This window comes from Aneurinibacillus aneurinilyticus ATCC 12856 (assembly GCF_000466385.1).
In the GTDB taxonomy this organism is placed as follows: Bacteria; Bacillota; Bacilli; order Aneurinibacillales; family Aneurinibacillaceae; genus Aneurinibacillus; species Aneurinibacillus aneurinilyticus.
This window is the reverse complement of the sequence record NZ_KE952777.1, coordinates 57,672-98,161: the sequence shown is the minus strand read 5'-3', so window position 1 is coordinate 98,161 and position 40,490 is coordinate 57,672. Positions and strand designations below refer to the sequence as shown.

43 protein-coding genes (1 of these 43 only partly in view) are annotated in these 40,490 nt (G+C 44.7%); all 43 read right to left on the bottom strand.

The features are described 5' to 3' along the window. Positions 1–456 (bottom strand): translation initiation factor IF-2 N-terminal domain-containing protein (locus HMPREF0083_RS29020; protein WP_021621540.1); only part of this gene is annotated, 456 nt, incomplete at its 3' end. A gap of 17 nt (positions 457–473) precedes the next feature. Further along, a complete protein-coding gene (locus HMPREF0083_RS11540; protein WP_021621539.1) occupies positions 474–773 on the bottom strand; it encodes a YlxQ family RNA-binding protein in 300 nt (99 codons plus the stop codon). Continuing rightward, complete coding sequence (gene rnpM, locus HMPREF0083_RS11535; RefSeq protein ID WP_040302434.1) at positions 770–1,045, bottom strand: RNase P modulator RnpM; 276 nt, start codon at positions 1,043–1,045, stop codon at positions 770–772. Before rnpM ends, HMPREF0083_RS11540 begins: the two co-directional genes overlap by 4 nt. A gap of 6 nt (positions 1,046–1,051) precedes the next feature. Next, the gene (nusA, locus tag HMPREF0083_RS11530; RefSeq protein ID WP_021621537.1) at positions 1,052–2,239 is read right to left on the bottom strand and encodes a transcription termination factor NusA; all 1,188 of its coding nucleotides are present in this window, start codon (positions 2,237–2,239) and stop codon (positions 1,052–1,054) included. 27 nt (positions 2,240–2,266) lie between these two features. Beyond that, entirely contained in the window at positions 2,267–2,731 is a 465-nt protein-coding gene (rimP, locus tag HMPREF0083_RS11525) for a ribosome maturation factor RimP (RefSeq protein ID WP_021621536.1), read from the bottom strand. A 232-nt stretch (positions 2,732–2,963) separates the two neighbouring features. Continuing rightward, positions 2,964–7,271: a PolC-type DNA polymerase III gene (locus tag HMPREF0083_RS11520; RefSeq protein ID WP_021621535.1), complete on the bottom strand. Its 4,308-nt coding sequence runs from the start codon at positions 7,269–7,271 to the stop codon at positions 2,964–2,966. A 183-nt stretch (positions 7,272–7,454) separates the two neighbouring features. Then, positions 7,455–9,164, bottom strand: coding sequence for a proline--tRNA ligase (locus HMPREF0083_RS11515; RefSeq protein ID WP_021621533.1), 1,710 nt, complete (start codon positions 9,162–9,164; stop codon positions 7,455–7,457). A 115-nt stretch (positions 9,165–9,279) separates the two neighbouring features. Then, positions 9,280–10,539, bottom strand: a complete 1,260-nt coding sequence (gene rseP / locus HMPREF0083_RS11510; protein WP_021621532.1) for an RIP metalloprotease RseP — start codon at positions 10,537–10,539, stop codon at positions 9,280–9,282. Positions 10,540–10,575: 36 nt separating this feature from the next. Further along, the gene (locus HMPREF0083_RS11505) at positions 10,576–11,724 is read right to left on the bottom strand and encodes a 1-deoxy-D-xylulose-5-phosphate reductoisomerase (protein ID WP_021621531.1); all 1,149 of its coding nucleotides are present in this window, start codon (positions 11,722–11,724) and stop codon (positions 10,576–10,578) included. A 44-nt stretch (positions 11,725–11,768) separates the two neighbouring features. Further along, entirely contained in the window at positions 11,769–12,554 is a 786-nt protein-coding gene (locus tag HMPREF0083_RS11500; RefSeq protein ID WP_021621530.1) for a phosphatidate cytidylyltransferase, read from the bottom strand. Between the two features lie 19 nt (positions 12,555–12,573). Next, a complete protein-coding gene (locus HMPREF0083_RS11495) occupies positions 12,574–13,350 on the bottom strand; it encodes an isoprenyl transferase (protein ID WP_021621529.1) in 777 nt (258 codons plus the stop codon). Positions 13,351–13,411: 61 nt separating this feature from the next. After that, a complete protein-coding gene (frr, locus tag HMPREF0083_RS11490; RefSeq protein ID WP_021621528.1) occupies positions 13,412–13,969 on the bottom strand; it encodes a ribosome recycling factor in 558 nt (185 codons plus the stop codon). A 5-nt stretch (positions 13,970–13,974) separates the two neighbouring features. Next, positions 13,975–14,697, bottom strand: coding sequence for a UMP kinase (pyrH, locus tag HMPREF0083_RS11485; protein WP_021621527.1), 723 nt, complete (start codon positions 14,695–14,697; stop codon positions 13,975–13,977). A 116-nt stretch (positions 14,698–14,813) separates the two neighbouring features. Beyond that, positions 14,814–15,701, bottom strand: a complete 888-nt coding sequence (gene tsf / locus HMPREF0083_RS11480; protein WP_021621526.1) for a translation elongation factor Ts — start codon at positions 15,699–15,701, stop codon at positions 14,814–14,816. Positions 15,702–15,821: 120 nt separating this feature from the next. Continuing rightward, positions 15,822–16,532, bottom strand: coding sequence for a 30S ribosomal protein S2 (gene rpsB / locus HMPREF0083_RS11475; protein ID WP_040302429.1), 711 nt, complete (start codon positions 16,530–16,532; stop codon positions 15,822–15,824). 198 nt (positions 16,533–16,730) lie between these two features. Then, on the bottom strand, positions 16,731–17,240 hold the full coding sequence (locus tag HMPREF0083_RS11470; protein ID WP_021621524.1) for a DUF6115 domain-containing protein: 510 nt from the start codon (positions 17,238–17,240) through the stop codon (positions 16,731–16,733). 33 nt (positions 17,241–17,273) lie between these two features. Continuing rightward, the gene (locus HMPREF0083_RS11465) at positions 17,274–17,597 is read right to left on the bottom strand and encodes a hypothetical protein (protein ID WP_021621523.1); all 324 of its coding nucleotides are present in this window, start codon (positions 17,595–17,597) and stop codon (positions 17,274–17,276) included. 23 nt (positions 17,598–17,620) lie between these two features. Beyond that, on the bottom strand, positions 17,621–19,051 hold the full coding sequence (locus HMPREF0083_RS11460) for a DUF342 domain-containing protein (protein WP_021621522.1): 1,431 nt from the start codon (positions 19,049–19,051) through the stop codon (positions 17,621–17,623). Positions 19,052–19,072: 21 nt separating this feature from the next. After that, entirely contained in the window at positions 19,073–19,861 is a 789-nt protein-coding gene (locus HMPREF0083_RS11455; RefSeq protein WP_021621521.1) for a FliA/WhiG family RNA polymerase sigma factor, read from the bottom strand. A 17-nt stretch (positions 19,862–19,878) separates the two neighbouring features. Further along, positions 19,879–20,295: a hypothetical protein gene (locus tag HMPREF0083_RS26380; RefSeq protein ID WP_021621520.1), complete on the bottom strand. Its 417-nt coding sequence runs from the start codon at positions 20,293–20,295 to the stop codon at positions 19,879–19,881. 1 nt (position 20,296) lies between these two features. Then, on the bottom strand, positions 20,297–20,779 hold the full coding sequence (locus tag HMPREF0083_RS11445; protein ID WP_021621519.1) for a chemotaxis protein CheD: 483 nt from the start codon (positions 20,777–20,779) through the stop codon (positions 20,297–20,299). Continuing rightward, positions 20,776–21,393 carry a chemotaxis protein CheC gene (locus tag HMPREF0083_RS11440; protein ID WP_021621518.1) on the bottom strand — a complete coding sequence of 206 codons (618 nt, stop codon included), beginning with the start codon at positions 21,391–21,393 and terminating at the stop codon, positions 20,776–20,778. The genes HMPREF0083_RS11445 and HMPREF0083_RS11440 overlap by 4 nt, the downstream gene beginning before the upstream one ends. A 3-nt stretch (positions 21,394–21,396) precedes the next feature. Next, a complete protein-coding gene (locus tag HMPREF0083_RS11435; RefSeq protein ID WP_021621517.1) occupies positions 21,397–21,873 on the bottom strand; it encodes a chemotaxis protein CheW in 477 nt (158 codons plus the stop codon). A 14-nt stretch (positions 21,874–21,887) separates the two neighbouring features. Continuing rightward, complete coding sequence (locus HMPREF0083_RS11430; protein ID WP_021621516.1) at positions 21,888–23,978, bottom strand: chemotaxis protein CheA; 2,091 nt, start codon at positions 23,976–23,978, stop codon at positions 21,888–21,890. A 15-nt stretch (positions 23,979–23,993) separates the two neighbouring features. Continuing rightward, the gene (locus HMPREF0083_RS11425) at positions 23,994–25,133 is read right to left on the bottom strand and encodes a protein-glutamate methylesterase/protein-glutamine glutaminase (RefSeq protein WP_021621515.1); all 1,140 of its coding nucleotides are present in this window, start codon (positions 25,131–25,133) and stop codon (positions 23,994–23,996) included. Between the two features lie 21 nt (positions 25,134–25,154). Beyond that, entirely contained in the window at positions 25,155–26,036 is an 882-nt protein-coding gene (locus tag HMPREF0083_RS11420) for a MinD/ParA family protein (RefSeq protein WP_021621514.1), read from the bottom strand. Continuing rightward, entirely contained in the window at positions 26,033–27,232 is a 1,200-nt protein-coding gene (gene flhF / locus HMPREF0083_RS11415) for a flagellar biosynthesis GTPase FlhF (protein ID WP_021621513.1), read from the bottom strand. Before flhF ends, HMPREF0083_RS11420 begins: the two co-directional genes overlap by 4 nt. Next, positions 27,232–29,265, bottom strand: a complete 2,034-nt coding sequence (flhA, locus tag HMPREF0083_RS11410) for a flagellar biosynthesis protein FlhA (RefSeq protein ID WP_040302428.1) — start codon at positions 29,263–29,265, stop codon at positions 27,232–27,234. Before flhA ends, flhF begins: the two co-directional genes overlap by 1 nt. A 27-nt stretch (positions 29,266–29,292) precedes the next feature. Then, complete coding sequence (gene flhB / locus HMPREF0083_RS11405; RefSeq protein WP_021621511.1) at positions 29,293–30,381, bottom strand: flagellar biosynthesis protein FlhB; 1,089 nt, start codon at positions 30,379–30,381, stop codon at positions 29,293–29,295. Then, positions 30,378–31,160, bottom strand: a complete 783-nt coding sequence (gene fliR, locus HMPREF0083_RS11400; RefSeq protein WP_021621510.1) for a flagellar biosynthetic protein FliR — start codon at positions 31,158–31,160, stop codon at positions 30,378–30,380. The genes flhB and fliR overlap by 4 nt, the downstream gene beginning before the upstream one ends. A 4-nt stretch (positions 31,161–31,164) precedes the next feature. Further along, positions 31,165–31,434 carry a flagellar biosynthesis protein FliQ gene (gene fliQ / locus HMPREF0083_RS11395; RefSeq protein WP_021621509.1) on the bottom strand — a complete coding sequence of 90 codons (270 nt, stop codon included), beginning with the start codon at positions 31,432–31,434 and terminating at the stop codon, positions 31,165–31,167. A gap of 11 nt (positions 31,435–31,445) precedes the next feature. Then, positions 31,446–32,201, bottom strand: a complete 756-nt coding sequence (fliP, locus tag HMPREF0083_RS11390; RefSeq protein ID WP_021621508.1) for a flagellar type III secretion system pore protein FliP — start codon at positions 32,199–32,201, stop codon at positions 31,446–31,448. After that, a complete protein-coding gene (locus tag HMPREF0083_RS11385) occupies positions 32,198–32,809 on the bottom strand; it encodes a flagellar biosynthetic protein FliO (protein WP_021621507.1) in 612 nt (203 codons plus the stop codon). Before HMPREF0083_RS11385 ends, fliP begins: the two co-directional genes overlap by 4 nt. 59 nt (positions 32,810–32,868) lie before the next feature. Next, positions 32,869–33,231, bottom strand: a complete 363-nt coding sequence (locus tag HMPREF0083_RS11380; RefSeq protein WP_021621506.1) for a response regulator — start codon at positions 33,229–33,231, stop codon at positions 32,869–32,871. A gap of 27 nt (positions 33,232–33,258) precedes the next feature. Next, positions 33,259–34,569 (bottom strand): flagellar motor switch phosphatase FliY, encoded by a 1,311-nt coding sequence (fliY, locus tag HMPREF0083_RS11375; protein WP_021621505.1) that lies wholly within the window; start codon positions 34,567–34,569, stop codon positions 33,259–33,261. Next, the gene (fliM, locus tag HMPREF0083_RS11370; RefSeq protein ID WP_021621504.1) at positions 34,562–35,557 is read right to left on the bottom strand and encodes a flagellar motor switch protein FliM; all 996 of its coding nucleotides are present in this window, start codon (positions 35,555–35,557) and stop codon (positions 34,562–34,564) included. The genes fliY and fliM overlap by 8 nt, the downstream gene beginning before the upstream one ends. Before the next feature lie 50 nt (positions 35,558–35,607). Further along, a complete protein-coding gene (locus HMPREF0083_RS11365) occupies positions 35,608–36,066 on the bottom strand; it encodes a flagellar basal body-associated FliL family protein (protein ID WP_021621503.1) in 459 nt (152 codons plus the stop codon). After that, complete coding sequence (locus HMPREF0083_RS11360) at positions 36,059–36,298, bottom strand: flagellar FlbD family protein (protein ID WP_021621502.1); 240 nt, start codon at positions 36,296–36,298, stop codon at positions 36,059–36,061. Before HMPREF0083_RS11360 ends, HMPREF0083_RS11365 begins: the two co-directional genes overlap by 8 nt. A 332-nt stretch (positions 36,299–36,630) precedes the next feature. Then, the gene (flgG, locus tag HMPREF0083_RS11355) at positions 36,631–37,431 is read right to left on the bottom strand and encodes a flagellar basal body rod protein FlgG (RefSeq protein ID WP_040302427.1); all 801 of its coding nucleotides are present in this window, start codon (positions 37,429–37,431) and stop codon (positions 36,631–36,633) included. A 95-nt stretch (positions 37,432–37,526) separates the two neighbouring features. Beyond that, positions 37,527–37,913 (bottom strand): TIGR02530 family flagellar biosynthesis protein, encoded by a 387-nt coding sequence (locus tag HMPREF0083_RS11350; protein ID WP_021621499.1) that lies wholly within the window; start codon positions 37,911–37,913, stop codon positions 37,527–37,529. Continuing rightward, positions 37,910–38,581, bottom strand: coding sequence for a flagellar hook capping FlgD N-terminal domain-containing protein (locus HMPREF0083_RS26375; RefSeq protein ID WP_021621498.1), 672 nt, complete (start codon positions 38,579–38,581; stop codon positions 37,910–37,912). Before HMPREF0083_RS26375 ends, HMPREF0083_RS11350 begins: the two co-directional genes overlap by 4 nt. A 27-nt stretch (positions 38,582–38,608) precedes the next feature. Further along, positions 38,609–39,868 (bottom strand): flagellar hook-length control protein FliK, encoded by a 1,260-nt coding sequence (locus HMPREF0083_RS26370; protein WP_051354630.1) that lies wholly within the window; start codon positions 39,866–39,868, stop codon positions 38,609–38,611. Positions 39,869–39,934: 66 nt separating this feature from the next. Further along, on the bottom strand, positions 39,935–40,490 hold the 3' portion of the coding sequence (locus tag HMPREF0083_RS11335) for a MotE family protein (RefSeq protein WP_021621496.1). 320 nt of this gene lie beyond the right edge of the window; only the last 556 of its 876 coding nucleotides appear in the window; its start codon lies off the right edge, out of view; the stop codon is at positions 39,935–39,937.

The window sequence follows — 40,490 nt, the reverse complement described above, 5'->3', positions numbered from 1 at the left end:
TTGACCCTGTGGTTTGCTGCCTTGACCCTGTGGTCTGCTGCCTTGACCCTGTGGTCTGCCGCCTTGGCCTTGCGGTCTGCCACCCTGGCCTTGCGGTCTGCCGCCTTGGCCTTGCGGTCTACCGCCTTGACCTTGTGATCTGCTACCTTGGCCTTGACTGTTGTTTCGTTGGCCTTGCCCTGTAGTGTTCCGGTTTTCATTATTTACATTTGATTTATTCTGCTCTTGTTTTTTTTCCATCTTCCCACTCTTTTCCGTATCACGCTTTTGTTGTTCTTGACCATCTGCGCGTTGTTTTACCTGCTTCAAATGCTGCTCTACCTTTTGAATCGTGCTGTCTTCCAGTGTACTCATGTGGTTGTTTACCGATAAATTGAGCTTCGCAAGCAGATTAATCATCTGCTTGCTGCTAATGCCAAGTTCTTTAGCATATTCATGTACCCTCAATTTACTCATTTATCCACCCCCGACAGTTATTGGTTCATCAGCTGCGTCAATCTTGCTGCGAAGCCGGCATCGGTCACGCCAATGACAACTCGTTGCTCCTTTCCAAGCGCGGCGCCAAGCGTTTGTCGATTGCCATATGGTACACAAGAAACTTCGTAGCTACCGCACTTATCCATTACTTTTTTGCGGGTGTTCAGGGATGCATCGCCCGCCAATATGACCAGGTGAATCTGTCCTTGACGAACGGCCTTGATGACGAGTTCTTCTCCCGTGATGAGCTTGCGGGCCCGCTGCGCCAGGCCAAGCATCTGCTCCACCTTGTTCATTTGCGTACATGCCTCATAAATTCTTGTTCTAATGCTTCATACATCGCGTCCGTTACTTCTGCTTTCAAGGCGCGATTGAGAAGCTTTCTTTTTTTTACAATATCAAATGCTTCCCGAGAGCGGCATACGTATGCGCCACGACCTGAGGCCTTGCCGGTTGGATCGACTTTAACCTCACCTTCCGGTGTCCGCACGATGCGCAGCATATCACGCTTATCATACATCTCCTGAGTGGCGATGCATTTGCGTTGCGGAGTTTTTCTTGATTTCACAACGCCCTACTCCCTTTCATCCGCGACATCTGCCGTGGAAGCCTCTTCAATTGCATTCGCTTCAATATCGTACGTTTCATCCTGTGCCGGGACATCTTCCGGTTCTTTGATTCCTTTGGCCGGAATGACAGAAACCGGTTCACTGTATACGAATCCTTCTTCGGCAGCCTGGGTTTCACTTTTAATATCGATTTTCCATCCGGTCAGCTTAGCAGCAAGACGAGCATTCTGTCCCCGCTTTCCGATAGCGAGCGACAACTGATAGTCCGGCACGATTACACGCGTTACTTTCTCACCCTCATATACAGTTACATGCACAACTTTTGAAGGACTTAGCGCATTAGCCACGTATTCAGCTGTCTCTTCTGACCATTTCATAATATCGATTTTTTCGCCTTTTAATTCTTGTACAATTGTCTGTACACGCATGCCTTTCGGACCAACACAAGCACCTACCGGATCTACATTCGGATCAGCGGAGTAAACGGCGATTTTGGAGCGATCCCCCGCTTCACGCGCCACGGATTTAATCTCGACGACACCGTCGAATATTTCCGGCACTTCTAACTCAAACAAGCGTTTCAAAAGACCCGGATGCGTACGAGAAACAAATATTTGCGGGCCTTTTGTCGTCTTTTCTACCTTTGTAATAAATGCCTTGACTCTATCACCCTGTTTAAACGATTCATTAGGCATTTTTTCATTCAGTGGCATTAACGCTTCCACTTTACCTAAATCGATATAATAGAACCGGCCGTCCTGACGCTGCACGATACCTGTTACAATGTCTTGTTCACGGTCAATAAATTCACTATAAATAATTCCACGTTCCGCTTCGCGGATACGCTGGGTAACGACCTGTTTAGCCGTTTGCGCCGCAATGCGTCCGAAATCACGCGGTGTAACTTCCATATCAATAATGTCATCAACCATATAGTTCGGATCGATTTCCTGCGCTTCATCAAGCGAGATTTGGGCACGGGGATCCGTTACTTCTTCTACTACCGTTTTGCGGGCAAATACACGCACGTTGCCCAATTCGCGATTAATATCGACACGCACATTTTGCGCAGAATTAAAATTACGTTTATAGCCGGAGACAAGCGCCGCTTCGATCGCTTCGATCAGCACTTCTTTGCTAATTCCTTTTTCTCTCTCTATCTCATGTAATGCTTCAATAAACTCGGCGTTCATTGTTATCCCTTATCCTCCTTTCAAATCTTAAAACACGATTGCGAGACGGGCGCTGGCGACTTTGTCGCGTGGAATGAGTGCGCTTGCTTTCGCCTCTTTGATTTCGAGCTGTTTGCCGTCATAGGAGACAAGTTCACCTTCGAATACTTTGGAGCCATTAATCGGCTCGTAAGTGGTCACATGTACATGTTTGCCCACCGCACGCTCAAAATCCTGCTCTTTTTTCAATGGACGCTCGGCACCAGGTGAAGATACTTCAAGGAAGTAAGCCCCAGGAATCGGATCAACCTCGTCCAGCTTCTTGCTCAGCTTCTCGCTGACACGCCCGCAATCTTCGATATCAACGCCGCCTTCTTTATCGATGTAGACACGAAGGAACCAGTTGCTGCCCTCTTTTTTGTATTCGATTTCGACGAGCTCCAAATTTTCTTCTTCCAGAATCGGTGCGACCAACTCTTCGGTCACGGCGATTACATGTTGACTCAAGGACATTAACCCCCTAGAACAAGTTCAGTAGAATGCAAAGTAAATATAGCCCGCTTCCCTGGCTAAAAGGAAAGAGTGGGTTTCCCCACTCTTTGCGTCATCACATTACGTATACTTAGTATTACCAAAAAGTATTATAGCATAATCACCAAACCCAGGCAACTACCGTCAATACTGGCATAAATAGACGATAGAAGAGAGAGAAAAAGGACACTATCCTTCCCCCTCTACCTCCTCTCTAGAACAGCGAAAGTTGATTTGTTTCCGGCAGGCTGCTCAGACAACCCTGTTGCTGGAGAAGCTCGATGACAGAACGGGAACAGCGAGCACGCTGCTGCAAATCTTCAATAGATAAAAACTCGCCCGCCTCACGCGCCTTAACAATATTAATAGCCGCATTCGTTCCTACGCCTGCCAGTGCATTGAATGGCGGGATCAGGCTATCGCCGTCAATAATAAACTGACTGGCATCTGAACGGTATAAATCTACATTTTGGAACCTAAAACCTCGCTCACACATCTCGAGGCACATCTCCAATACGGTAAGCAGCGTTTTCTCCTTCGGTTGCGCGTCGTTACCTTTCTCGACGATTTCTTTAATACGAGCTCGGATTGCCGCGGGTCCCTGTATCGCAAGTTCAGCATCAAAATCATCTGCACGTACAGTAAAGTATGTGGCATAGAAATGAATCGGATAATGTACCTTGAAGTACGCAATGCGTACCGCCATCAATACGTAGGCCGTAGCATGCGCCTTCGGGAACATGTACTTAATTTGTTTGCATGACCAGATATACCAATCCGGCACATTATTGTTTTTCATCTCCTCTTCCATCTCCGGTGTGAGTCCCTTTCCTTTCCGTACCGACTCCATAATTTTGAAGGCAAAGGAAGGTTCAAGGCCTTTATGCATCAAATACACCATAATATCATCCCGGCAGCCGATAACATCTTTCAGCTCGCACGTACCATTGCGTACAAGTTCCTGAGCGTTATTAAGCCATACATCCGTTCCATGTGACAGGCCTGAAATCTGTACCAGCTCAGCAAATGTAGATGGCCGTGTATCTTCAAGCATTTGGCGGACGAATTTCGTCCCGAATTCAGGAACGCCCAGCGTTCCTACATTACTGTCGATTTGCTCCGGGGTAACACCCAGCACGTCCGTTCCACTGAAAATTCTCATCACTTCTGGATCTCCGACTGGAATTTTCTTCGGATCAAGTCCGGTCAAATCTTGCAACATCCGGATAACAGTCGGATCGTCATGGCCAAGAATATCAAGTTTTAATAAGTTATCATGGATGGAATGGAAGTCGTAGTGCGTAGTGCGCCATTCTGCTTCCTTATCGTCGGCCGGATATTGAATCGGACAAAAATCGTAGATTTCCATATAATCTGGAACAACAATAATTCCGCCTGGATGCTGTCCCGTCGTTCGTTTGACACCGGAGCATCCTGTGGCGAGCCGACTCATTTCTGCATTGCGCCATGTTTTTCCTTTTTCCTCGCCGTATTTGCGTACAAACCCGTATGCTGTTTTCTCTGCTACTGTGCCAATCGTTCCGGCGCGGTATACATATTCTTCGCCGAACAACACTTTCGTATAGTTATGCGCATGCGGCTGGTATTCACCTGAGAAGTTCAAGTCAATATCAGGAACTTTATCCCCTTTAAAACCAAGGAACGTCTCAAACGGAATATCATGTCCATCCCCCGTCATCGGAATGTCGCAAGTAGGACAATTTTTCTTAGGCAAGTCGAAACCGGAGCCATATTCCCCTTTAGTAAACCATTCGCTATGTTTGCATTCTGGACAACGGTAATGTGGTGGCAGCGGGTTTACCTCAGTAATCTCCGTCATCGTGGCGACAAAGGATGAACCGACAGAGCCCCGGCTACCCACAAGATAACCATCGTCGATTGACTTCTTCACCAGCTTATGTGAGATAAGATAAATAACCGCAAAACCGTGCGTAATAATGCTGTTAAGCTCTTTTTCCAACCGTTTCTCCACAATTTCCGGTAGCTGTTCACCGTACAGCTCTTTTGCTTTGTTATAGCTCATCGAACGGATTTCTTCTTCTGCGCCTTCGATTTTCGGCGTATACAAATCTTTTGGGATGATTTCGAGTTCCTCAAACTTATCCGCCAGCATGTTTGGATTCGTGATGACAACTTCCTTCGCTTTCTCTTCACCCAGATATTTAAATTCTTCTAGCATTTCATCCGTCGTGCGGAAATGCGCATCCGGCTTGTACTGATCTTTAAGCGGACTAAAGCCTGTAATCCCGTGAATCAAAATCGTACGATAGTCTTTTTCATACGGATGAACGTAATGCACATTACCGGTCGCAATGACTGGAAGATTAAGTTTCTCGCCAAGCTCTACAATTTTGCGGTTCGCATCCATGAGCGTTGCTTCATTCGCGACCAATTGCTTCTCTACTAAATGGCGATTGATCTCGATCGGCTGAATTTCCAATACATCATAGAAACGGGCTACTTCTTCAGCCTCTTCCGGACTTTTATTGAGTACTGTGTCAAATAGCTCGCCTTTTTCACAACCGGAGCTGATGAGCAAGCCTTCCCGGTGCTTTTGAATTTGCGCCCGCGGAATACGCGGCGTTTTATATAAATATTCCGTATGGGACAACGAAATAATCTTATAAAGGTTTTTCTTGCCAATTTCATTTAGCGCATAAATATTGCAGTGAAACGGGCGCGAATTCTGCAAATCCAATCCTACATGATTGTTTAAATCATTAAGATTTATGATGTTCCGCTCCAGTACTTCTTTTAACATAAAGAAGAAGATATATCCTGTCGCTTCGGAGTCATCAACCGCACGGTGATGATTCTCCAGGCTCACATTAAATTTGGATGCCAGTGTATTCAGTCGATGATTGCGCATGCCCGGATATAAAAAGCGCGCCAGCTCCAGCGTATCCAGAAACGGGTTTTGTACCGGCGGAAGACCAGTTTGCTTACAACTCGCCTGTAAAAAGCCCATATCGAACTTGGCATTATGTGCCACAAGCACCGCATCACCAACAAATTCCACAAATTCGCGGATAACTTGAGCAAGTTCTGGTGCGTCCTTTACCATATCATCCGTAATGCTGGTTAACTGTTGAATATTAAGCGGGATCGGCTCATGCGGATTGACGAAAGACTCGTATTTTCCGATGATTTCACCGTTTTTCATCTTAACACCAGCCAGCTCGATAATCGCATTATTTACAACAGATAGCCCGGTTGTTTCCACGTCAAAAACCACATAAGTATCATCAGCCAGCATACGCTCCTGCGATTGATGTACAATAACGGTTGAATCGGACACAACATTTGCTTCCATGCCATATAACACTTTAATGCCGTGTTTTTTTGCAGCAGAAAACGCTTCAGGAAACGCCTGTGCTACCGCATGGTCTGTAATGGCGATCGCCTTATGGCCCCATTCAGCAGCTTGCTTGATTAAACGTTCGGCAGAAGCGATACCGTCCATCGCACTCATATTCGTATGACAATGGAATTCCACCCGTTTTTCTTCCGCATAATCCATACGCGATGCCGATGGCTTAATTTGAATCAAGTCTTTTGCCATCATGACCAACTCGCGCGCAAATGTATCTTCCTGAATCGGCCCGCGTACACGAAGCCAGATGCCATTCTTAATAGCTGCAAGCTTCGGTACATCGTCTTTGTCACGTGCAAAGATTTTTACTTGTAGGGAGTCCGTGTAATCTGTAATGTTGAAAGTACACAGTGTCCGACCACTGCGCAGCTCACGTACCTCTGCACCGAATACAAGTCCTTCAATGCAGGTGCGGCCCATTTCCTCCTGAATGTCACAAATAGAGACAGAATCATCCTTAATGTCATAACCGATCTGCAATACTTCCATCGAAGCTGCAGCTTCTTTATTCGCTTCCGTTTTCTCTTTTTCCTTCTGCTTTTCCAGCAACGCTTCCATAGCACGGCTGCGATCCTCTTCTTCCCGTTGTTCAACAAATTGCTGATACTTCTCTTCGTTTTGTGCCACATGATATACAATCGGCAGGGAATCGCCACACAGCTGCTTTATTGTACGGGCTATCCATTCATCGACTTGACGCTGCTTCATTTTTTCTACGGCAAATGTATCAAGCACACCAAGCCTTAAGCGATCATCTACTATTTCGTATGTAGCGTTCTTCAAATATGTCGCTGTTGAGTTAATATGCGGTGACACTTTTTCTACGATGAGCGGCCAGTACTCTTTTACGAATCTTGGCATTTGGACAGGGCGAACATATCTCATATTACAATCAACCGAAGCGATATTTTGAAACGCCTGCACTAGCTTGGTATGGAAGGCTTGGTATACATTCAGTGGCAGCAGTTCAGGAAGTTGCAAATAGAAATGCCAGCGCTTCTCCTGACGATAGACTTCCACCTTCTCGATAAGACCATCGGAAAAATATTTTTCAACAAACTCAGGCGGAATAGCCAATTGCTGAAGCAACAATCCAAAACGTTCTTGCTTCGCAGTGTCGTTTTCCATGTAAACAATCCTCTCCTCTATAGTAGAATGTACGCACTCATTCGATATGTGGATGGTAGGCGAGGTAAAAATAGAAGAGAGGCAGGAATATACGCCGCCAGCAGACAAAAATCGTCCTGCTCGTCATTTTTTCCCACCTCTTCATTTACATCAAAATATCAAGTGTAATGTATATAGACACACCTATTGTAATGAACCAGCCAGTTCTTTGACATGCGCCATTAGTTCATCAACATGTATATCTTTACTTTCACCCGTTTTGCGAACTTTGCATTCCACAAGACCTTCTCCTGCTTTGCCTCCGACTGTAATCCGAATCGGAAGGCCAATTAAATCGGCATCTTTGAACTTTACACCTGCCCGTTCCGAACGGTCATCCAATAATACCTCAAATCCTTCGCTTTGCAGTTTCTCGTAGAGGGACTCAGCCAATTGTTTCTGTTCTTCATTTTTTACGTTAACCGGTACAACATGAATATGGAAAGGCGCCAGCGACCAAGGCCAGATGATGCCATTCTCGTCATTGTTCTGTTCAACGCAAGCTGCTACTGTACGTGAGACACCAATACCGTAGCAACCCATAATCATTGGCTGCTCTCTACCATTCTCGTCAAGGAACTTCGCGCCCATCTTTTCACTGTAGCGTGTGCCCAGCTTGAATACGTGTCCGACTTCAATTCCTCGTGCAAATGCGATATGCCCACCGCAGCGAGGACATTCGTCTCCTTCAACAATATTGCGTAAATCCGCATACGCTGTAACAGTAAAATCGCGTTCCGGCACTACATTTTTGTAATGGTAGTCTTTTTCGTTAGCTCCGGTCACCGCTACCTGCATGTCCCGTACAGCGGAGTCAGCATACACTTCAATCTCATCCGGCAGATTGATAGGGCCAACGAAACCGACAGGTACACCAAGCTTGCTCATCTCTGCTTCCGTAGCCATGGTAAGTACATTAGCATCAACAATGTTTTTAAGTTTGGTGTCATTCAGCTCATGATCGCCTCGTACCAGCGCAACAACAAAACGATCATCAGCTTTAAAAACAAGCGCTTTAATCATTTGGCGTGCTTCCATATCGAAGTGATTCATTAGCTGTTCAATCGTTTTCACATCCGGTGTGGGCACTTTTTCCATTTCTGACTGAGAAGCGACCTCTTCTCCCACAGACTTGTACACCACTTCCGCTTTTTCCAAATTTGCCGCATAATCGCACGATGTACAATAAGCGATCGTATCCTCTCCGATTGCAGATAAGGCCATGAACTCGTGTGTTCCTTTACCCCCGATAGCTCCCGCATCCGCTTCAACCGCACGGAAGGTTAATCCGGTTCGCGTAAAGATACGCGTATAGGCGTCATACATGCTGTCATAGCTTTTATCCAATCCCTCACGAGTCGTGTCAAAGCTGTATGCATCCTTCATAATAAATTCACGGGAACGAATGACCCCGAAACGCGGGCGTACCTCATCGCGATACTTCGTCTGAATTTGATATAAGTTAATTGGCAGCTTCTTGTATGTGTTCAAATTATCGCGAACAAGTCCAGTCACTACTTCTTCATGTGTCGGACCCAGTACAAAATCCCGGTTATGACGATCCTTCAAGCGCATCAATTCTGGACCATACGCCTCCCAACGTCCGGTCTCCTGCCACAGCTCAGCTGGCTGAATAGCCGGCATCGAAATTTCTTGTGCATCGGCGCGCTCCATCTCCTCACGCACAATTTGCTGTACCTTGCGCAGCACACGATGGCCCAGCGGCAAATATGTATACACTCCAGATGCGAGTTGGCGCATTAATCCCGCCCGTACCATTAGCTGATGGCTAATAATCTCCGCTTCTGCAGGAACCTCCCGCAACGTCGGAAGAAATAGTTTAGACTGCCTCACAACACACAACCTCCTAATATGAACGTTATTTATCTAAGTATAAGGAAAAGAAAGAGGCAGAAGTCTTTCATACCTCTTCCTCTCTCGCCTTACAATTGCCCATCAAGCATTTAAACTAGAAGAACCGTTGGATGTCATTCCACGTTACAACAAGGATGAGCACCATCAAGAATGCAAAACCCAGAAAATGAACCATTCCTTCTTTCTGCGGGTCGATAGGACGTCCCCGCACTGCTTCAAGTCCGATGAAAACAAGACGTCCTCCATCAAGAGCAGGCAGCGGAAGCAAATTCATGATCCCCAGATTTACACTTAATGCTGCCGTCCATTGAATGAGCACAACGAGTCCATTCTCTGCTGCTTTGTACGTATAGTTAAAGATGCCCACCGGACCAGATAGGTCCTGTACTGGAACCTGTCCTGTAAACAGCTTGCCAATCATCTCATAAATCAGCTTCGAAAACTCATATGTGGTAACCGCACCGTATTTAGCAGCACCAATAAAAGATTTAGATGTTGGCGAATATACGCCGATTTTACCAATTTGAATTTCTTGCTGTCCTCGCTTCTGAACTTCTTTTGTCGGCGTTACAGGAAGGGAAAATTGCTCGCCGCCACGTTCGATAATAAACGAAAGCTCTTTGCCTGGTGAAGTGCTGACCACTTGCACAATATCCTTCCATGTACTCATTGGTTTGCCTTCGATGGATAGTACCTTATCGCCCTGCTGTAGTCCAGCTTTGGCCGCTGCCTGGTTCGGAATGGTTTGCCCGATTATCGGCTTATTACTCGGTACACCATACGTTAATCCCATAATTGTTAATAACACAAACGCCAGCAAAAAGTTCGCGAGCGGTCCGGCAAAAATAGCGGCGGCACGTTGTCCTACCGTCTTGCTACCAAACTGGCGATCATACGGGGCAATTTGCGTTTCCTGATTATTGTGCACCATCATTGCTTGTGGATGAACCGGATAGCGAACCTCTTCCCCATCTTCAACCCCACGAATAAATAGATGGTGCTCAAAGTCCGTCTCTTCTACCGTAACGATTGTCGCTTCTGGATAATTACGGATATTCGTCAAAATGATACGCGTTGCTTTTCCTTCTTTATCAAGAAGAAGTCCCACATCTTGTCCACGATGAATCTCGACAACTTCCGGATCTTCTCCCGCCATACGGACGAATCCCCCGATCGGCAACAAGCGAAGCGTATACCGCGTTTCCCCTTTGACGAACGAATACAGCTTCGGACCCATACCAATAGCGAATTCGCGGCACAAAATACCGGCACGCTTAGCCAGCAAAAGATGCCCCAATTCGTGGATAAAGACTAACAATCCAAACACAAGAACAATGGCTAAAACCTTTAACAACGGGGTTCCACCTTTCCTGATTGTTTGGCCTTCTTATCAGGCCGGTTGATACTTTTCTGCAATCTGACGCGCCCACCGATCCGCCTCGAAAATATCTTCCAGTCCCGGATTTTCCACAACCTTATGCTTCGCCATCGCATGCGCGATCGTATCCTCAATTGCCAGGAATGGAATATCGCCACGTAAAAAACGGGCAACTGCCACTTCATTGGCGCCGTTTAATACGGTCGGCAGCGTTCCGCCTTTTTGACCTGCTTCATACGCAAAAGCGAGGCACGGATAACGCTTAAAATCTAAAGCCGTAAAATGAAGCTGGGAAACTTTCATTAAATCAAGCGGCTCCGTTTCCAGCGGAATCCGTTTCGGATAGGCCATTGCATACTGAATAGGAGTGCGCATATCAGGGGTACCCAACTGGGCCATTACCGCCCGATCCGTAAACTCCACCATAGAGTGGATAATGCTTTCCTTATGAAGAATCGTATCAATTTTATTATACGGCAAATCGAATAACCAATGGGCTTCAATCACTTCAAGACCCTTATTCATCATTGTAGCCGAATCAATCGTAACTTTAGCCCCCATGCTCCAATTCGGATGGGCCAGAGCCTCTTTGACCGTCACATCCGCCAATTGCTCCCGTGTCAAATCTCGGAATGAACCTCCGGATGCGGTAATGATAAGTCGGCGTATAGCCGATTTATCTTCTCCCTGTAAGCATTGGAAGATGGCGGAATGCTCACTATCTATCGGTATAACAGAAACGTCATGTTCTTTCGCTTTTCGCATTACGATATGGCCAGCCGTTACAAGCGTTTCCTTGTTGGCTAGGCCAATCGCTTTTCCCGCTTCAATGGCCGCAAGCGTGGGCAAGAGTCCCGCACTGCCTACTATAGCGGAAATGACAAAATCAGCATCAGGATGCGTCGCCGCTGCAAGTGCGCCTTCTTCTCCCCAAACTGCTTTTGTATTCAAAGGTAATTGATGTTGAATTTTTTCAGCCAGCTCTTTTGTTGCTACCGACACAAGCTGCGGCTGAAATTCATGTGCCTGTTCGGTCAACAAATCAATATTTTTTCCGGCTGCAAGCGCGACAACCGAAAACTGTTCCGGGTGCTGCCGGATTACATCCAGCGCCTGCGTTCCTATTGAGCCAGTAGAACCTAGGATGGCTATTTTTCTCATATTTCCTCCTAATGAACGGTCAACCTATGCCTTTTCTTCTCATTTTATAACAACTGAAGCAAATGCAGAACGGGAAAAACAACAATAAGGCTATCCAATCTATCAAGCACGCCCCCGTGACCGGGTAGAATAGAGCCTGAATCCTTTACATTTAACGTACGTTTAATCGCGGATTCCATCAAATCGCCAATTTGACCGCTCACCGAAATAACAAGTCCGATGATTAGCGCCTGCGAAATCGTAAGTGAATCCGTAATAAACGAAAATACAATCATGGTAACGACCGCTAAAACAACTCCACCCAGTGAACCCTCAATCGTCTTATTCGGACTGATGGCAGGCCACAATTTTGTTTTACCACGTGCTTTCCCTACAAAATATGCTCCTGTATCGGTCGCCCATGTACTAAATACGATTGCCAGCGTAATGGCAAGTCCATTTACAATTCGGGTCTCATTCATGAAATGAAAACCGATGCCTAAATAAAACGAGCTGAACAAAAGATAGGCAACATGTTGGTATTCGACCCGATTTTTAGAGGCTACGGTAATAAACAAAAAGAGCAGAACAAACAAAAATACGGCATCGCCTCTCAGCATGTTTCCTTCCCACACCAAATTAGGGAACAGCAAAAGCCATAAGAAAACAAGCCCAGTCAGTCCATGCCAGTCCATCAGCCGGATATGATTCATCCGGATTAATTCATAATAAGCAAGCGTAGCAAGAAAAAAAACAAGGGTAGTATACCAGATACCTCCTAAATAAACAACAAGGAGGAAGCCAACCCCCCACAAAAATCCCGTAATTACCCGTGTTTTCAAGCGTTCCACCCCTTAGCGGGGCACTTCACTATGTAAGTGCTCCATATCGTCTGTTTCGCTGCTGATATGCTTTAATTGCTTCATAGAAATGTTTTCGGGAAAAGTCTGGCCAGTATACATCACTGAACCAAAGCTCGCTGTAAGCCAACTGCCAAAGCATGAAGTTGCTTAATCGAAGCTCACCGCTCGTACGAATCAATAAATCGGGATCAGGAAGCCCGATTGTAGTTAAGTGAGAACTGAACATTTCTTCTCCAATCTGCTCTGGATCAATCTGTCCATCTCTAACTTTCTGTGCAATTTGCTTAACTGCGGCAATCATCTCCGCACGGCTTCCGTAATTAAGTGCAAAGTTAAGAATCAATCCTGTATTCTGTCTGGTTTTCTCTCGTGCATCTATCACAGCTTTCAACGTATAATCAGGTAAATCCTCTTCATATCCAACCATACGCACCTGTACGTTACGTTCGATTAACTCTTCCAATTCACTTGCCAGATACTCTTGTGGCAGACGCATCAAATATTCCACTTCATCAGCTGGACGCTTCCAATTCTCAGTGGAAAAAGCATACAATGTCAACACTTCCACACCGATTTCATCCGCTGTTTTCGTAATCTCTTTCACCGTCTTCATTCCGGCCCGATGACCTGCCACACGCGGCAATGCCCGTCTCTTCGCCCATCGTCCATTTCCGTCCATAATGATGGCTACATGCTTTGGAATGTTGCTTGCGTCCAGTTCATACTCATGCAATGATGAATCATCTTCATTTTTTTGCATCCACCTGGTTAGTTTATCAAGCATACGTACGTTCCCCCGTACTCAAATATATCATAAACCCCCTCACCTACGAGGGGGCTGTTTGTTACACTTCCATGATTTCTTTTTCTTTATCAGAAACAACCTGATCTACAAGGGCTACATGCTTATCAGTTGCTTTCTGTACCAGGTCCTGATTGTGCTTCATATCATCTTCTGTGATGTCTCCGTTTTTCTCCAGCTTCTTAATGGAATCATTGGCATCACGACGAATATTACGGATGGCGACTTTTGCTTCTTCACCTGATTTTTTCGCCAGTTTTACAAGCTCCAGACGTCGTTGTTCGGTCAGCGCAGGAATAGCAATGCGGATGACATTTCCATCGTTGGTTGGTGTTAGGCCCAGATCAGATTTCAAAATTGATTTTTCAATCGGCCCAAGCATTGTTTTCTCCCACGGTTGAATGACGATAAGACGCGGTTCCGGAGTGCTGATATTAGCTACCTGATTTACAGGCACTGGTGAGCCATAATACTCCACCGTTACTCTGTCCAGCAGGGAAGGAGTCGCTCTGCCGGCGCGCAGGGTGCTTAGCTCTCGCTTTAAAGAAGAAATGGCCTTATCCATTCTTTCTTCAGCTTCTTTTAACACTTGCTGTGGCATCGTTATTATTCTCCTTTCACAATCGTACCAATTTTTTCGCCCATAATGGCTCGTTTAATATTTCCCTCTTCCATAATTGAGAAAACGAGGAGTGGAAGATGATTATCCATACAAAGACTTGAAGCAGTAGAATCCATAACGCCCAGCCCTTTATTCAGCACCTCCAAATATGTGAGGTTATCGTATTTCTCGGCGTTAGGGTCAACGGCAGGATCGGCAGAATATACACCATCCACTTTATTCTTCGCCATCAGAATGACTTCAGCTTCAATCTCTGCTGCGCGAAGCGCTGCCGTTGTATCAGTGGAAAAGTACGGATTGCCCGTGCCTGCCGCAAAAATCACGACCCGGTTCTTTTCCAGATGACGAACGGCCTTTCTTCTTATGTACGGTTCGGCAACCTGCCGCATTTCAATTGAGGTTTGCACTCGGGTCGGAACGCCAGCACGCTCCAGTCCATCCTGCAGTGCCAAGCTGTTCATCACAGTAGCCAGCATGCCCATATAGTCAGCTGTAGTGCGATCGATTCCTTTTGCGCTTCCGGCCAAGCCGCGCCAAATATTACCGCCGCCGACAACAATAGCAACCTGCACACCTAACTCCACAATTTCTTTAATTTGCTTGGAAATCGACGTAATAACATCGGAATCAATACCGTATCCGACATTTCCGGCAAGCGCCTCTCCGCTTAATTTTAATACAACTCGCTTGTACGCGGGAAGTGGCATTGAAAAACAACTCCCATCCTCTATAAAATTGTTCGCTAATATCAGGAAGACTTCCTGCCTGTTTCCTCAGTTTATAAAATAGGGAACACGCTGTGTTCCCTATTTGTCTTCTGATATTATTGTTTTTTCGTTTGTGCCATTACTTCTTCAACAAAGTTGTCGGCTTTTTTCTCGATACCTTCTCCTACTTCATAGCGAACAAAGCGAACAACATCCGTATTATTGGCTTTTAGCAAATCTTTAACTTTTTTATCAGAATCTTTTACGAATGTTTGCTCAACAAGGCAAACTTCTTCATAATATTTATTCAGGCGACCTTCCACCATTTTTTGTACAATGTTCTCAGGTTTGCCTTCATTCAATGCTTGCGCAGTTAGAACTTCACGCTCTCTATCAAGCTCGCTTGCATCAACTTCATCACGTTTTACATAAGTCGGTTTCGCAGCGGCAATTTGCATAGCCAAATCTTTTGCCAATTCTTCATTTGTTGTATTAGCAAGCTCAATCAATACGCCAATACGTCCGCCCATGTGCAGGTAATGGCCAAACAGGTTACCATCCGCTTTTTCAAGAATTTCAAAGCGACGGATATTCATGTTTTCACCAATGGTTGAGATTTTCTCATTGAGCACTTCTTGCAATGATGCGCCCTCGCCTTTAAAAGCCTGTCCAAGCGCTTCTTCTACATTTGCCGGACGTTGGCTCAGCAGATGTTCGGAGATTTCTTTTACAAAGCTTTGGAAATTTTCGTTTTTAGCTACAAAGTCTGTTTCAGAGTTCACTTCAACGATAACACCCAGGTTTCCTTGTGTCTCAACAGCAGTAAGACCTTCCGCAGCAACGCGATCTGATTTTTTCGCAGCTTTCGCGATACCTTTTTCACGGAGAATATCAACTGCTTTTTCCATATCTCCATCTGCCTCTTGCAGCGCTTTTTTACAATCCATCATGCCTGCGCCTGTTCTTTCACGCAGTTCTTTTACCATGCTTGCACTAATTGCCATGAGAAAATCCTCCTACATGTTTATTATGTGTAAAATAATAAGCATTTTTATCCTTATTTACTGTAACAAAAGGGCGGGAAAGGTTACACCCTTCACCCACCCTTACAGTACTTGCGGAACTTATACGGTAGCTGCGACCTCTTCACCAGAACCTTGGTTTGCTTCGAGAACCGCATCCGCCATTTTTGCTGTCAGCAATTTAACAGCACGGATGGCATCATCGTTACCTGGAATAACATAGTCAATTTCATCCGGATCGCAGTTTGTATCAACGATACCTACAATCGGAATACCAAGCTTACGAGCTTCCGCAACAGCGATACGCTCTTTGCGTGGATCAATAACGAAAATCGCGTCCGGAAGTTCCTTCATGCTGCTGATACCGCCAAGGAATTTCTCCAGACGATCTTTTTCTTTGCGAAGCAAGATAACTTCTTTTTTCGGAAGAAGTTCGAATGTGCCGTCATTCTCCATTGCATTCAATTGGTGAAGACGAGCTACACGTTTTTGAATGGTTGAGAAGTTTGTCAACGTACCACCCAACCAGCGTTGATTAATGAAGTGCATGCCGCAGCGTTGCGCCTCTTCGGACACAGACTCCTGCGCCTGTTTTTTCGTTCCTACAAACAGGATTTTACCGCCGGAAGCAGCTACTTCGCGAACAAAGTTATACGCTTCCTCTACTTTTTTTACAGTTTTTTGCAAGTCAATAATGTAAATTCCGTTACGTTCGGTGAAGATATAGCGGGACATCTTTGGGTTCCAGCGACGAGTCTGGTGACCAAAGTGCACACCTGCTTCCAGCAATTGTTTCATAGAAATCACTGCCATCTTCAACGACACCTCCTCTAAAATGGTTTTTTGTAAAGCCTCCGCCCTTCGCATCTCCGAATGAGACTTCCGCAGTTCATACGTAAGCACCTTCATCCGAATTGAAGAACGTGTGTATTTTTACACCGTTTGTAAATATACCATAGGTGTAAAAAAAATGCAACAAACAAACATCATTTTTTACTGTATGATTAAAAATTATTCTGCCGGAAGCAACCCTTGCTTTTTTAGCATCTGGATAACCATCTTTACCTCTCCATCTCCTACACCAAGTTTACGGGCAATTTCAAGCGAAGACATCCCTTGTGCATATAGCTGAGGAATATCTTTGTATTCATCTTTGAGGAAATGGGAAAGGAAGGCATCAGAAGACGTTTTCGGTTTGGAAAACTCGCCCACGGAGCCTTGTAACTGTACTATGTTTTCCATTAACTCCTCTTTTTGCTGCATCAGGTCTCCTACCTGCTGCCGCAAGCTGGCTAACTCTTCTTTCACGCCGGTAAGTTCCATATCGGTCATGCGTTTAACTTGAGAAATGGAACGTACCAGCTCGCTGTTCTCTCGTTCAAATGCTGTCATCAGTGTGTGAAATTTATCTTCAACGCCTTCCTCTTGCTCCGTCCGTTTGCCATTGCTGTTCTTCAAAAGACGCAGCGCCAGCAATAGAACAATGATGGTAAGAGCCGAAAGCCAAATGTCTGTCACCATGTACTTTCACCAACTGTTCCACTGTTTGTCATATTATAATGAAATATCCAGGCTATGCCCTTTATACGGATGCAAATTGGACGCTTCCGCTTCAGTGAACGGCGACTTTTTCTGTCGCTGCTTTTTTGGATTTGTCCCCTGTTCACCAGATTGTTCTTTTTCATCCTGGTTAATTTGGCTTTGTGAGCTTTCTTCCGTCTTAGCTATACGGGTTCGGTTTACTTCATCTTTTTCCTGCTGTTCAAGGGCCAATCCCGCTTGTTCCTGCTGGGGTCTTTGCTGTAGTTGCTCCTGTATTTTCCCTATATCCTGCATGCGTGGAATAGCGATTTGCAATTCAAGAGCGCGCAATGTCATATAGACCACCCTTTCCTTTTACTTTACAGCAGAGTTGAAGTGATATGACCATCTTCTCCCATGATGAATGCTGAACGGCTGTGATTTTCCTTAATAAAGCGAATTTCGTTCCCAAATACGAGCTTAATACCGCTATACATTATGTCCCAACATTCAACCCGTACTTTATCCATCCCGCTCAGCTTCTCTTCGATCTCCTGCATCCTTTGTTTTGCCTGCACGTATTTTTTCTCCGCTAATAGCTTAGCATTAGTAAATTTAATCCGCATTGCCCGCTTGTCGGGAGTGAGTTTACCCTGCATTGCTAACTGATCGATAAACCGAAGGCCCTGCTCTGATTTGTGAATGGACTCTGCAAACTCTTTTATTTCTTTTTTAAGGGTATGCATTTCTGTACGAAGTTGCGGATTTGCTCCTACTTCAATATTGGTAGGGGTATTTGTCATATTGCCGATAATTTTAGCTACTACTTTCTCTCCGGCTTGTATCGTTCCCCCAACAATGAGCCCTTTCGTAGCTTTGCAGATGATATCTCTTCCTGCACTAACGGTACTGTGCATAATAACCTGTGAAACAATCACATCGTTTTCGGCTTTCACTGTAGCATTTTGAATAAAACCGGTTTTCACATCCGTACCGGCATGTACGCTCCCCTTAAATTGACCGATAATCCCGCCTCGAATCTCAATCGAGCCTTGCGCTTCTAAAGTTGCACTTTCCACACTGCCTGCAATCTTAATGTCTCCACCCGCTTTAATTGTGAAACCAGGGTGCACGTTGCCATGTATGACAACGTTTCCGATGAAGTCAATATTGCCTACACTGAAATCGACGTCACCTTTTACTTCGAAAACAGACAGCACATTGATTCTTCCTCTTCCTGTAATGGAAAGCTGCCCATCTGTCACAGCATATGCGTTATTCTTCTCTTGATCCAACAATACATTTTTCCCGATTTGGAAGCGTGCTTCTTTGCCCTCTTTCGCCGGTACGCTCTCCCCGCTTACATTCGTTCCCGGCTTTCCCTTAGTGGGAGGAATTTTCTTGGCGAGCAATTGTCCTTTAACCACATTGAGCAATTGAAGGACCTCATAATAGTTGACACTTCCATCTTCCCGTTCCTGTGGCCCTTTTTTTTCAGAAGGCCGTACCGCCAATTCAATACGTCCATCCTGTCCTGATACAGGAGGAATTCCCTTTGCGATTACAAGCGTTTCATTTACAAATAAGTACGGACTAGCCGCCACTTGACGAAGCATTTCTTCATCAATCCCAAATGTTATTCCATTCTCATTTACAAAATGCAAAAGCTCTTCATATGTAAAGAGAATGTCTTCGTCAAGCACCACCTCAATTGTCGCCTGCATTTTATCTTTGGCGATCCGGGTTCTTACTATATCGGCCAGCGTCTTCTTAGGAGCATCCTTCTCTATGTTGTATTCGGATCCCTCCATATGCAACCCTCTTTTCCCATTTTACTCATTTAATAAGTAATCTTTTGCGCGTTGCAACGATCCTCGCATGCGAAAAATCGCTTTGGAATGAAGCTGTGAAATACGCGAGGCTGACAGTCCCATGATTTCAGCGATTTCAGTTAGCGAACATTCCTCATAATAAAATAGTGATACAATGGTTCTTTCTTTCGGAGGAAGGCGTTCAATCGCCTCGGCAAGAATTTGTTTCTGCTGGTCTTTATGTAACGCGTTCTCAGGCCTTTCAGCGTATTCATCCATAATAACCGCCTGGCGGGAGTGCTTCTGGTCTTCATCATCTTGAATAGGCTCATCAAGGGAGAATACAGAAGCAAACGCTACATCCTGCAGCGTTTGATTTAATTCAGCTACTGAAATATTGAGATGTTTGCTTACTTCTTCATCCGTAGCTGCGCGCAAGTTTTGCTGCTCAAGCTGTGTATACGCTTCTTCAATTTTTTTTGCTTTGTCACGAATGGAACGAGGAAGCACATCATTTTCACGCAAGCCATCGATCATCGCGCCCCGAATCCTCCACATTCCATACGTTTCAAATTGAAGGCCCCGGGTATAATCAAATTTTTTCAAGGCATCCAGCAAACCCAGTCTTCCAAAGCTAATTAAATCGTCTTTGTCTACCATATCAGGCAATCCAATTGCCAATCGGTTCGCAACATAATTAACAAGTGGTAAATACTGTTCAATCAGTCCAATTTCAGATTGCCGATCTCCCTCCTCTCGCCAGCGTTTCCATTTCTCTATATCAATTTGCTTTTTTGGTTTCCGCGCCATCGTACGCCCACTCCCTTCTATTCGTTAGAGAATACACGCAGAGCCCGCGCGACTTCTTCCGGGTCGATGTGGTCCTTACCGTCGCGCGCAATATGAGGAAAATCTGAAGGGGTAAATTGCGAAAAATCAGCAGAAGGTGGCTGCTCTCCTTTTTTTTCCCCTTCTTGGCCCTGCCGTTGTGCGGACTCTTCCGGCGTTACCAGGTCAATGTGCTGGCCTTTATCTTCGGAAGCAAGCATATTCTGGTTCTCTCTGCCAATGACTTTGCCTGCTAGAAAGCGAAACATAAACATGAGCGTAAAAAATAGCAAAAATGCAAGTAGAGAGCGCAAAAGGCTCTCTAAAAACAAATTATTTACAAACGAAAATACAAACGTTAGAACACCAATCATCCCTGCAACAATGAGGTTCCATTTAATTGAGCCTATCCACATATTACAATTCCTTTACCCCTTGGTTTACTGTCCGAATATTCAAAATGCCCGTACAGCTGTCTAATTCGATAGTTCGGCCGCAATTTCCTCCTGTATCCTCGGCAAGAATTGGGATACGCGCTTCATTCAATGCTAACTTACATGCTTCTACATTTCGGGGGCCAATCCGCATGGCATCGCTCGCTACAGAAAATGCAAACATTTGCGCTCCACCTGCAAGCTTTGCGATTAGCTTACGCCGATTGGCTCCAGCCCTTTCCATATCTTCAATCAGCTTCGGAATCGCTGTATTGGCATATTTGGCAGTATTCAGCATCCCTTTGCTTAACGAGGAATCCGGGAGCATTACGTGCGCCATTCCTCCTATTTTATTCTGATTGTCAAACAATACAACACCGACGCAGGAGCCCAAGCCTGTCGTTCGGATTCGATCAGGAGATTTTGCGATATTCAGATCCGCCATGCCTACCTTAATGACATTCATTTGAACGGAACTCCCAAAGCCTGGAACAGCTGCAACAAGGCTTCCGGATCAGGAATCAGAAAAAAGTGTCCCGATATCTTCTCGTTTCCTTGAAAAAAGGCGGTATCAATCGTAAGGGCAAAATCTCCACTATGACCAAATTCGAGCAAACCATAAGACAAAATCGCGCCTGCCATGTCAATAGCAACGGCTGGTACTGAAGGCTGCATATTCAGCTTTGTAAAGTCGGCCAATGAAGATAAATAAGAGCCTGTTAGTATGTTCCCTATTTCATTAAGCGCTGATAGTTCCATATCATTAAAAACTTCAGCATCTTGCGCCGTCATCCCTAGTAATTCCTCAAGTAAATTTTTGGCTGAATCTACGGAAATGATGAAAAACATGTTGCCGGGAATATCGCCAAGCATCCGTAAAAACACACAGACAACAAGCGTCTCCGCCCCGCCCACAAAATCAGAAATTTCATCAAATGGAATAATTTTAACTTGAGGAACTTTCATATCAATTTCTTTAGAAATGAGTTTGGAAAGAGCGGTGGCTGCGTTTCCCGCTCCTATATTTCCGACTTCCCTCAGGACATCAAGCTGAAAATCATCAAAGTGTTCGAACTTCATTGGCTATGCCTCAATATTTTCTAGCTGTTTAATTTCATCCGTATTTAATACTTTATTAAGATTGAGAAGAATAAGCAGACGGCGATCCAGCTTCGCAACCCCCCGCAGATAGACGGCTTCAATTCCTCCTACGACTTCCGGTGGCGGCTCAATTGCGTTTATCGGAATATCGATAACATCATTTGCTGAATCAACGATTAATCCAACCTCAATCTCACCTATAGCGACAATGATTACCCTTGTCGTTTCGTTATATGTAGCTTCCTCAATGCCAAAACGGCGGCGCAAATCCACAATAGGAGTTACGATGCCGCGCATATTAATAACCCCTTTAATAAATTGTGGCGTGCGCGGAACACGGGTAATATGTTCGAGCCGTTCAATTGATTTTACCTGGTTGACTTCTACGCCGTATTCTTCATCCTTTAAACGAAACACAATCACCTTAATTTCTTCTACGATATCCTTATGATCTAACACGGCTGTTGCCTCCTTTATTTAATTAACGCATTACAATCTATAATAAGTGCAACCTGACCATCCCCAAGAATCGTAGCCCCTGAAATTGCAAACACATTTGTCAGATACTTGCCAAGTGATTTCAACACGATTTCTTGCTGGCCAATAAAGGAATCTACAACAAGTCCCGCCATTTTATCACCCTTGCGGACAATAACAACGGAAATATCATTATCTTTATGCTCTATGCTATCCGGAATATTAAAAATTGATTTCAAAGAAACGAGCGGTACAATACGTCCTCGGAAATCGATAACATCTTGCTGATGCGCATGCATGATATCATCAGGCGAGAATACAGCCGTTTCGATAATAGAACTGAGAGGCACCGCGAATTTCTCATCTTCTACCTGTACTAACATGGCTGAAATAATCGATAAGGTCAGCGGAAGCTGAATAAGAAAAGTTGTGCCTGCTCCAGGGTTGGAGTCGACGCTGCATGAGCCGCCGAGCGATTCAATTTTTGTCTTCACTACGTCAAGACCGACGCCACGACCGGATACGTCAGAGATTTGATCCGCAGTACTTAAACCTGAAGCAAACAGCAATTCATAGATTTGCTTATCCGACAAAGAACTTGCCGTTTGTTCTGTTAAAATTCCGCGTTCCAACGCTTTCTTAAGCACCTTTTCACGGTTAATCCCTTTACCATCATCACGCACTTCAATAAATACATGATTTCCGCTGTGGTATGCTTTTAACTGTACCAGGCCTTCTTCTGGTTTTCCGGCTGCCCGGCGCTCCTCTGCAGATTCCACTCCATGGTCTAACGAATTGCGCAGTAAGTGGACAAGCGGATCTCCGATTTCATCGATGACCGTCCTATCCAGTTCTGTATCCGCCCCGACAATTTCAAGATTGATCTTCTTGTTCAAATCTTTCGCCAAATCACGTACCATGCGTGGGAAGCGATTAAATACCTGCTCTACAGGTACCATGCGCATCGTCAAGATGATATTCTGTAAATCTCCACTGATGCGGCTCATGTGCTCAACCGTCTCCATTAGAGCGCTCTGGCCGGATTCGCGGGCTAATTGTTCCAGACGGCCCCGATCGATGACCAATTCGCTGAACAGATTCATTAGTACATCAAGACGTTCAATATCAACACGAATCGTTTTACTGGTCGTGCTTTTCTTGGCAACCGGTGCCTTTGCAGCGGTTTTTTCCTCTTTAGTGCCTTTCGCTGCTGGCTGCTTTGTCGGTGCAACTGAAGCTGCTGGCTGCTTCTCCTCCTGCTGTTGCACGGAAGCTGTGTGCTGGGCATTCGGCTGAATCTCCCGCACCTCCACTGCTTCGATTTCCGAAACGTTCATAACTGTTTTTTCTATTTTATCTTCCGTCTCTTTACTAATCAGAACGATTTCAAATGACTTTTCAAATTTTTCTTCTTCCAATTCTTCTACAGAAGGAGTCGTTTTAATAATTTCACCAAGCGATTCAAGATTATCGTATACCATATAGGCCCGTGCGGCTTTTAACACGCAATCATCTTTTACGGATGTTTTTATCCAATAGGCATGGTACCCGGATTCAATGGATTGCTCAATGACTGTAAATTCATACTCATCAAGCTGGTACGGTCTCATATCTTCCGCTGTTTCTGCTATAGCTGTTGCCGCTGTTTCCTTCCCTGAAGCAGATTCGGGCTGTGATACGTCTTCCTGACGAATGGAGACAGGCAGCTCACCTTTAAGAATCGCCTTTAGCGCAGCTACGATATGAGAGACATCCTCTTTGCCATCACCGCCACCTGCAATGGAATATAGCATCGTTTCCAATACGTCTACACATTTAAAAATAACATCCATAATATCGGTATCGATAACCAGCTTATGGTTACGTGCCTGATCCAGCACATTCTCCATCTCATGGGTAAGCGCCGCCATGTCCTCAAACCCCATTGTGGCTGCCATTCCTTTTAAAGTGTGGGCGGAGCGAAAGATTTCATTAATTAAATTTACATTCTCAGGATCATTTTCAAGCACGAGCAAATGATCGTTGATGGCCTGTATATGCTCTTTCGACTCCTCGATAAACATATCTAAATATTGATTCATTTCCATAAATCATCCACCTCCCTAGCAATTTAAGCACCGCATAAGCTGGACAGAGATTTCGTGAAGCGGTGCTATGATGTCTACTGTTCCAGCTTGAATGGCAGCCCTTGGCATACCGAATACGACACATGTAGATTCGTCTTCCGCAATGACGGAGCGAACCCCTGTCTCTTTTAGCTTTTTTAGGCCTGCCGTTCCGTCGTTTCCCATTCCGGTCATGATAATGGCATACTTGGAATGATGACGAATATGCGTAATAGATTCGAAAAGCGTATCAACGGACGGCCGATGTCCTCCTCTAGGCTGTGCCTGATTTAGTGATATGTACATCTCTCCATCTGTCCGCTGCTTTACCTCCATATGGTAGTTTCCCGGAGCGATATATGCATGCCCTTCTTGCAGCACTTGATTATCTTCCGCTTCGCTTACTTCAATCTCGCACAGCGAGTTCAGACGCTGGGCCAACGATTTGGTAAACCCGGGTGGCATATGCTGCACAATAACCAAGCTGCCCTTAAAATTTTGCGGAATTCCCTTAAGAAGGACCTGAAGTGCTTTAGGCCCACCTGTAGAAGTCCCGACCGCTATCAAATTTTCTATCTTTCCTTTTCGCAATAATCGGTCTGACCTCTCTCCCGCCTGTATTTCATTCGTTGCTTTTTTTCCTGCTACCGTATAAGACAGAGGGCTCTTGTCAGCACCAATCCAATTGCTGTGAATACTTTTTATTTTTTCTTCGATTTGAAGAAGACGGGACACTTTTATATGGGCAGCTGCTTTCACCTTCTGTACAATTTCTGTACCTATGGTCGGAAGATCAAGTGAAATCGCTCCAGAAGGCTTGGGAATAAAATCAACAGCACCCATCTCAAGTGCGAGAATCGTTTCATTCGCCCCTTGCTTCGTTAGGCTGCTCAACATGACGACCGGAAGGGGAGCTTCTTTCATAATGGTTGCCAATGCCTCCAACCCATTCATAACAGGCATTTCTACATCCAGTGTTACAACATCGGGCGACCATTTTTTTATGAGTCCCATTGCTTCCGAACCATTTCTGCCTTTGGCTACCACTTGAATGCCAGGGTCTTGTTCAAGCAAATCGCCTATTACCTTTCTCATAAATGCCGAATCATCAATGACTACTACCCGAATAGGCTGCATTTTGCTATTCCCCTTCCCACTTTATTTCCAAAACGTACGCAAACGTGAAAGAAAACCTTTAATTCCAACACTCTCTTCCATCTTCCCTTGTAAAAGATATACGCTGACTAAATTTTTCAAGTTATGTGCTGCTTTGCTCGCAGGATAAGCGAGACAAAAAGGATGCTGCTTTTTTACCGCTTTTGACACATGAACATCGTCATGCACGAACCCAAGCAGATTCATGTCCAAATTTAGAAACTTATGGGCAACAAGCAGCAACTTTTCACCGGTAACTCTCCCTTCCTTTTCATTTGTTACACGATTTACTACTACGTTAATTTGGATATCAGGCTTTTGATTGTGCGCCATTTTAACTAATGCATATGCATCCGTTAACGAAGTAGGCTCAGGGGTTGTGACTAGTATGATTTCATTAGCTGAAAGGAGAAAACGAAGCATGTCTTTGGACATACCAGCTCCGGTGTCTAAGATAATTGTATCAGCATATCCTTGCAATTGGGCCAGCTGTTCGAAAAAATAATGTAGCTTTACTTCATCTAGTTCAAAAATCTGTGACAGACCGGAGCCTCCTGCTACAAATTCTAGGTCATTAGGCCCCTTTTCAATAATATCCCAGATTGCAAGTCTCTTGTCTATGAGATCAACAATATTTTTTTTAGCAGAAATGCCCATCAGCACATCAATGTTCGCAAAACCAACATCCAAATCAAACAATACAACACGATGCCCTTTTTGTTGTAAGCACAATGCAAAGTTCAATGAAAAATTCGATTTGCCTACCCCGCCTTTTCCGCTTGTCACGGCGATGACTCTTGTTCTGCCAGCATCTTCATCCGAACGATTATTGCCTACTGGCAGTTTCCCGAGCTTTTCTCTTAGACGCTGCGCTTGATCGTTCATTCGCGAATCTCTCCCAAAATCAGCTCTGCCACTGTTTCCGGATTAGCTGGTTCAATATCATCAGGTACATTTTGCCCTGTTGTAATATACGAAAGCGCAAGTTTATATTTAATGATCAGATTAAAAATAGAACCATATGTACTTGTTTCATCCGTTTTCGTAAAAATTACTTTGTCAATACGGACACCTTTAAAGCTTTCTATAATCGCTTCCAGATCTTCCTGCTTTGCAGTCAGGCTTAACACGAGAAACGTCTCATTCGGTAATGGAGAACGGAGCAATCTATTAATCTCCTCCACATACTCTTTGTTACGGTAGTTTCTCCCGGCAGTATCCATGAAGATCATATCGCACCCTGTGAGTCGTTCCAGCGTAGGTACAAGCTCTTCTGCGGAATAAACGATTTTCAGTGGAACATTTAAAATGTTAGCGTACGTTTTTAACTGTTCTACAGCGGCAATCCGATACGTATCTGATGTTATCATGCCGACTTTTTTCTGCCTTGCCAGTGTACTTTCCGCCGCCAGCTTAGCAAGTGTGGTTGTCTTTCCAACCCCCGTCGGTCCAATGAAGGTTACAAGTGACATATCCGGTTGCAGGGGACCATGCTTTCCGGAAGCTTCCCTTAGCATAGTCACTATTATTTCCTTTGCTTTTTGCCTAACCTTCTCGTCGTCCTGCATCTCTTCTGGGGATAGTTCTTTCAGCATTCTTTCGAATAGGGATGCGAGAACGTCTTCTTCTATTCCCTGACTTTGCAGACGTTTACGCAATGGAATAAACGCTTCAGGCAATGACGTATTTTTATCATCTGCCATCATAAGCTTCCACAGCATCCCCCGCATTTCTTCCAATTCTTTTGAAACAGAGCCACTCTCTACTTTCTCTTCTCGCTGCGCGGACCCTGTTTGCAGTGCAACTGTCTGCAAAACATTGGAAAATGTAGGTGCAGGCTGTGTAGAAGGTGCGACAAATGAAGCGGGGGACTGCGGTATGTTTTTTACAGTTTCCTTCTCTTTGGATTCATTCGGATCAATAGCGGCAATGACTTCAATTTTCTTTTTACAGAACATGCCTAAAAACCCACCAGTCTTGATGGGCTTTGTATTTAAAATAATGGCATCCTTCCCCAAATCGGTTCGAATCTGTTGAAGGGCATCTGACATGGAATCGACGATATACTTTTTTACACGCATTAGATGCTCACCACCCCTACGCTTTGAATTTCAATTTCAGGCTCCAATTCGTTATAGGACAATACAGGGATTTCCGGCATCATTCTCTCGACCAACTGGCGCATATACATACGAATGGCCGGTGAAGTTAAAATAATCGGCTGTTGTCCCATCTGTAGCATGCGATTGACTTGTTCAGAAAGCGCGGCGAAAATCCGCTGTGACGTATCAGGGTCAATGGCCATATAATTGCCCTGCTCTGTCTGTTGAATCGAGTCGGAAATTGTTTTTTCAAGGCTTGGTCCCGCTGTAATTACCTGCAGCGGCTCACCTGGCGCCACAAACTGCAGCGTAATCTGTCTTGATAGCGATTGGCGTACATATTCGGCCAGCAAATCTGTATCCTTCGTATAAGGGCCATAGTCCGCTAGCGTTTCCAGGATAGTAGGGAGATTTCGAACCGAAATTTTCTCCCGCAGCAATTTTTGCAGTACTTTTTGTATATCCCCGACACTTAATACATTTGGTACTAATTCTTCTACTAATGCAGGAGAGGTTTCACGAACATTATCGATAAGCGACTTGGTTTCCTGACGGTTGAGCAGTTCATGCGCATACCGTTTAATAATCTCGGTCAAATGGGTCGCTACAACGGAAGGCGGATCCACTACCGTGTATCCTGCCATTTCTGCCCGTTCTTTTACTTCTTCCGTCACCCAGAGAGCCGGAAGACCAAAGGCAGGCTCTACCGTATCGATCCCGACAACGGATTCGTCATCTATGCCTGGACTCATCGCCAGATAGTGATCAAGCATAATCTCGCCTTGTGCCACCTGATTGCCTTTTATCTTAATCACATATTCATTCGGACGCAGTTGAATGTTATCACGAATCCGAATAACCGGTACAACAATACCAAGCTCGATTGCACACTGACGGCGAATCATAATGACCCGATCAAGAAGATCGCCTCCCTGGTTTGCGTCTGCCAATGGAATGAGCCCGTAGCCGAATTCAAACTCGATTGGATCAATGTGTAACAGACTGACTACGCTTTCCGGGCTACGAACTTCCTCCATCTCCGCTTCTTCAGGGGAAGTTTCAAGTTCAACTTCTTTCGTTCTCATTGTTCGCTGTAATTTAAATCCTCCAAAAGCAAGCACTCCGGCAACCGGAAAAGTAGAAAGAGGGCCGATTGGCGTAAAGATTCCCATCAAAGCAATAGTACCCGCCACAACATAGAAAAGACGAGGATATGCCATCATTTGTTTAACAAGATCATCACCGATGTTATCTTCAGAAGCGGAGCGGGTAACAATAAGTCCTGTTGCCGTAGACAATAGGAGCGCTGGCACTTGGCTCACGAGTCCGTCACCTACAGACAATAACGTAAACGTTTTGGCCGCTTCCGCGAAGTCCATCCCATGAACAACCATTCCGATAATAAGACCGCCAATAATATTAATAATAAAAATAACAATACCCGCAATGGCGTCACCTTTTACAAACTTGGTTGCACCATCCATGGCGCCAAAAAACTCGGACTCCTGACTGATTTTCTTCCGGCGCTGCTGTGCTTCCGCGTCGGAAATGGCACCTGCGTTCAAATCAGCATCAATTGCCATCTGTTTCCCCGGCATGGCATCAAGCGCAAACCGGGCAGCCACCTCAGCCACACGCTCCGAACCTTTTGTAATAACCAAAAAGTTGATCAAAGTCAAAATCAAGAAAACAACAAAGCCAACAATCGCATTGCCGCCAATTACAAACGAACCGAATGATTCAATAACTTTTCCCGCTTCTCCATGTGACAGAATGTTCCTCGTTGATGATACATTCAACGCCAGGCGAAACAGCGTCGTAATCAAAAGCAACGACGGAAAAATCGAGAACTGCGAAGGATCATTTGTATTCATCGCTACCAGCAAAATAGTAAGTGACAGCGATATATTAATAATCAAAAGAACGTCAAGAAGGGGATTGGGCATGGGAATGACAAGCATGACAACAATACAAATTACAAATCCCATAATAACTAGATCTTTACGATTCATTTGTTTTCCCCCCTTCATACTCAGCGATTAAATTTTTCCTTTTAATTTATAAACATACGCTAGCACTTCAGCTACCGCCTGAAACAAATCTTCTGGAATTTGCTGGTTAATTTCAACCTGTGCAAACAGCATACGTGCCAGCGGTTTATTCTCTACCGTAATAATCTCATTTTCATGAGCAATTTCTTTAATCTTTAACGCAATAAAATCCTGACCTTTTGCAATAACCATAGGTGCTTGCATCGTTTCACCGTCATATTTGACGGCAATCGCAAAGTGCGTCGGGTTGGTAATGACCACATCCGCATTTGGTACTTCCTGCATCATGCGATGCATCGCCATTTCGCGCTGCTTCTGCTTGATTTTCCCTTTAATTTGCGGATCGCCTTCCATCATCTTGTACTCATCCTTAATATCCTGCTTGGACATGCGCAGCTGTTTCTCATGCTGGAAACGCTGATACATATAATCAAAAATAGCGATTATAACGAGCAGAATGGCGACAGTAAAACCCATTTGCAGCGTCAATTTTCCTATGACAATCAGCATATCCCCGATAGATTTCGTCGCGAGCGTCAGCAAGTCATCTTTTCCGTTCCATAATATCAGCCATACCGCTGTCCCGATAAACGTCACCTTAAGGATAGATTTAACAAGATTAACGAGCGCCTGCAAGGAAAAAATTTTTTTCGCGCCTTTAATTGGGTCAAGTCTATCAAGTTTAAATACGAGGGGCTTCGTAGTAAATAGAAGACCAAACTGAATATAGTTGGCAAAAAAACCAACAACGACAGCAATCAAAAAAATAGGCCATATGAGCATAGCCGCTTGATATGCCATCTCTATCATTAACGTTTCCGTCGTTTCTTCTGTCAGTTCCATTAATAAGTGACGATTAAAAAACGATTGAAAAAACTGGTAAAGGCGCTCACCCATATTTTTGCCCATAAAAAGTAAAAACAAAAAGATGACCAAAAGGATAAGTGCCGCAGCCACTTCCTGACTTTTTGCCACTTGCCCATCTTCTCTTGCCTTCTGCCTTTTTCGTGGCGTTGCTTTTTCCGTTTTTTCTCCGGCAAAAAATTGCAAATCAACGTGAAAACGCACGCGATTCATGGCACTGCCCCCATTATTTCTATCATGCGCTCCATTGAGGTGAACAGCACCTCAAGCAGACGGCTCATAACAAAAAAGTACCCTGGAAATACAATCATAAGAACAAGAAAGCCGGCAAGAATTTTAGCTGGCATACCGACAACAAAAATATTCATCTGCGGCACCGTTTTAGCTACAATTCCAAGGGCAATATCTATTACAAATAACGAACTGACCAGCGGCGCTGCAAGCAGCATACCGGACATAAACATATAAGAAAACTTCTCTATAATAAAGGAACTCAGTTGTCCGTTCCCAATCCCGTTCAGCCAGCGGTCAAGCGGTACAACCTGATAGCTTGCCAGTATTCCTTTGATTAATAAATGATGACCGTTCGCCGATAAAATGAATAGCATGGTGAGCATGTATTTAAAATTCCCCATAAGCGGGGTCTGCGCACCCGTAATCGGATCAAACACGGCGGCCATCGCCAAGCCAAGCATCATATCGATAAATGAGCCTGCTACTTGAATTGCCGCCAAAAACAATGTAGCAAGAAAGCCAAGCAGCAATCCGATAAGCACTTCCTTTATCGCCAAGTATACGTAGTTCCAGTCGAGTGCAACCACACTGTCCGCCTTCAACAAAGGAAATGCGATAAAAGCGATGAAAAAGGACAGGCCAATCTTAAATGGCGCCGGAATATTTCGTATCGAAAAAATAGGCGCAGATACAAAAAAAGCAGTGATTCGAATAAACACAAGCAAGAAAGCCGGCAAGATCTCCAGTAACTGTGTCATGCGATTATCCTATAAATTTATAAAGATTGCTTAAAATATTAGAAGTAAACTCTAGCATATGGCTAAGCATCCAGGGGCCAAAAATAACGAGCGCCAAAAGCGTAGCAACGATTTTCGGTACAAACGCAAGCGTCGCTTCCTGAATGGATGTTGTAGCCTGAAAAATACTCACAATCAACCCGGCAATTAGTGCAATACCAACCAGTGGCGCGCTTGTTAGCAGTACGACGAATACGGCTTGCTGTGCAAGCGAAATGATAAATTCCTGCGACACCCCTTCTCACCTCATTGAAAGCTTAGTAACAGCGACTTAACGACAAGATACCAGCCGTCTACCAGAATGAATAGCAAAATTTTAAACGGAAGGGAAATCATAACAGGCGGCAGCATCATCATTCCCATCGCCATCAGTACGCTTGCCACAACCATATCGATAACGAGAAAGGGAATAAAAATCATGAATCCGATTTGCAACGCGGTTTTTAATTCGCTAATCGCATACGCCGGTACAAGAGCGGTAAGCGGAATATCCTTTACCGTTTTCGGTTTCGGCGCCTTCGAATATTCAAGAAACAGGTTCAAGTCTTTTCCTCTCGTGTGCTTAACCATAAAATTTTTAAACGGCAATACGGCTTTCTCCACAGCCTGCTCCTGTGTAATCTGCTTTTTAAAGTACGGCTGCAACGCCTGGCTGTTCACCTCGGAGAACGTTGGTGCCATAATAAAAAAAGTTAAAAACAAAGCTAATCCTATCAGCACTTGAGTAGGTGGCGCCTGCTGCGTAGATAAGGCTGTCCGCGTAAAAGAAAGCACGATGACGATGCGTGCGAAACACGTCATCATAATTAAAATGGAAGGCGCCAGCGACAAAACGGTAAACAAAAGCAGGAGCTGCAATGTAAGCGAAACATCCTCCGGTTTGTTCGATGTGCCTATATTAATATCCAAGCCTGGTATCGGCACCTGCGCAGCGAAGCTTTGTCCAGGCAGAAGCACCGATGAGCACAAGAGCACACCCAGTAGTATATATAACCGTTTCATTTCTCGTCTTCCTTCTCTCCGTCCGTAAACAGTTCTTTCTCCATGCTTTGTCGTCGTTTGCGCGCTTCTTCCATTTTCATTTGAAAAGCGGCAGTCAAGTCTTCTTCCTTGCCTGGTTTCTCCTTTTTCATGAGGCGGCTTATCCACTCTCCAAACGATAAGGGAGTCATGCCAAAAGACTCGGATTTCGCTTCCAACGTATCAAGCAATTCGCCGACTTCTTCCGCAGAATCAATACAGCGCAACAATGTAATATTCTCCCCGACTCCGACAATATAGAGCGCAGAACCAATTTGAACAATCTGCAGCGATTTTTGCGGACCTAATGAACAGCCGCCTAATGTACGAATACCCGTTCTACCAAAAAAAGTTTGTGAACGTCTGCCTACAAAACGCAGCAAAAAATAAATAATCGCTACAATCAAAGCGAGAGCAAATACCGTCTGCAGTAACAGCGGCAACATGGACGGCGTTTGCGACGCTAGTTCAACTTCCTTAGATGGTAACTCGCTCGGAGCAGGTACACTAGCCATCGCCAATTTGGCATGCTGGCTCACTAGCAAAAATGAAGCAAAAACGCCAATCGTTCGGATGTTTCCTTTTCTCATTGCAAAAACCCTTTCCCTTGAACTGCTCCCTGTCCGATAGCGTTCTTCGTGCTTCTCCTTTAGCCAAGCGTCTTCTTAATGGCTTCAATAACACGGTCCGCTTGAAACGGTTTTACAATAAAATCTTTCGCACCTGCCTGAATGGCGTCAATGACCATTGCCTGCTGTCCCATTGCCGAACACATAATGACTTTGGCAGACGGATTTATTTTTTTGATTTCTTTTAAAGCGGTAATTCCGTCCATCTCAGGCATCGTAATATCCATCGTTACCAGATCCGGGGTCAGCTCCTGATATTTTTCGATAGCCTGTGCTCCATCACTCGCTTCCCCTACCACATCATAGCCATTTTTTGAAAGGATTTCTTTAATCATCATTCTCATGAACGCTGCGTCATCTACGATAAGTACTCTGTTGCTCATCTGATTTCCCCCTTAATTGATAGCTTTTTACTGTAGTTTCTGAATCCGATCCCATTGGCTAAGAATATCGGTAACACGAACACCGAAATTCTCATCAATAACAACAACTTCACCTTTGGCAATCAGCTTGTTATTAACAAGTATATCAACCGGCTCTCCGGCTAATTTATCTAATTCAAGAATGGACCCAGGCGACAAATCAAGAATATCCTTGATTTGTTTTTTCGTACGGCCTAATTCTACTGTTACCTTAAGCGGAATGTCTAAAAGCATCCCCAAATTTTGTGGATTCCCCTGTGGTACAGCGTTCGCATCAAACGCAGAGAATTGAACCGGCTGTACGTTGGTTGGCGGCTGATGTTCATTATAAACCGGTTGCTGTGGCGCTTGATAAGGCTGCTGATACATTGGCTGTTGTGGATATCCCGGATATCCCGGCGGCTGTTGATACATCGGCTGCTGCGGATATGGCGGCATACCTCCCGGATATCCTGGCGGCTGTTGATACATCGGCTGCTGCGGATATGGTGACTCCGTTCCCTGTCCAGATGGTACAGCACTATTCTCCGCAGCCGTATAGGCAGGCTCAGGCATAGCATTTGTCTGCGGAGTTGCCTCAGGTGCTGCAGCAGGTTCCTCTTCTGTCATACTTCCAAGAAGACTAGCTACAAGAGAACGCGCAAACGGTATAGGAATAAGCTGCATAATATTCGAATCAATTAAACTTCCAACTTTCAAACGAAATGATACTTTTACTAAAATATCATCTTGCGGAATATTCTCAACACCCTGTCCCTGCTTCAAGTCCATCATATCGATGCCAGGTGGAGAAATATTTACTAGCTTATTGAAAATAGTAGACATAGATGTAGCCGCCGAACCCATCATCTGGTTCATCGCTTCCTGTACAGCACTCAGATGAATTTCTGATAAGTCATCTGGAGGCGCACTACCGTCTCCTCCCATCATCAAGTCCGCAATAATCTGCGCATCTTCCTTCCGTATTACGAGCAGATTGATGCCCTGAAACCCTTCTGTATATTCTACATGCACCGCTACATACGGGTGTGGAAACTGGTCTTGTACTTCTTCACGACGGATAACCCCCACCTTTGGCGTTGTAATATCCGTCACTTGTCCAAGCAAGCTGGACAGAGCGGTTGCGGCGCTGCCAAACGTTATATTTCCAATCTCGCCGAGCGCATCCTGCTCCAGCGGAGAAAGATACTCATCGATAGTAGGATTACTTTTGCTACTTTCCTCATCCAAGTCATCCTCTAAGTCATTTTGTCGCAGCAATGCATCAATTTCTTCCTGCGATAACATCTCCTTACTCATCCTCTTCCACCTCTTCCTCCAATACGTGTTCAATCGATATAGCTGCTCGACCTCTTGATGTACCTGGACGTGCAAGATATTTCGTTTTCTGCCCGACCCGTACCTTTACCATATCCTCTGAACGCTGATCCAACTGAATGACATCGCCTACAGCTAAGTGCAAAAATTCGCCTACGGAAATAACGGAAGTGCCAAGCTCTGCAATCAACGGAAGCTTCGCTGTGCGAACCCTCTCCTCGATAATTTGCATTTCACGCTCATTGCGCACTTTTTTCTGTGTGGACAGCCAATAATGAGCGGACAATTTTACCATCAGCGGCTCAAGCACAACATGCGGAAGACACAGATTAATCATTCCCGTCGTTTCGCCGATTTTCGTGCTGAACGAGATAACCGCAACGGTTTCATTCGGAGAAACAATCTGCATAAATTGCGGGTTTACTTCCAGCAGATCCAATTCCGGCTCAATTTCGATAACAGTCTTCCACGCTTCTGCAAAATTGTATAATGCCCGGCTAAAAATTCGTTCCATGATGGTCGTTTCGATTTCGGTAAGAGAACCGATTTTATTCGGAGCTACCCCCTGGCCGCCCAGCAAACGTTCAAGCATCGCATAGGCAATGTTCGGATTGATTTCCATTACCATTCTGCCTTCCAGCGGTTCAGCTTCAAAAATGTTAAGAATGGTCATTTTCGGAATGGAACGGATAAACTCTTCGTAAGGAAGCTGATCAACAGATGCAACACTTATTTGGACAAATGTACGCAACTGAGCCGAAAAGTACGTTGTCAGCAATCTGGCATAATTCTCATGGATGCGGGTTAACGTACGAATCTGGTCCTTGGAAAAGCGCAGTGCACGCTTGAAATCGTACGACTTTACTTTTCTCTCCATCTCTTCTTTCTTCAGTTCTTCCGCGTTCATCTCGCCAGAGGAAATTGCGTCCAGCAAGGCGTCTATTTCCGCCTGTGATAATACCTCTGTCATAAGTGTCACCCCCTTATCCTGGACTTTGCAATAAATATATATGCTATATTTTATATGTCGACGATTTTATGTGTGGTAATGACATCGACTATTTTTCCTTTTTCGAGCAATTTATTTAGCTCCGTTTTTATTGCAGCTTCTACTTTTTCCATCCCCTTTGGCCCTTGAACTTCTTCCGGCTTCATAGCAGATAGAGTTTTAATAACAGTATGTATGACTTGTGGCTTGCGTAGCTCAAGCTCCTTCTTTACCTTCTCATTCTCCGCCTGGATAGCGAATTTGGCCAGAATTAAATCTCCGGTCAGCAAATTCGTGCGGATTTCATCCGTTTCTACCGTTACTTTCTCGAGCTCCTCAGCGCTTACCTTTCTTTCAACCTGTTGGCCGTTGACAGCAACAGGATCGGCAGGCTTTAAATACGACTGCCATATGACGAATATAACAACGCCGATTAAAGTAATAGCCATAAGAAGAATAAGTACAATATTCACCAATCGGTTTTTAAACATCCTCCACCCCTCCGTTTTTTATCTCTCTATCTTGCATCGCGGAAATTTTTACCGCGTTGATTTCTTTGTAAAATTCCTTGAGAGCGGAAAGCACCTCGGCAATTGATTCCTTGATGACAAATTTCTTTCCGTTGACAAGCGTGATCATAGTGTCAGGAGTGGCTTCAAGACTCTCGATAAGCAGGGCGTTCACCACGTATTCTTTTCCGTTTAAGCGAGTCAGGCGAACCATTTATATCCCTCCATTTAAGAAAAACTTGCGGGCATTGCCGCTCGGTCTTTTTCTCCCGTCGTGCCACACGCTCCACAGAGAAAAAGCAACGTTTGGCACATGCTCCACAAGCTTTTCAAGTTATGCGTTCGGAAGAAAGTAGGGGAGGAGCAATTCCTCCCCTTCTATACCTTTTTAATATATCAATATGCTTTTGTGGCAGGAGGTAGGAAAGGAAAGAGAAAATCAAAATTTGGAAAAAACATGTCCATTATTTTCTCCTTTTTCCTATTTATTTTCTTATGTTCAATCATCTTGCAGATGTCAACATACCAAGTGTAATTGATATAACTCTAGCGTTTCAGATTTACCAGTTCTTCAAGAATCGAATCAGATGTCGTGATGATGCGAGAGTTTGCCTGGAAGCCACGCTGTGCGACAATCATTTCGGTAAATTCCTCAGACAGGTCAACGTTGGACATTTCAAGCGAGCTACCTCGAAGAAGACCAAATGCCCCTGAGTTTGGTTTTCCAACGGTCGGGGTCCCGGCAGCTGGTGAATTATATTTATACGTATTCATCCCCTTTTTCTCCAGCCCATCTGGATTTGCTACCATGGCCAAGCCGATGATAGGACCATCTTCTACTACCTTCCCATCCTTGTCTGTATAAGTAATTTTTCCATCTACTCCGATTGAGTACTCTTTGTTATCTGTAGGTATCTTGATTGGTTTACTATCACTACCAAGCACGAACATTCCATTAGCAGTGACCAGATTTCCTTTATTATCAAAATGGAAATTACCATCACGAGTTAAAAATGATTCTCCTGAGGCATCCTGTACTATAAAATAGCCATTTCCTTCAATCCCCACATCAGACGGCTTGGTCGTCATCTGTAGGTTTCCTCCCTTGTGGATCGTATCAATGGTTGCAATAGTTGATCCAAGGCCCACTTGCTTAGCATTCGTTCCGCCGGCCTTATCTTGCGCAGCACTTCCTCCCGACATCGTCTGACTGAAAATATCCTGAAACGTCACCCGGCTTTTCTTGAAGCCAGTCGTGTTTACATTAGCAATATTGTTACCAATCACATCTAATTTCGTCTGAAAGCCTCGCAAACCGCCAATACCTGAATACATGGAACGTAACATTTCATTTTCCCCCTTATTTTGCGTACCGCGTCAATCGGTCGGCGGCACAGAGCCTCCTCAGTAAGGTCCGGCTCTTTTTATTATTAGTTCAATCGCTATTGTACGATAATCGCACTATCAATATTCGTAAACACATTCTCCTGCATTGACGGCCCATCTACCGCCGTAATGACTTTCTTGTTCGGCACGCTGACAATATAGGCAACATTATTCATCAGCACAAGCGATTCCTTCGCACCCTTGGCCTGTGCCTTCTCTACAGCACCTGTCAACTTGGCAATATCATCGTTGCTTAACGAAATCCCACGCTTCTCCAACCGTTGCAGGGCATGATTGGAAAAATCAATGGAATTTTTTGTTTCATCCAGCTTCTGCTGAAATACCGTATTGAATAAAGTTGCTGCCTGATTTTCTTTCTTTTTAGGTGTTGCCGGTGTTAATGTTTGCGGATAAAAGATGTGTCCGGCTTTAATGTGGTTCACGCTCCGCCACCTTCATTCATTCGCTCGGTACCTTCTCCTTTGGAATCATCCGCAGGCGGTGTTTTTCCTCCGTCTTCTTCCGGCTGTTTCCCGTCCTCTGTCTGTCCAGGTTTTTCCTCCGGTTTCTCAATTGGCGGCGCGGATGGGTCCGTTATGCTTTCTATTAAACTCATATCCATCTTGGTACCGTCCTGCATGACCAATTGCACTTTGCCATTTTTGAAGCTGACAGCCGCTACAATCCCTTCCTTCGGTACTTTATTCATGACTTTTTCGCCATTTTCGTCTGTACCTTCTACATGCTCGGTCCATGTTATTTTCTTACCGATCATGGTTGATAACCCGCCAACGTATTGGGTTTCTACAAAAGCAGAAACGAAGACAGAAAACATATCGTTCAAGTTCGTCATCTGCTCAAGCGTACTGAACTGGGTCAGCTGTGCGATAAGCTCCCTGTCCTGCAATGGCTGTGTCGGGTCCTGGTTCTGCATTTGTGTGATCAGTAATTTCAGAAACGCTTCTTTCCCGAGAGTTGTGTTATCCATAAACGATTTTGTATTTGATTTAGCAGTTGATTTAGCCATTGTCTGATTGGATGTAGCTGGTGCAGCCATTGGTTGATTAGATGTAGCCATGCTCTTATACTGATTGATATCGCTGATAGCCATGCTCTTGTTCCTCCTTTCTTCGATGTTTTAGCTTACTATCTCCTCAGGCTCAGGTATCCCTTCACCTAACAGCTCTTCTAAATTAAATTCAGCTTCTTCGGCAGATTGTTCTTCCTCACCTTTTTGCTGCTGCTGTGAATTTCCCTTTCCTTGCTGAAGCAAATCGGCGTTTGATTGCTCACTTGAAGTGGTAGCCATATATGACACTTCGATTTTCTCCACCTGTAGCCCCTGTTGCATCAATGCGTGACGCAGTTGATTCAATTGCTGCTCAATCGCTTCTTTTCCTGCAACCTGACTAGTAATGAAATGTGCCGTAACCGCTCCATTCAAGGCAGTAATCCGTACGTCAACCCGCCCCAAATTCTCTGGGAAAAGGCGCAGCGTCGTTTCAGTTGCACCGGTACCACGGTTTACCTGAATTTGCTTTACAATGTATGTTTCCATCTCATTCGCGAAAAAACGGGCCGGAACGAGCGGTACATTTGCATTACGCGTTGGCGTAGCACCCTCAAGCTTCACATTTGGAACATTCTCCTGCAGCTGATGATGCATCGCCTTCGTTACTGTTCCTTCTTCCGGTATAGAAGAATCTGATACAGGCATAGCCCCCTCGCCTGTCTGTGCTGTTTCCTTTACAGGTAAAGCATTGGACTGAGTTATTGCTTCATTAAGGGGAGCAGCATCTGTGTGCTTGCCTATAATAGCATTTTGTATAGGCTGACTCATATTCTCCACTTGTGAAAGCACTGTCTGTAGTCTGCTTGTAAAATCACGCGGCAACACATCAGCATTCTTTCCTTTTAGCAGATTCAAAATATCCTTCACTTTTTGATCCATATTGGAAATGAATAAGGGCTCTTCTTCCGTTGCAACAATTCCCTGCTGAATAGGAGAAACACCTTCATGTAACCACTCGCCTGCCCTTTTACCTTGTGCATCCTGCTTTCCTTGATTCATCTGCTGTAGCAATTGGTAGATTTGCTGCAAAGCGGCATACAATTCTTCTGAAACCTCGCCATCTTTCAACACATCCTGATTCTCTTCTACCTGTTTCACTATATCTGTTATAGTGTTTAATAGATTTTCTAGTGTTTGCAAGAGAGAGTCAGCTTCTGTTTTTTTAGGAGATGATAGAGCATCGGATGCTTCTTTCGTCCCCTCATTTAATGCTGCCTGCATTTCACTAGCAAATGAAGTGGCAGGAGCAACAGAATTGTTTGTACTAGCAGAGCGGGAAGGAGCGTTTGTGATAGGAAGACTTCCATTCACTTGTATCGTTGTCAATTTTTTCACCTCCTTTCAATGTTAAATATAAGAAAAGGATATGAAAAACACAATGGCTTTTCTTAGTTAATTCGTTAACAACTTTTGACTAATTTTTGCTGCAAGCGTTGCCCGATTCTTATCCTTGGCTAGCTCCGATAAAATTTGTCCACGCTGACCTGCCTCCATCTGTAATAGAACAAGCACAGCCTTTCTTTCATCCGATGCAAATAGTTTTTCGATCAAATTAGCTGCGTTCGTCGGCTGCATGCTCGAAATTGAAGCTGCCAATTCACGTATGGATGCATTGTATTTTAAATCAAGAAGGCGTTGCTGCAACGCACCAGGATCATTTGAATCGGTCAAAGAAGTTTCTTTCAAAAGCAACGTTAAATCAGCCGCTGTTTTCGGATCCATTTTGGCCATAATAGCTGAACGCTCCTCTGGCTTCATGACGAGCAGGAGCTGACCTGCTTCTTCGGGAGACATCTTCTCCATAATGGGAGCTGCTTTCCCGGCAGACATCGATGTATATACCTTAGCCAGGTTTTTAATCTGCTTCTGCTTTTCTATATCTATTTGCTCCTGCGTAGCTTTGGTAGCTACTTGCTGGCTTTGCGTCTGTTGCTGCAATTGATTTTCA

What these genes read in the sequence shown, in the direction of transcription:
- flhA (WP_040302428.1), bottom strand. Translation starts at nt 29,265, where the DNA reads ATGAATCGTAAAGATCTAGTTATTATGGGATTTGTAATTTGTATTGTT.
- pyrH (WP_021621527.1), bottom strand. Translation starts at nt 14,697, where the DNA reads ATGCCACTTCCCGCGTACAAGCGAGTTGTATTAAAATTAAGCGGAGAG.
- nusA (WP_021621537.1), bottom strand. Translation starts at nt 2,239, where the DNA reads ATGAACGCCGAGTTTATTGAAGCATTACATGAGATAGAGAGAGAAAAA.
- HMPREF0083_RS11430 (WP_021621516.1), bottom strand. Translation starts at nt 23,978, where the DNA reads ATGGAAATGAATCAATATTTAGATATGTTTATCGAGGAGTCGAAAGAG.
- HMPREF0083_RS11440 (WP_021621518.1), bottom strand. Translation starts at nt 21,393, where the DNA reads ATGAAGTTCGAACACTTTGATGATTTTCAGCTTGATGTCCTGAGGGAA.
- fliY (WP_021621505.1), bottom strand. Translation starts at nt 34,569, where the DNA reads ATGAGTAAGGAGATGTTATCGCAGGAAGAAATTGATGCATTGCTGCGA.
- HMPREF0083_RS11495 (WP_021621529.1), bottom strand. Translation starts at nt 13,350, where the DNA reads ATGCTTGATAAACTAACCAGGTGGATGCAAAAAAATGAAGATGATTCA.
- HMPREF0083_RS11360 (WP_021621502.1), bottom strand. Translation starts at nt 36,298, where the DNA reads ATGGTTCGCCTGACTCGCTTAAACGGAAAAGAATACGTGGTGAACGCC.
- HMPREF0083_RS11520 (WP_021621535.1), bottom strand. Translation starts at nt 7,271, where the DNA reads ATGGAAAACGACACTGCGAAGCAAGAACGTTTTGGATTGTTGCTTCAG.
- HMPREF0083_RS11380 (WP_021621506.1), bottom strand. Translation starts at nt 33,231, where the DNA reads ATGAGCAACAGAGTACTTATCGTAGATGACGCAGCGTTCATGAGAATG.
- HMPREF0083_RS11470 (WP_021621524.1), bottom strand. Translation starts at nt 17,240, where the DNA reads ATGGTGACAGACATTTGGCTTTCGGCTCTTACCATCATTGTTCTATTG.
- fliP (WP_021621508.1), bottom strand. Translation starts at nt 32,201, where the DNA reads ATGAAACGGTTATATATACTACTGGGTGTGCTCTTGTGCTCATCGGTG.
- tsf (WP_021621526.1), bottom strand. Translation starts at nt 15,701, where the DNA reads ATGGCAATTAGTGCAAGCATGGTAAAAGAACTGCGTGAAAGAACAGGC.
- flhF (WP_021621513.1), bottom strand. Translation starts at nt 27,232, where the DNA reads ATGCGTGTAAAAAAGTATATCGTCGATTCCATGTCAGATGCCCTTCAA.
- HMPREF0083_RS11365 (WP_021621503.1), bottom strand. Translation starts at nt 36,066, where the DNA reads ATGTTTAAAAACCGATTGGTGAATATTGTACTTATTCTTCTTATGGCT.
- flgG (WP_040302427.1), bottom strand. Translation starts at nt 37,431, where the DNA reads ATGTTACGTTCCATGTATTCAGGTATTGGCGGTTTGCGAGGCTTTCAG.
- HMPREF0083_RS11455 (WP_021621521.1), bottom strand. Translation starts at nt 19,861, where the DNA reads ATGGCGCGGAAACCAAAAAAGCAAATTGATATAGAGAAATGGAAACGC.
- frr (WP_021621528.1), bottom strand. Translation starts at nt 13,969, where the DNA reads ATGCCACAGCAAGTGTTAAAAGAAGCTGAAGAAAGAATGGATAAGGCC.
- flhB (WP_021621511.1), bottom strand. Translation starts at nt 30,381, where the DNA reads ATGAATCGCGTGCGTTTTCACGTTGATTTGCAATTTTTTGCCGGAGAA.
- HMPREF0083_RS11540 (WP_021621539.1), bottom strand. Translation starts at nt 773, where the DNA reads ATGAACAAGGTGGAGCAGATGCTTGGCCTGGCGCAGCGGGCCCGCAAG.
- HMPREF0083_RS26380 (WP_021621520.1), bottom strand. Translation starts at nt 20,295, where the DNA reads ATGTGGATAGGCTCAATTAAATGGAACCTCATTGTTGCAGGGATGATT.
- fliM (WP_021621504.1), bottom strand. Translation starts at nt 35,557, where the DNA reads ATGACAGAGGTATTATCACAGGCGGAAATAGACGCCTTGCTGGACGCA.
- HMPREF0083_RS11425 (WP_021621515.1), bottom strand. Translation starts at nt 25,133, where the DNA reads ATGCAGCCTATTCGGGTAGTAGTCATTGATGATTCGGCATTTATGAGA.
- HMPREF0083_RS11505 (WP_021621531.1), bottom strand. Translation starts at nt 11,724, where the DNA reads ATGAGAAAAATAGCCATCCTAGGTTCTACTGGCTCAATAGGAACGCAG.
- rimP (WP_021621536.1), bottom strand. Translation starts at nt 2,731, where the DNA reads ATGTCCTTGAGTCAACATGTAATCGCCGTGACCGAAGAGTTGGTCGCA.
- fliR (WP_021621510.1), bottom strand. Translation starts at nt 31,160, where the DNA reads ATGACACAGTTACTGGAGATCTTGCCGGCTTTCTTGCTTGTGTTTATT.
- rpsB (WP_040302429.1), bottom strand. Translation starts at nt 16,532, where the DNA reads ATGGCAGTGATTTCTATGAAACAATTGCTGGAAGCAGGTGTGCACTTT.
- HMPREF0083_RS11460 (WP_021621522.1), bottom strand. Translation starts at nt 19,051, where the DNA reads ATGGAGGGATCCGAATACAACATAGAGAAGGATGCTCCTAAGAAGACG.
- HMPREF0083_RS11465 (WP_021621523.1), bottom strand. Translation starts at nt 17,597, where the DNA reads ATGACATTGCGCGCTCTTGAATTGCAAATCGCTATTCCACGCATGCAG.
- HMPREF0083_RS11445 (WP_021621519.1), bottom strand. Translation starts at nt 20,779, where the DNA reads ATGAATGTCATTAAGGTAGGCATGGCGGATCTGAATATCGCAAAATCT.
- HMPREF0083_RS26375 (WP_021621498.1), bottom strand. Translation starts at nt 38,581, where the DNA reads ATGGCTATCAGCGATATCAATCAGTATAAGAGCATGGCTACATCTAAT.
- HMPREF0083_RS11385 (WP_021621507.1), bottom strand. Translation starts at nt 32,809, where the DNA reads ATGAGAAAAGGAAACATCCGAACGATTGGCGTTTTTGCTTCATTTTTG.
- HMPREF0083_RS11420 (WP_021621514.1), bottom strand. Translation starts at nt 26,036, where the DNA reads ATGAACGATCAAGCGCAGCGTCTAAGAGAAAAGCTCGGGAAACTGCCA.